Annotated in this window: 58 protein-coding genes and 1 pseudogene (1 of these 59 cut by a window edge); 32 read left to right on the forward strand and 27 right to left on the reverse strand. The window is 73.3% G+C overall.

From position 1 onward, the window contains the following. The 3 genes from ACI8AF_RS00505 to ACI8AF_RS00515 all read left to right on the forward strand — a co-directional run. On the forward strand, positions 1-1,095 hold the 3' portion of the coding sequence (locus ACI8AF_RS00505) for a multidrug effflux MFS transporter (RefSeq protein ID WP_456537693.1). The gene continues 123 nt to the left of window position 1, outside the view; the window shows 1,095 of its 1,218 coding nt (coding positions 124-1,218); its start codon lies off the left edge, out of view; it ends in the stop codon at positions 1,093-1,095. Next, on the forward strand, positions 1,092-1,775 hold the full coding sequence (gene npdG, locus ACI8AF_RS00510) for an NADPH-dependent F420 reductase (protein WP_456537694.1): 684 nt from the start codon (positions 1,092-1,094) through the stop codon (positions 1,773-1,775). The genes ACI8AF_RS00505 and npdG overlap by 4 nt, the downstream gene beginning before the upstream one ends. Positions 1,776-2,050: 275 nt before the next feature. Then, the gene (locus tag ACI8AF_RS00515; protein WP_456538033.1) at positions 2,051-2,869 is read left to right on the forward strand and encodes a hypothetical protein; all 819 of its coding nucleotides are present in this window, start codon (positions 2,051-2,053) and stop codon (positions 2,867-2,869) included. A gap of 60 nt (positions 2,870-2,929) precedes the next feature. On the opposite strand, the gene ACI8AF_RS00520 is transcribed toward ACI8AF_RS00515, so the two are convergent. The 6 genes from ACI8AF_RS00520 to ACI8AF_RS00545 all read right to left on the reverse strand — a co-directional run bounded on the left by ACI8AF_RS00520 (position 2,930) and on the right by ACI8AF_RS00545 (position 7,081). Continuing rightward, positions 2,930-3,874, reverse strand: a complete 945-nt coding sequence (locus ACI8AF_RS00520; protein WP_456537695.1) for a PH domain-containing protein — start codon at positions 3,872-3,874, stop codon at positions 2,930-2,932. An 82-nt stretch (positions 3,875-3,956) separates the two neighbouring features. Beyond that, positions 3,957-4,106, reverse strand: a complete 150-nt coding sequence (locus ACI8AF_RS00525) for a hypothetical protein (RefSeq protein WP_456537696.1) — start codon at positions 4,104-4,106, stop codon at positions 3,957-3,959. Positions 4,107-4,437: 331 nt separating this feature from the next. Beyond that, complete coding sequence (locus ACI8AF_RS00530) at positions 4,438-4,722, reverse strand: hypothetical protein (RefSeq protein WP_456537697.1); 285 nt, start codon at positions 4,720-4,722, stop codon at positions 4,438-4,440. Positions 4,723-4,732: 10 nt separating this feature from the next. Then, complete coding sequence (ppk2, locus tag ACI8AF_RS00535) at positions 4,733-5,695, reverse strand: polyphosphate kinase 2 (RefSeq protein WP_456537698.1); 963 nt, start codon at positions 5,693-5,695, stop codon at positions 4,733-4,735. 43 nt (positions 5,696-5,738) lie between these two features. Next, entirely contained in the window at positions 5,739-6,647 is a 909-nt protein-coding gene (locus ACI8AF_RS00540) for a lysophospholipid acyltransferase family protein (protein WP_456537699.1), read from the reverse strand. Further along, positions 6,644-7,081 carry a GNAT family N-acyltransferase gene (locus tag ACI8AF_RS00545; protein ID WP_456537700.1) on the reverse strand — a complete coding sequence of 146 codons (438 nt, stop codon included), beginning with the start codon at positions 7,079-7,081 and terminating at the stop codon, positions 6,644-6,646. Before ACI8AF_RS00545 ends, ACI8AF_RS00540 begins: the two co-directional genes overlap by 4 nt. A 199-nt stretch (positions 7,082-7,280) precedes the next feature. On the opposite strand from ACI8AF_RS00545, the gene ACI8AF_RS00550 reads away from it, so the two are divergent. Next, positions 7,281-8,201: a trypsin-like serine protease gene (locus ACI8AF_RS00550; protein WP_456537701.1), complete on the forward strand. Its 921-nt coding sequence runs from the start codon at positions 7,281-7,283 to the stop codon at positions 8,199-8,201. Here ACI8AF_RS00550 and ACI8AF_RS00555 read toward each other — a convergent pair. The 3 genes from ACI8AF_RS00555 to ACI8AF_RS00565 all read right to left on the reverse strand — a co-directional run bounded on the left by ACI8AF_RS00555 (position 8,191) and on the right by ACI8AF_RS00565 (position 10,412). After that, positions 8,191-9,297: an NAD(P)/FAD-dependent oxidoreductase gene (locus tag ACI8AF_RS00555; protein ID WP_456537702.1), complete on the reverse strand. Its 1,107-nt coding sequence runs from the start codon at positions 9,295-9,297 to the stop codon at positions 8,191-8,193. The genes ACI8AF_RS00550 and ACI8AF_RS00555 overlap by 11 nt on opposite strands. Positions 9,298-9,367: 70 nt before the next feature. Then, the gene (locus tag ACI8AF_RS00560) at positions 9,368-9,946 is read right to left on the reverse strand and encodes an LOG family protein (protein WP_456537703.1); all 579 of its coding nucleotides are present in this window, start codon (positions 9,944-9,946) and stop codon (positions 9,368-9,370) included. A gap of 7 nt (positions 9,947-9,953) precedes the next feature. Further along, entirely contained in the window at positions 9,954-10,412 is a 459-nt protein-coding gene (locus ACI8AF_RS00565) for a MaoC family dehydratase (RefSeq protein ID WP_456537704.1), read from the reverse strand. Positions 10,413-10,556: 144 nt separating this feature from the next. On the opposite strand from ACI8AF_RS00565, the gene ACI8AF_RS00570 reads away from it, so the two are divergent. From ACI8AF_RS00570 to ACI8AF_RS00590, 5 genes are all read left to right on the forward strand, one after another. Next, positions 10,557-11,030, forward strand: a complete 474-nt coding sequence (locus ACI8AF_RS00570) for an NUDIX domain-containing protein (RefSeq protein WP_456537705.1) — start codon at positions 10,557-10,559, stop codon at positions 11,028-11,030. Positions 11,031-11,118: 88 nt separating this feature from the next. Continuing rightward, positions 11,119-12,027 (forward strand): hypothetical protein, encoded by a 909-nt coding sequence (locus tag ACI8AF_RS00575; protein WP_456537706.1) that lies wholly within the window; start codon positions 11,119-11,121, stop codon positions 12,025-12,027. A gap of 34 nt (positions 12,028-12,061) precedes the next feature. Beyond that, positions 12,062-12,949, forward strand: a complete 888-nt coding sequence (locus tag ACI8AF_RS00580; protein WP_456537707.1) for a 1,4-dihydroxy-2-naphthoyl-CoA synthase — start codon at positions 12,062-12,064, stop codon at positions 12,947-12,949. A 44-nt stretch (positions 12,950-12,993) separates the two neighbouring features. Further along, entirely contained in the window at positions 12,994-13,326 is a 333-nt protein-coding gene (locus tag ACI8AF_RS00585; RefSeq protein WP_456537708.1) for a hypothetical protein, read from the forward strand. Between the two features lie 127 nt (positions 13,327-13,453). Beyond that, the gene (locus tag ACI8AF_RS00590; RefSeq protein ID WP_456537709.1) at positions 13,454-14,050 is read left to right on the forward strand and encodes a TetR-like C-terminal domain-containing protein; all 597 of its coding nucleotides are present in this window, start codon (positions 13,454-13,456) and stop codon (positions 14,048-14,050) included. 6 nt (positions 14,051-14,056) lie between these two features. On the opposite strand, the gene ACI8AF_RS00595 is transcribed toward ACI8AF_RS00590, so the two are convergent. Further along, entirely contained in the window at positions 14,057-14,776 is a 720-nt protein-coding gene (locus tag ACI8AF_RS00595) for a TetR/AcrR family transcriptional regulator (protein WP_456537710.1), read from the reverse strand. Positions 14,777-14,836: 60 nt separating this feature from the next. Continuing rightward, positions 14,837-15,235 carry a DUF5946 family protein gene (locus ACI8AF_RS00600; RefSeq protein ID WP_456537711.1) on the reverse strand — a complete coding sequence of 133 codons (399 nt, stop codon included), beginning with the start codon at positions 15,233-15,235 and terminating at the stop codon, positions 14,837-14,839. Positions 15,236-15,277: 42 nt separating this feature from the next. Here ACI8AF_RS00600 and ACI8AF_RS00605 point away from each other — a divergent pair, with 42 nt between their 5' ends. The 3 genes from ACI8AF_RS00605 to ACI8AF_RS00615 all read left to right on the forward strand — a co-directional run bounded on the left by ACI8AF_RS00605 (position 15,278) and on the right by ACI8AF_RS00615 (position 18,843). Beyond that, positions 15,278-16,390, forward strand: coding sequence for a Zn-dependent alcohol dehydrogenase (locus tag ACI8AF_RS00605; RefSeq protein ID WP_456537712.1), 1,113 nt, complete (start codon positions 15,278-15,280; stop codon positions 16,388-16,390). 29 nt (positions 16,391-16,419) lie between these two features. Beyond that, the gene (locus ACI8AF_RS00610; RefSeq protein WP_456537713.1) at positions 16,420-17,082 is read left to right on the forward strand and encodes an HAD family hydrolase; all 663 of its coding nucleotides are present in this window, start codon (positions 16,420-16,422) and stop codon (positions 17,080-17,082) included. Between the two features lie 117 nt (positions 17,083-17,199). Further along, complete coding sequence (locus tag ACI8AF_RS00615) at positions 17,200-18,843, forward strand: protein kinase domain-containing protein (protein WP_456537714.1); 1,644 nt, start codon at positions 17,200-17,202, stop codon at positions 18,841-18,843. Here the strand turns inward: ACI8AF_RS00615 and ACI8AF_RS00620 are convergent. From ACI8AF_RS00620 to ACI8AF_RS00630, 3 genes are all read right to left on the reverse strand, one after another. Further along, a complete protein-coding gene (locus ACI8AF_RS00620) occupies positions 18,840-19,478 on the reverse strand; it encodes a hypothetical protein (RefSeq protein ID WP_456537715.1) in 639 nt (212 codons plus the stop codon). The two genes, ACI8AF_RS00615 and ACI8AF_RS00620, sit on opposite strands and share 4 nt — an antisense overlap. 109 nt (positions 19,479-19,587) lie before the next feature. Next, the gene (locus ACI8AF_RS00625; protein ID WP_456537716.1) at positions 19,588-20,556 is read right to left on the reverse strand and encodes a glucosyl-3-phosphoglycerate synthase; all 969 of its coding nucleotides are present in this window, start codon (positions 20,554-20,556) and stop codon (positions 19,588-19,590) included. A 79-nt stretch (positions 20,557-20,635) separates the two neighbouring features. Next, complete coding sequence (locus tag ACI8AF_RS00630) at positions 20,636-21,271, reverse strand: TetR/AcrR family transcriptional regulator (protein WP_456537717.1); 636 nt, start codon at positions 21,269-21,271, stop codon at positions 20,636-20,638. Positions 21,272-21,356: 85 nt separating this feature from the next. Here ACI8AF_RS00630 and ACI8AF_RS00635 point away from each other — a divergent pair, with 85 nt between their 5' ends. Further along, a complete protein-coding gene (locus ACI8AF_RS00635) occupies positions 21,357-22,469 on the forward strand; it encodes an epoxide hydrolase family protein (RefSeq protein WP_456537718.1) in 1,113 nt (370 codons plus the stop codon). A 2-nt stretch (positions 22,470-22,471) separates the two neighbouring features. Here the strand turns inward: ACI8AF_RS00635 and ACI8AF_RS00640 are convergent, their stop codons facing one another. From ACI8AF_RS00640 to ACI8AF_RS00660, 5 genes are all read right to left on the reverse strand, one after another. Continuing rightward, positions 22,472-24,613: an alkaline phosphatase family protein gene (locus ACI8AF_RS00640; protein WP_456537719.1), complete on the reverse strand. Its 2,142-nt coding sequence runs from the start codon at positions 24,611-24,613 to the stop codon at positions 22,472-22,474. Then, positions 24,610-25,254, reverse strand: coding sequence for a DedA family protein (locus ACI8AF_RS00645; protein ID WP_456537720.1), 645 nt, complete (start codon positions 25,252-25,254; stop codon positions 24,610-24,612). The genes ACI8AF_RS00640 and ACI8AF_RS00645 overlap by 4 nt, the downstream gene beginning before the upstream one ends. Further along, positions 25,251-26,051 carry an MBL fold metallo-hydrolase gene (locus ACI8AF_RS00650; RefSeq protein ID WP_456537721.1) on the reverse strand — a complete coding sequence of 267 codons (801 nt, stop codon included), beginning with the start codon at positions 26,049-26,051 and terminating at the stop codon, positions 25,251-25,253. Before ACI8AF_RS00650 ends, ACI8AF_RS00645 begins: the two co-directional genes overlap by 4 nt. A gap of 126 nt (positions 26,052-26,177) precedes the next feature. Continuing rightward, complete coding sequence (locus ACI8AF_RS00655; RefSeq protein WP_456537722.1) at positions 26,178-28,742, reverse strand: diguanylate cyclase domain-containing protein; 2,565 nt, start codon at positions 28,740-28,742, stop codon at positions 26,178-26,180. An 88-nt stretch (positions 28,743-28,830) separates the two neighbouring features. Further along, on the reverse strand, positions 28,831-28,977 hold the full coding sequence (locus tag ACI8AF_RS00660) for a hypothetical protein (protein WP_456537723.1): 147 nt from the start codon (positions 28,975-28,977) through the stop codon (positions 28,831-28,833). A 120-nt stretch (positions 28,978-29,097) separates the two neighbouring features. On the opposite strand from ACI8AF_RS00660, the gene ACI8AF_RS00665 reads away from it, so the two are divergent. From ACI8AF_RS00665 to ACI8AF_RS00710, 10 genes and pseudogenes are all read left to right on the forward strand, one after another. After that, on the forward strand, positions 29,098-29,358 hold the full coding sequence (locus ACI8AF_RS00665) for a hypothetical protein (RefSeq protein WP_456537724.1): 261 nt from the start codon (positions 29,098-29,100) through the stop codon (positions 29,356-29,358). A gap of 104 nt (positions 29,359-29,462) precedes the next feature. Then, on the forward strand, positions 29,463-29,588 hold the full coding sequence (locus ACI8AF_RS00670) for a hypothetical protein (protein WP_456537725.1): 126 nt from the start codon (positions 29,463-29,465) through the stop codon (positions 29,586-29,588). Between the two features lie 121 nt (positions 29,589-29,709). After that, entirely contained in the window at positions 29,710-30,471 is a 762-nt protein-coding gene (locus ACI8AF_RS00675) for a GDSL-type esterase/lipase family protein (protein ID WP_456537726.1), read from the forward strand. A gap of 41 nt (positions 30,472-30,512) precedes the next feature. Further along, positions 30,513-33,806 (forward strand): annotated as a pseudogene (fdh, locus tag ACI8AF_RS00680) (formate dehydrogenase). Beyond that, positions 33,803-34,885: a 4Fe-4S dicluster domain-containing protein gene (locus ACI8AF_RS00685; protein ID WP_456537727.1), complete on the forward strand. Its 1,083-nt coding sequence runs from the start codon at positions 33,803-33,805 to the stop codon at positions 34,883-34,885. Before fdh ends, ACI8AF_RS00685 begins: the two are co-directional and overlap by 4 nt. After that, a complete protein-coding gene (nrfD, locus tag ACI8AF_RS00690) occupies positions 34,882-35,901 on the forward strand; it encodes an NrfD/PsrC family molybdoenzyme membrane anchor subunit (protein ID WP_456537728.1) in 1,020 nt (339 codons plus the stop codon). The genes ACI8AF_RS00685 and nrfD overlap by 4 nt, the downstream gene beginning before the upstream one ends. A gap of 87 nt (positions 35,902-35,988) precedes the next feature. Beyond that, on the forward strand, positions 35,989-36,411 hold the full coding sequence (locus tag ACI8AF_RS00695) for an S-adenosylmethionine decarboxylase (RefSeq protein ID WP_456537729.1): 423 nt from the start codon (positions 35,989-35,991) through the stop codon (positions 36,409-36,411). Position 36,412: 1 nt separating this feature from the next. Then, the gene (locus tag ACI8AF_RS00700) at positions 36,413-37,231 is read left to right on the forward strand and encodes a hypothetical protein (protein ID WP_456537730.1); all 819 of its coding nucleotides are present in this window, start codon (positions 36,413-36,415) and stop codon (positions 37,229-37,231) included. An 82-nt stretch (positions 37,232-37,313) separates the two neighbouring features. Continuing rightward, complete coding sequence (locus ACI8AF_RS00705; RefSeq protein ID WP_456537731.1) at positions 37,314-39,602, forward strand: putative bifunctional diguanylate cyclase/phosphodiesterase; 2,289 nt, start codon at positions 37,314-37,316, stop codon at positions 39,600-39,602. A 157-nt stretch (positions 39,603-39,759) separates the two neighbouring features. After that, complete coding sequence (locus tag ACI8AF_RS00710; RefSeq protein WP_456537732.1) at positions 39,760-40,113, forward strand: hypothetical protein; 354 nt, start codon at positions 39,760-39,762, stop codon at positions 40,111-40,113. A 66-nt stretch (positions 40,114-40,179) separates the two neighbouring features. Here ACI8AF_RS00710 and ACI8AF_RS00715 read toward each other — a convergent pair whose 3' ends face one another. Beyond that, the gene (locus tag ACI8AF_RS00715; protein WP_456537733.1) at positions 40,180-40,533 is read right to left on the reverse strand and encodes a hypothetical protein; all 354 of its coding nucleotides are present in this window, start codon (positions 40,531-40,533) and stop codon (positions 40,180-40,182) included. 372 nt (positions 40,534-40,905) lie between these two features. Here ACI8AF_RS00715 and ACI8AF_RS00720 point away from each other — a divergent pair, with 372 nt between their 5' ends. Beyond that, complete coding sequence (locus tag ACI8AF_RS00720; RefSeq protein WP_456537734.1) at positions 40,906-41,382, forward strand: response regulator transcription factor; 477 nt, start codon at positions 40,906-40,908, stop codon at positions 41,380-41,382. Positions 41,383-41,483: 101 nt separating this feature from the next. After that, positions 41,484-42,401 (forward strand): GGDEF domain-containing protein, encoded by a 918-nt coding sequence (locus ACI8AF_RS00725; protein WP_456537735.1) that lies wholly within the window; start codon positions 41,484-41,486, stop codon positions 42,399-42,401. A 436-nt stretch (positions 42,402-42,837) separates the two neighbouring features. On the opposite strand, the gene ACI8AF_RS00730 is transcribed toward ACI8AF_RS00725, so the two are convergent. From ACI8AF_RS00730 to ACI8AF_RS00740, 3 genes are all read right to left on the reverse strand, one after another. Further along, positions 42,838-43,128, reverse strand: coding sequence for a hypothetical protein (locus tag ACI8AF_RS00730; RefSeq protein WP_456537736.1), 291 nt, complete (start codon positions 43,126-43,128; stop codon positions 42,838-42,840). A gap of 158 nt (positions 43,129-43,286) precedes the next feature. Further along, positions 43,287-44,006, reverse strand: coding sequence for a hypothetical protein (locus ACI8AF_RS00735; RefSeq protein WP_456537737.1), 720 nt, complete (start codon positions 44,004-44,006; stop codon positions 43,287-43,289). A gap of 123 nt (positions 44,007-44,129) precedes the next feature. Beyond that, on the reverse strand, positions 44,130-44,930 hold the full coding sequence (locus tag ACI8AF_RS00740; protein WP_456537738.1) for a hypothetical protein: 801 nt from the start codon (positions 44,928-44,930) through the stop codon (positions 44,130-44,132). A 240-nt stretch (positions 44,931-45,170) separates the two neighbouring features. On the opposite strand from ACI8AF_RS00740, the gene ACI8AF_RS00745 reads away from it, so the two are divergent. After that, entirely contained in the window at positions 45,171-45,827 is a 657-nt protein-coding gene (locus ACI8AF_RS00745; RefSeq protein ID WP_456537739.1) for a hypothetical protein, read from the forward strand. Positions 45,828-45,843: 16 nt separating this feature from the next. Here the strand turns inward: ACI8AF_RS00745 and ACI8AF_RS00750 are convergent, their stop codons facing one another. Both ACI8AF_RS00750 and ACI8AF_RS00755 read right to left on the reverse strand, forming a co-directional pair. Next, the gene (locus ACI8AF_RS00750; RefSeq protein WP_456537740.1) at positions 45,844-46,059 is read right to left on the reverse strand and encodes a hypothetical protein; all 216 of its coding nucleotides are present in this window, start codon (positions 46,057-46,059) and stop codon (positions 45,844-45,846) included. A gap of 129 nt (positions 46,060-46,188) precedes the next feature. Continuing rightward, entirely contained in the window at positions 46,189-46,740 is a 552-nt protein-coding gene (locus ACI8AF_RS00755; RefSeq protein ID WP_456537741.1) for a hypothetical protein, read from the reverse strand. Between the two features lie 444 nt (positions 46,741-47,184). Between ACI8AF_RS00755 and ACI8AF_RS00760 the strand changes: the two genes are divergently transcribed. From ACI8AF_RS00760 to ACI8AF_RS00770, 3 genes are all read left to right on the forward strand, one after another. Then, positions 47,185-47,577 carry a hypothetical protein gene (locus ACI8AF_RS00760; protein ID WP_456537742.1) on the forward strand — a complete coding sequence of 131 codons (393 nt, stop codon included), beginning with the start codon at positions 47,185-47,187 and terminating at the stop codon, positions 47,575-47,577. A 159-nt stretch (positions 47,578-47,736) separates the two neighbouring features. Then, positions 47,737-48,183 carry a hypothetical protein gene (locus tag ACI8AF_RS00765; protein ID WP_456537743.1) on the forward strand — a complete coding sequence of 149 codons (447 nt, stop codon included), beginning with the start codon at positions 47,737-47,739 and terminating at the stop codon, positions 48,181-48,183. Between the two features lie 126 nt (positions 48,184-48,309). Beyond that, positions 48,310-49,056, forward strand: a complete 747-nt coding sequence (locus ACI8AF_RS00770) for a PP2C family protein-serine/threonine phosphatase (protein WP_456537744.1) — start codon at positions 48,310-48,312, stop codon at positions 49,054-49,056. Here ACI8AF_RS00770 and ACI8AF_RS00775 read toward each other — a convergent pair. Continuing rightward, positions 49,050-50,564 (reverse strand): sugar transferase, encoded by a 1,515-nt coding sequence (locus ACI8AF_RS00775; RefSeq protein ID WP_456537745.1) that lies wholly within the window; start codon positions 50,562-50,564, stop codon positions 49,050-49,052. The two genes, ACI8AF_RS00770 and ACI8AF_RS00775, sit on opposite strands and share 7 nt — an antisense overlap. 680 nt (positions 50,565-51,244) lie before the next feature. Here ACI8AF_RS00775 and ACI8AF_RS00780 point away from each other — a divergent pair. From ACI8AF_RS00780 to ACI8AF_RS00790, 3 genes are all read left to right on the forward strand, one after another. Continuing rightward, positions 51,245-52,303: an acyltransferase family protein gene (locus ACI8AF_RS00780; RefSeq protein WP_456537746.1), complete on the forward strand. Its 1,059-nt coding sequence runs from the start codon at positions 51,245-51,247 to the stop codon at positions 52,301-52,303. A 172-nt stretch (positions 52,304-52,475) separates the two neighbouring features. Next, on the forward strand, positions 52,476-53,294 hold the full coding sequence (locus tag ACI8AF_RS00785; protein ID WP_456537747.1) for an alpha-1,2-fucosyltransferase: 819 nt from the start codon (positions 52,476-52,478) through the stop codon (positions 53,292-53,294). Next, a complete protein-coding gene (locus tag ACI8AF_RS00790; RefSeq protein ID WP_456537748.1) occupies positions 53,291-54,739 on the forward strand; it encodes an oligosaccharide flippase family protein in 1,449 nt (482 codons plus the stop codon). The genes ACI8AF_RS00785 and ACI8AF_RS00790 overlap by 4 nt, the downstream gene beginning before the upstream one ends. Before the next feature lie 57 nt (positions 54,740-54,796). On the opposite strand, the gene ACI8AF_RS00795 is transcribed toward ACI8AF_RS00790, so the two are convergent. Continuing rightward, on the reverse strand, positions 54,797-55,822 hold the full coding sequence (locus tag ACI8AF_RS00795) for a hypothetical protein (RefSeq protein WP_456537749.1): 1,026 nt from the start codon (positions 55,820-55,822) through the stop codon (positions 54,797-54,799). Between the last annotated feature and the right edge of the window lie 209 nt (positions 55,823-56,031).

Raw genomic sequence — 56,031 nt, forward strand, 5'->3', positions numbered from 1 at the left:
TCGGCCCCGCCGGTGCAGGTGCAGGTGACGCTCACCGCGTCGATGCTCGGCCTGGCGCTCGGCCAGCTGGTCACGGGTCCGCTGTCCGACCTCTGGGGCCGCCGCCGGCTGCTGCTGGGCGGTCTGGCCGCATACACGCTGATGTCGGTGGCCTGCGCGGCGGCGCCGTCGCTGCCCGTGCTGACCGGGCTGCGCTTCCTGCAGGGGCTCTCGGGCGCCGCGGCGATCGTGCTGGCCCGCGCGATCATCCGCGACCTGTACGCGGGAGCGGCGGCCGCGCGCGCGTTCTCGCACGTGCTCGTCGTCTTCGGCGTCGCACCCGTCGTCGCGCCGCTGCTGGGCAGCGCGGTCCTGGGGTGGACCGACTGGCGGGGCATCTTCGCGGTGCTGGCCGCGGCCGGCGCGGTGCTGTTCGCCGTCGTGTGGACGCGCCTGCCCGAGTCGCTGCCGCCGGCCGTCCGCACCGACGGCGGCCTGCGCCAGCTGCCCGGGGTGGTGGGCACCGTGCTGCGCGACCGCGGGTTCCTCGGCTACGCCGTGGCGAACGCCTTCGCGCACGCGGCGATGTTCGCCTACATCGCGGGCTCGCCGTTCGTCGTCCAGACCCTGTACGGCGGGTCTCCGACGACCTTCGCGGTGCTGTTCGGCGCCAACGCCGTGGGCATCGCCCTGGCCGGGCAGCTCAACGCCCGCCTGGTGGGGCGGCTGGGCCCGCGCCGGCTGCTCGGCATCGGGATGTCGGTGCAGACCGCGGGCGGGCTCTGCCTGCTGGCCGTGGTCACGCTCGACGACGGCCTCGGCCTGGCCGCGATCGTCCCGCCGCTGTTCGTCGTCATCGCCTCGCTGGGCACGATCCAGCCCAACGCCACCGCTCTGGCGCTGGCCCGCTTCCCGCGCAGCGCCGGCTCGGCGTCGTCGGTGCTCGGCGCCGTGTACTTCGCCCTCGGGGCGGCGGCGGTCCCGCTGGTCGGCATCGGCGCGGGCGACTCCGCCGTCGCCTTCGGTGTGGTCATCGCCGCGACCGCGGCCGCGGGACTGCTGCTGTTCCGCCTGGCCACCGTTCCCGACCCCGACCTCGTGGAGGAGAAGTCATGACCGACGTCGAACAGCTCACCGTGGGGGTGCTCGGCGGCACCGGGCCCCAGGGCCGCGGGCTCGCCCTGCGGCTGGCCGCGGCGGGGCAGCGCGTCCTGCTCGGGTCGCGCGACGCCGAGAAGTGCGCGGTGATCGCCGAGGAGGTCGCCGAGCGGGTGGGGCAGCTGGGAGGCCGCGAGGTGTCGGTGCGGGGCGGCTCGAACGCCGACGTGGCCGCCGCTGCCGACCTGGTGATCGTCGCCGTGCCCTACGGCGGTCACGCCGAGCTCCTCGCCGAGCTGGCGCCCGTCCTGGCCGGCAAGGTCGTCGTCGACTGCGTCGTGCCGATGGCCTTCGACGCTCAGGGTGCGTACGTCCTCGACGTCCCCGAGGGCTCGGTGACCCAGCAGGCCGCCGCGCTGCTGCCCGGCTCGCGCGTCGTCGGGGCGTTCCACCACCTCTCGGCGGTGCTGCTGGAGGACGTCTCCCGGCCGACCCTGGACGGCGACGTGATGGTGGTCGGCGACGACCGCGCCGCGACGGACCTCGTGCAGGCGCTCGCGGGCCGGCTGCCGGGGATGCGGGGCATCTACGCCGGGCGGCTGCGCAACGCCCGCCAGGTCGAGGCGCTGACGATCAACCTCGTGTCGGTCAACCGCCGGTACAAGGTGCACGCCGGGGTCCGCGTCACCGACGTCTGACGCCCGCGACACGCCGCCCGCCGGACGTGTCGCCGGCATGACCGACGCCCGCTGGAGCGGCTCCACGCTGGGGGAACGGTCACCGTGTCGACATGACGGCGCAGCGGGGGACAGGTGACCCCTCCGCCCGCCGACCTGCGACAACGGTTCGGTGACGGCCCCGTCATCGGCCCGTCGGAGCGGCCGTGCCGGGGGCGGCGGATCCGTAACTTCCTGCCTGACCGCGGCAGCCTTCCCCCCGCCGCGGCCGAGCTGCGTGAGGTGGCGTGGTGTTGATGTGGCCGACGGTGGCCGTGCTGGGCTTCCTGCTGCTGACCGGCGTGGTGGTGGCGCTGGGGGCGGCGTCGACCGCCCGCTACGAGTTCGAGCGCAATCGCGTGCCGCGGAAGCAGGCGCAGCCGGCGGAGGCGGCCAGCCGCAGCGCGCACCCGGCCGGCACCCGCGCGGCGCGGCCGGCCGGCGCGGAGGGCGCCGTCGCGGTCGCCCCGGCGCCGGTGAGCGCGCCGGTCGCGCCCGCCGCCGCGTCGCGCACCGGCTGGTGGCTGGTCGACGAGAACGACTCCGACGTCGTCGCCGGGCCGTTCCCCGACCGCATGGACGCCGACTGGGCCGCGTTGGCGAGCGGGCTGGCCGCCGGCGCCGTGCACGGCACCCTGCGCGAGGACGGCCGGCTCGCCCGCAAGCCCTCCCCGGAGGAGCGCGCCTGGCTGGCGGAGCTGGGCGACCACCTCGACGGCCTGCCCGAGGACTGGGACGAGCTGCTCACCGACACCGACCCGCTGACCACGCTGGTGGTGGAGGTCGCCGCCGCGCTGGTCGAGGCCGGCGTGCCGCTGCACGACTGCGCGCAGCGCGGCGAGCGGCCCACCGCGGCCGGCGGCGCCTGCCTGGTGCCCGACCTGGACCTGCGCGGGGTGCTGGTCAGCTGGCGCCCGCACGACCGGATGAGCATCGACCGCAGCCGCGGCGCCGCCGCCGACGACGCCGTCCAGCGGATCATGAACGGCGCGCTCGCCGGTCTGCTGCTGCAGCTCGGGTTCGTGGTCGAGCCCTTCGGCGACAGCGGCTGCTCGATGGTCCTGGCCCTGCGGTGAGACGACCGCTTCCGGCGCCGAGAGCGGAACCGCTTTCGGCGCCGAAAGCAGGGAAGGGAGCTACGAGCCGAGGATCTTGGCCTTCTGGGCCGCGAACTCCTCCTCGGTGAGGATGCCGGCGTCGCGCAGCTCGCCCAGCTTGCGCAGCTGCTCGACCATGTCCACCTGCGGCGGCGCGGTCGGGGCGGCCGGGGCCGGCGGCGGCGCCACCGGGGGGACGCCGTAGGGCATGCCGGGCGTCTGCATGTGCACGTACGACGACTGCCGCTCGACGGTCTTCTTGTGCCGTGCCTCGCTGATCAGCGGGGTGAGCAGCTCGACCACCGAGTACGGGCTCTCGATGTTGTCGAGCACGACCTGGCCGCTCGTGGTGCCGTGCTCGGGGACGCCGGTGAGGTTGAGGGTGTCCTGGTGGACGCCGTACGCCGGGTCGTCGAGCCCCAGGACGACGTCGCCGATGTCCTTGCCGCGCTGCCAGACCGCCTGCCGCACGTCCATGTCGCGGACGGCCCACATCGGCACGCTCTCCGTGCGGGTGCCGAGCAGGCCGCTCTCGATCCAGATGCGGTCCTTGGTGATCCGGTAGCGGGCCTTGGAGACGCCCGCCGCCCCGGTCGCGCCGCCCTTGCTCTCGCCGAACCACAGCGTGTTGGGGTCGTTGGCCCACTGCTCGGTGCGCTTGGCCGACTGCTCGGCCAGCTTCTGCTTGCCCTGCTCGGCCATCGCCTTGCCCTGGTCAGCGGCCTGCTTGAGCCGGTCCTTCCAGCTCACCTTGCCGCCGGCGGCCGGCGCCGGGGCGGCGGACGGGTCGGGGTAGGCGGTCGCGCCGTAGGCCGGGGGCGCCGGCGGGGGCGGGGGCGCCGCGGGACCGGGCGGCGGGAACTCCGCGGTCAGCGGGTCCTGGCCCGTCGTCCCCTGGTCGGAGACGTGCTCCGTCCAGGCCGTGCCGTTCCAGTACCGGAGCTCGTGCGCCCCGCTGGGGTCCGGCTGCCAGCTCGCGTCCACCCTCACCACACCTTTCCGCCGCGGGCGACCCTCGCCCGCCGACGGCACAGGATGACCAGCGACGCCCCGACCCGCCAGGGGTTCAGCCGCGCCTGCGCATCCAGCCGAGCGCCGCGGTCCCGAGGAACAGCAGCAGGCCCACGACGGCCAGCCAGAACAGCCCCTTCACGACGGCGCCGACGACGACGAGCACCACCCACACGACCAGCAGCAGCGCGAGGAACCCGAGCACGACGGTGACCCTAGGCGTTCACGGCGGTGCGCGGCGCCGGGACCGCCCCGGCCGCGGCGACGGCGGCCATCGCGCAATAGCGGGCCGCGGGCGTCATGCCCATGAAGTGCAGGGCGTGCGGCCGCGGGACGCGCGGGCGCTCGGCGTAGGAGGCCGCCGCGCTGTTGAAGCAGTCGTCCCCGGCCCGCTCCCCGGTCCACGGCTGGTTCCAGCCGGTCGGCAGCCAGCTGGTGCCGGTGAGGAAGGCGTTCCCCGGTCCGGGGCGTGCCCAGCGGTAGCGCTCGTCGCCGCGGTCCCAGCCCAGGGCGGCCAGGACGGCGCCCTGGTCGGCTCACGGGCCGGGCTGCACCCCGGCGGCCTCGACCGCGTCGAGGAAGGCGAACGCCTCCGGGCACGAGCGCAGCAGCCACGCGCCGGTGTTCGGGTTGACCCGGTGCTCGGCCGGCACCTGCTCCAGCGCCAGGGCCTGGAACGCGTCGGGGTGCAGGTGCACCGAGACGTCCTCGTCGTCGCGGACCAGCAGGACGTCGGCGTCGAGCCAGAGCGCCAGGGGGAACTCCTGCAGCGCCGCCCGCATGCTCGGGCCGGCGGCGGTGACCAGGGCTCCTCGGGGCACGGCGCGCTCCTCAGCTGCTGCCGGGCAGGGAGACGACGGCGTCGTCGTCCAGGACGTCCGCGGCGGAGCCCACGATCTTGCGGTCGGGCGTGCCGACCGCCGCGGGGTCCTTGCCGGTGTACTCGAAGCGCTCGAGCACGTGCCGGATGGCCTCGAGCCGGGCGCGCTTCTTGTCGTTGCTCTTGATCACCGTCCACGGGGCGTGCTCGGTGTCGGTGTGCAGGAACATCGCCTCCTTGGCCTCGGTGTAGGCGTCCCACTTGTCCAGCGAGGCCAGGTCGGTGGGGGAGAGCTTCCACTGCCGCACCGGGTCGATCTGCCGCACGATGAACCGGCTGCGCTGCTCGCCCCGGGTGACCGAGAACCAGAACTTGACCAGCGAGACGCCGCTCTCGACGAGCATCCGCTCGAAGTCGGGGGCCTGGCGCATGAACACCCGGTACTGCTCCTCGGTGGCGTACCCCATGACCCGCTCGACGCCGGCACGGTTGTACCAGGACCGGTCGAACAGCACGATCTCCCCGGCGGCGGGCAGGTGCTGCACGTAGCGCTGGAAGTACCACTGGGTCTGCTCGCGCTCGCTGGGCTTGTCCAGCGCCACCACCCGCGCCCCGCGCGGGTTGAGGTGCTCGGTGAAGCGCTTGATCGTGCCGCCCTTGCCGGCGGCGTCGCGGCCCTCGAAGACGATGACCATCCGCTGGCCGGTGTCCTTGACCCAGTACTGCAGCTTGAGCAGCTCGATCTGCAGCCGGCGCTTGGTGACCTCGTACTCCCGCCGCTCCATCCGCTCGGCGTAGGGGTAGCCCTCGCGCCAGGTCTCGATCCGCTGCCCGTCGGGGCCGTACAGCTCGCGGTCGTCGTCCCAGTCCTCGTCGGAGTTCTCGTCCGGGAGGTCGTTGAGCCGGTACTGCCGCAGGTCGATCAGCTCGAACGGCTCGCCCTGGACAGGGCGGAAGCGGGGCGGTGAGGTCACCTGGTCATCGTCCGGCAGCTGCTCCTCTTCCGGCAGCGTCACCTCACCCGACGGCGCGGCGGCGCCGGAGCACCCCAGGACGGCGAGGTGAACGCGGCGGGGCCGCCGGGAGAACGTCCGGCACGCGCGCCGGGCGCGGGTGAGCCGCCACCACGGGCGGGCGCGTCTCGGTCACCGCGGCGACGGCGTACTCGGCGAGCGCGGCCAGGGTCCGCCGGTCGGCCGCCGCGGGCGCCAGCGCCGGCAGCAGGTGCACCTCGAGCACCAGCCCGCGGGTGGCCACGACCCGCCGGATGCTGCGCCACAGCGGGTCGTCGGCGAGGTAGCCGGCGACGGCGGTCGGGTCGCCGCCGGGCTCGGTGCGGTAGCGGATCGCCACCGGGCACACCGCCGCGCCGCTGTCGACCGCGGCCTGGAACAGCGCCGGCCGGAACCGGCCCAGCTGCACGCCGCAGCCCGTCGTCCCCTCCGGGTGGACGAGCACGGTCGCCCCGGCGCGCAGCCGGTCGGCGACCTCGCGCACGGAGCCGGGCAGCGAGCGGAGCCGACCGCGGTCGAGGAAGACGCCGCCGGAGCGGGCCAGCACCCGGCCGACCACCGGCCAGCCGGCGACCTCCGACTTGGACACCGGCGCACCGGGGACGACGGTCTGCAGGGCCAGGTCGTCGAGCCAGCCGACGTGGTTGCTGACGACCAGCCGCCCCGTGCCCGGGCGCGGCCAGGCGACGGCGGGGGAGTGCACCTCGACCCGCACGCCGAGCGCGGTCAGCACCCCGGCCGCGGCGCACACCAGCGCCCGGCGGGTCGGTCGAAGACCGGTGCGGCCGGCGCCGGCCAGCACCGCGCCGGCCAGCCGCCGCGTCCGCCGGCGCCGGGTGGCCGCGTCGACCTGCGGCACGGGGTCGTCGGCGCAGGCGGCCCGGCAGTCGTTGACCGGCAGCCAGGCGCTCATGCGGCCGCCTCGGTCAGCCGGCGCAGCACCCGTGGCGCGACGTCGGTGACGGACAGCAGCGTGTAGAAGTCGGCGGTGCCGAACAGCGGGTCGTGCGCCGGCTGGCCGCACACCCGCGCGCCGAGCGACAGGTGCGGCACCACCCGCAGCGCGGCCGGCGCCAGGTGCCGGGTGCGGACGACGCCCCAGACCGCCGCCGCCGTAGTCCCGCCGTCGGCCAGCCGCACCGAGGTGGAGCCGGCCAGGTGGGTGAGGCCGCGCTCGAGGACGTAGCGGGCGATCCCCGCCCAGAGCTGGTCGATCACGGCGCCGGTGCGGTGCGCCGGGCCGACGCAGCTGCGGCCGGCCTCGGCGGTGGTCGGGCGCAGCGCGGCGTGGCGGGAGAGGTCGGTGCGGTAACGGGTTCCGGTGCGAGCCGGGAGGACCGTGGTCACGGCCGCCAGGGTCGTGACGCGAGGTGTCCGCACGGTGACGGGCGACCGTAACCGTCGCGTCCGGTGGCCGAACAGCCCCGCATACCCGCGCCACGCCGTCCAAACACTCTCCGTAGATAGTTCGTGACGGATGGTTCCCCTCAGGTTGTGGAACCGGCAGTATCCGTTCCTCTGGCTAACCATCCCGGAGGGGGAACAGATGCGGGTACGGATCCTGACGGTGCTCGTCGCCGTCGCCGGTCTGCTGGCGGTCACGCAGAACGCCCAGGCCATCGTCAACGGGGTGCCGGACGAGGGGGAGCACCCCTACGTCGGGCAGTTGCTGTTCTACGACCCGACCGCGGTCGACCCGCGGTTCGATCAGCCGGGCGGCTGGTTCAACTGCACCGGCACGCTGGTCGACGAGAACACCGTGGTGACCGCCGGGCACTGCACCTACGGCATCGGTGAGGACGGCGAGATCAACCTCGACGGCTCGGGCGGCACCGACGTCTGGATCAGCTTCGCGGAGGCGCCCGACTACTCCATCCTGCCGAGCAGCGCCGGCTTCGCGCCCGACCGCAACCAGGAGCGCTACGAGGCCTTCGCCGCGGCCCTGGACGCCTCGCCCCAGTGGATCGAGGCGACCGCCTACCCGCACCCCGAGTACGACGACGCGGCCTTCTACGTGCACGACCTCGGTGTCCTGCAGCTGGACAACGCTGAGGTCGCGCTTCCCGCGTACCCGCGGGTCGCCGGTCCCGGGGAGCTGGACCGTCTCCACACGGGGAACCGGCAGCAGACGTACGAGGCCGTGGGCTACGGGCTGGAGGGCTCCGGCCCCAAGAGCTCGTTCGGTGGTGACACCCGGCGCAAGGCCGACCTGCGGCTGGTGAACCTCAACGGCGTGGGAGGCAACGGCGGCGGCACGTCGGCGAAGTTCTCGAGCAACCGGAACACCGGCGGCACCTGCTTCGGCGACTCCGGTGGGCCGTACCTCTCGGCGGACCTCGCCATCGTGGCGGTCGTCTCCTACGGGACGAACTCCAACTGCGCCGGCACCAGCGGCGGCTACCGGATCGACCAGGCGGACGACCTCGGGTTCCTGGCGGAGCAGGGCGTTCCCGGCATCACTCCCTGATCCCCCACCACAGCCGGCGGGCGGCGGCCGCGAGCGTCCTCGCGGTCAGCCGCCCGTCGGCGAGGCCGAGGTCGACGACGTCGTCGAACACCCGCTGGTCCTCCGCGGCGGCCCGGAAGGCGGCGTCCATCAGCCGCGGCCAGCGCGACAGCTGCGAGGCGGCCGTCGAGGAGCGGAAGTGGCCGCCCAGCCGCCGGCGCACCGCCACGCGCAGCCGGCGACCGGCGTCCGCGCCGTGGACGGCGGCCTGCCCGGCCAGCGCCCCCGAGAGGACGGCGTAGAAGATCCCCTCGCCGGTCAGCGGGTTCACCAGCCCCGCCGCGTCGCCGGCGAGCAGCACGCGGCCGTCGGGCTGGCGCGAGCGCCCGGTGGACAGCGGCAGCCGGTGGGCCCGCAGCGGCCCCGGCTCGACGCCGGGCAGCAGCCGGTGCAGCCCCTCGACCAGCGCCGCGCGGGTGGCGCCGCCGGCGACCAGCTCGCCGTAGCCGACGTTGGCCCGCCCGTCCCCGAGCGGGAACGACCACGCGTAGGCCGGCCAGCGCTGCTCCGTCGTCACCAGCGCGAGCGCACCGTCGTCCGTCGCCGGCGCGTACCCGCGGATGGCCACGGCGAGGTGCGCCGGCGCGTGCGTCGGGATGCCCAACGACCGGCGGACGACGGACTCCGCGCCGTCCGCTGCGATCAGCACCCCCGCCTCGATCCGCCCGTCCAGCACGACGCCGTCCACCCGGCGCACCTGGTGCCGGCGGAACTCCGCCCCGGCGGCGACGGCGGCGGCCAGCAGTCGCGTGTCGAGCACCTCGCGGGGGACGACGTGCGCCGGCCGGGCGGTGGCCCGCTCGACGACCGCGCCGCCGGGGGAGCGCAGCGCCAGCCGCGGCACCGGCGGGAAGCCGGCGGCCAGCGCGCGGACGTCGACTCCGAGGGAGGCCAGCACGTCGAACGCCTCGGGCGCGACGGCGTCGCCGCACACCTTGTCGCGGGGGAAGTCGGCGCGGTCGAGCAGGAGGACCGTGGCGCCCGCGCGGACGGCGGCGAGCGCGGCCGCCGTCCCCGCCGGGCCGGCGCCCACGACGACGACGTCCCAGCGCTCCACGGGGAGCGACGCTAGATCCCTTCCGCTCTCCGCGCCGAGAGCGGTACCGCTTGCGGCGGGGAGAGCGGTCTCAGGCGGCGGGTGGGGGCTGCGACGTCCACTTGCGGGCGGGGTGCTCGTACCCGTCGACGAACGCGAGCAGCTCGTCGGCCGAGCCGACGACGCCGAGCGCGTCGAGCCGGCGGTCGTCGAGGTAGCCGTCGTCGACCATGCGGCGCAGCTGGGCGAGCAGCGGCTGCCAGAAGCCGTCGACGTCGAGCAGGGCGGTCGGCTTGGCGTGCAGGCCGAGCATGCCCCAGGTCCAGGCCTCGAACAGCTCCTCGAGCGTGCCGGCGGCGCCGGGCAGCGCGACGAAGACGTCGGCGAGCTCGGCCATCCGCGCCTTGCGCTCGTGCATCGAGGCGACCACCTCGAGCTGCGGCAGGCCGGGGTGGGCCAGCTCGTCGTCGACCAGGTGCTGCGGGATGACACCGACCACCTCGCCGCCGGCCGCCAGCGCGGCGTCGGCGACGACCCCCATCAGGCCGACATGCCCTCCGCCGTAGACCACGCCGACGCCGGCGCGGGCCAGGTCGGCGGCGAAGGCCGCGGCGGCGGCGCGGTGGGACTCCGGTCCGGACTGCGAACCGGTGAAGACGGCGACGCGCACGCCCGGCTCAGCCCCCGTAGGCCCGGGTCACCCACTCGGCGATGCAGACCGGCTTGTCGCCGCCCTCGCGCTCGACGGTGACGGCGAAGGTGTTCTGCAGGCCGCCGGCGACCTCCTCGCACTCCTTGAGCACGACCCGCGCGCGGACCTTGGAGCCGACCGGCACCGGCGCCGGGAAGCGCACCTTGTTCAGGCCGTAGTTCACGCCCATCTTCGCGTCGGTGATCTTGTAGGTGCCCGATGCCAGGGGCACCAGCAGCGAGAGGGTCATGAAGCCGTGCGCGATGGGGCCGCCGAAGGGGCTCTCCTCCTTCGCGCGCTCGACGTCGACGTGGATCCACTGGTGGTCACCGGTGGCGTCGGCGAACTGGTTCACCGCCTCCTGCGTCACCTCGTACCAGTCGCTCGTCCCCAGCTCCTGGCCCACGAGGCCGGGCAGCTCCGCCATGGTCGTCGTCGTGGTCATGTGCCCGATCCTGCCAGCCGCCTCGCGAGTCCTCCCGGCGGGCGACCATCTCCTCCTGCCGGTCCTGGTGCTCTGCCCGCGATGGTGGGCAGAGCACTAGAACCGCGGGAACACCTGGTGGGCCGGAGCGGGTTCACTGGCGACGTGTTCACCTCCACCGACGGCTGGACGACCTGCGCGCGCGGGCACCGGCACTGGGGCCGCGCCGGCGCCGCCGGGCTGTTCCTGCACCGGGAGGGGGCCGACGGCCGGGAGATCCTGCTCCAGCACCGGGCCACCTGGTCGCACCACGGCGACACGTGGGGGACTCCGGGCGGCGCGCTGCACGCCGGGGAGAGCGCGCACGCCGGGGCGCTGCGCGAGGCCCGCGAGGAGCTGGGCCTGCTCCCGGACGACGTCGTGCTCGGGCCGTCCTCGGTCGACGACCACGGCGGCTGGGCCTACACCACCGTGCTCGCCCGGCCGGCCCGGTCGCTGGAGCCTGCCGATCTCCGGCTGGACGGCGAGAGCAACGGCGTCGCGTGGATCGCGCTGAGCCGGCTGGCCGAGGTGCCGCTGCACCCGGGCCTGGCCGCGTCGCTCCCGCGCCTGGAGGGCCTGCTGCGCGCCGGTTCGTGAGCTGACGAGGGCTCGGCGTTTGTCACCCCCAGCGACGGGGGAAGAGCGGGCCGTTCTCCCGCGCCACCCGACCGAAGGAGCCCGGTCCGTGTCCCGCCCTCGTCACCGCGCTCCGGGCCGAGGCAGGGCCCGTGCCTTCCTCCTGATCTCCTTCACCTGCGGCTTCCTCCTGGTCGCCGCGCCCCTCGCGCTGCTGTTCTCCGGCACCCCCGTCCCCGGGCTCGACGGGATCGGCGGCGGTCCCGGCCCCGAGGAGGACGGCGGGGCGCGGGGCGGCGGGAGCACCGGTGGGGGCACCGGCGGCACGTCGGGACCGGGCGAGGTGCCCGGCATGGTCACCGAGTCGTCGAGCTCGCCGGTGCCGGGGGGCTCGGCCGGCGGGAGCGGGGGCGGCGACGGCCTCGTGGCCGGCGGCGGGACGGGGGCGGGCAGCGGCGGCACCACGGGGACCGCCGGTGGCGGGACCTCCGGCACCGTGGCGGGCGGCCAGGCGGCCGGCTCCGAGGGGACGACGACGGGTGGCGCGACCGGCGGTTCGACGGGCGGCTCGACCGGTGGCTCCACCGGCGGCGGTTCGACGGGTGGCTCGACCGGCGGCTCCACGGACGGTGGTTCGACCGGCGGGGGCACCGGTGGTGGCTCGACCGGTGGCGGCGCCGGCGGCTCGACCGGCGGCGGGACCGGTGGGGGCGGTACCGGCGGTGGCGGGACCGGTGGTGGCGGGACCGGTGGCGGTTCGGGCGGCGACGGCGGCTGCCTCTGCGACACGGTCGGCGACGTGGTGGACGACGTCGGCGGTGTGGTGGGCGGCGTCGGTGGCGCCGTCGGCGGCGTGACCGAGGACGCCGGGGATGCCGTGGGCGGCGTGCTCGGCGGCGCCGGTGGCCCGGTGGGCGCGCTGAGCACCCCGGTCCAGGAGACGACGGGCTCGCTCGGCGGCACCGTCACCGACACGACCGGCGCGCTCGGGGGCGCCGTGGGCGGTCTCGTCCCCTGAGGAGCCCCGCCGCACCCCGCACTAGGTTCGGGGCATGACCGCCCGCGACGACGTCTCCGAGATCTTCGACAGCTCCGCGTGGCGGCCCGTCGACGGCTTCGACTTCGCCGACCTCACCTACCACCGGGCGGTCGACGCCGGCGTCGTCCGGATCGCCTTCGACCGGCCCGACGTCCGCAACGCCTTCCGGCCGCAGACGGTCGACGAGCTGATCACCGCGCTCGACCACGCGCGGCTCTCCACCGACGTCGGGTGCGTGATCCTCACGGGCAACGGGCCCAGCACCCGGGACGGCGGCTGGGCCTTCTGCTCGGGCGGCGACCAGCGGGTGCGCGGCAGGTACGGCTACGAGCACTCGGCCGGGTCCAGCGGCCGGCTGCACGTGCTCGAGGCCCAGCGGCTGATCCGGTTCATGCCGAAGGTGGTCATCTGCGTCGTCCCGGGCTGGGCGGCCGGCGGCGGGCACAGCCTGCACGTGGTCAGCGACCTGACGCTGGCCAGCGCCGAGCACGCGCGGTTCAAGCAGACCGACGCCGACGTCGGCAGCTTCGACGGCGGCTTCGGCTCGGCCTACCTCGCCCGGCAGGTGGGGCAGAAGTTCGCCCGCGAGATCTTCTTCCTCGGTGACGAGTACACCGCCGAGGACGCGCACCGCATGGGGATGGTCAACCGGGTCGTGCCGCACGCCGAGCTCGAGCGCACCGCCCTGGACTGGGGCCGGCGGATCGTCGCCAAGAGCCCCACCGCCCAGCGGATGCTCAAGTACTCCTTCAACCTGATCGACGACGGGCTGGTCGGGCAGCAGCTCTTCGCCGGCGAGACGACCCGGTTGGCCTACATGGCCGAGGAGGCGGTGGAGGGCCGCGACGCGTTCCTGGAGAAGCGCGACCCCGACTTCAGCCGGTTCCCCTGGCACGTGTGAGGGAGCTTTTTCGGGCTAAGTCCCCGACGACGAGGAGGTCTGCTGTGATCGTCGAAGTGGTGGGCGGCACCGAGGAGCGGCCCCAGGTGAAGGTGGTCGACGTCGACGACCTCGCCACGCTGCACCTGGCGCTGGGCGCGGTCACCGACGAGGAGGCCGACGCGGCCCTGCGCGAGGCCGGTCTCGGCCGGCTGGAGGGTGGTGACGTCGGTCACATCGACGTCGGTGCGCTGCGGGTCGCGGCCGAGTCGCAGAGCGGGGGCGGCGACTTCTCCGAGCGCTGGGACGGGATGCTCGCCACCGCCCGCGACAAGGGCTGGCTCAGCGCCGACGGGGACAGCCTCCAGGTGCACGTCGAGAGCGCAGCGAGCGGCTGAACGCCCCCGGACGCCCCGGTTCCGGTTCTGCACGGATGGGCGACCCGGGCAGTCGGACGTTGTGGTCACTACACCCTGAGGGCCAGGATGGCCAGGTGCGTATTGGACGCTGTCACGGAAACAGACCGTGAGCGGCACCCCGGGACGTCCCCTGAGCGCGGAGCTGTCCGAGCAACTGGTGGCGGTGGCCGTCGACATCCTGGCCGAGGAGGGCTGGGGACGGCTCAACAGTGACCGCATCGCGGCCCGCGCTCGTGCGGGGAAGGCGGGCATCTACCGCCGGTGGCCGACCATGGCCGCCCTCGCCCGGCACGCCGTCGGTCGCTTCACCCTGGTCGACCTCCCCGAGGACGCCGGATCGGTCCGCGGCGACCTCGCCGCCCTGGTCACCCGCTGGTCGTCGCCGCTGAGCCGGGAGGAGCGCGCCGCCGCCAGCCTGGTCGGCGCCGCCCGGCACGACGAGGACCTGCGCGCCGGGCTGGACGCCGCGCTGGTGCGCCCGCTGGCCGCCGCGGTCGACGAGCTCGGCGCCCGGGCTTCGGCCCGCGGCGAGCCGATCGACGACCGGCGGCTGGCCCTGCTCGGGTCGGTGCTCGAGGCATTCTGGTGGCAGCGCTACACCGCGGCGGGCGACGGTGCGATGACCCGCGACGACGTCGACCGCATCATCGACGACGTCCTGCTGCCGATCGCGACGCCGTCGGCCGAGACCGCGACCGTCTGACCCGGTTCAGCCGGCGCGGCGCACGTCGCCCGGCCAGCCGGTGACCGTCGCGGGCGCGGCGGCGACCGCGTGCACCGGGGCCGGCCCCTGCTCGAGCTGCCCGAGGAGGCGCTCGGTCAGCGCCTCGATCTCGGCGGCCGACTGCGCGGCGGCGGTCGCATCGCCCAGGGCCGGGCGCTGGCTGAGCAGCAGCACGCGGGCCACGGACAGCCAGGTCGCAGCGGTGATCGCCGCGGCCGTGGCCGGGTCGCCGGGCACCGGGACGGCGTCGGCCCCCGGGTCCGCCGACCACGCCTCGGCCAGCGCCGCGGTGAGCCGGCGCTCGGCGTCGTGCACGAGCTGCAGCTCGCGGGTGCGCAGCGCGGGGGAGGCCTCGATCGTCGCGACGTAGCCGCGGCGCTCGTCGGTGCCGTGGGCGCCGGCCAGCGCCGCCACCATCTGCACCAGGTACTCGCGCAGGGCGCGCAGCGGCGGCACGCCGGCGGCGCGGTCGCGGACCGCGGCGGCGGCGCCCTCGACCCACGGCGTCCGCTCGTCGAAGAACAGGTCTTCCTTGGTCGCGAAGTGGTTGAAGACCGTCTGGACGGCGACGTCGGCCTCGGCGGCGATGTCGGCGATGGTCACGGCCTCGAACCCGCGCGCCGCGAACAGCCGGTGCGCGGCGGTGCGGATCTCGGCGCGGGTCCGTGCCTTCTTGCGTGCACGACGGTCCTGGAGCTCACCCACGGTGCAGAGCTTAGCGACGCAAAGTATCGGTCGCCGGTTCCCGAGGGGAACTGGCGCGTCTCAGTTCTCCGTGCGCGGCGCGGCCCAGTCCTCCGCCACGGCGCGCGCCCACGCCTCGACCAGCACGGACAGGTCGACGACGTCGAGATCGGCCGCGACGTCGGCGACCGTCGTCCGCCACACCACCGGTGCGCTGTCGGGGAGGTCACCCGCGGCGAACCGCTCGGCCAGCCGCGCGGCGGCCGGCCGCTGCCCCGGCCCGGCGTGCTGGGCGGCGTAGGCGTCGTCGCCGAGCTCCAGCGCCGCCGCGGCCGCCGGGTCGGCGGCGTCCTCGCGCAGCCCATCCAGAGTCTCGGCGAACAGTCGCGCGCAGGCCGCGGCCGGGCCCTCGCCGGCGAGCGGCGCCAGGACCGATCCGCAACCGGGGCAGACGACTACCGGCGGGGATGCAGCGGTCACCCGGCCGATCGTGCCTCATCCCGGCCCGGTCAGGATGGCGGGGTGAGGACGACTGCCGCGGTGCTGCGGGCGCCGGAGACCGAGTACGAGCTGGTGGAGCTGGAGGTCGCCGACCCCGGCCCGGGCGAGGTGCTGGTCGAGATGGCCTTCGCCGGGCTCTGCCACTCCGACGAGCACCTGCGGCACAGCAACCCCGGCGGGCGGTACCCGATCGTCGGCGGGCACGAGGGCTCCGGCGTCGTCCTGGCCGTGGGCCACGGCGTGACCGGCGTGCAGCCGGGCGACCACGTCGTCACCAGCTTCCTGCCCGCCTGCGGGCACTGCCGGTACTGCGCGGCCGGACGGTCCAACCTCTGCGACAAGGGCGCGACGATCGCGACCGGGCAGCTGCCCAGCGGCCGGTGGCCGTTCACCCTCGACGGCGAGCCGCTCGGCGGCTTCTGCATGGTCGGTGCCTTCGCCCGGCACACGCTGCTGAGCGAGTTCTCCTGCGTGCGCCTCGACCCGCACGTGCCGCTGGACACCGCGGCGCTGCTCGCGTGCAGCGTGCCCACCGGCTGGGGGTCGGCGGTGTACTCCGGCGGGGTGCGGCCGGGCGACACCGTCGTCGTGATGGGGCTCGGCGGGGTGGGCGCCAACGCCGTCCAGGGCGCCCGGCACGCGGGTGCGGCGCGGATCGTCGGTGTCGACCCGGTGGCGATGAAGCGCGAGCTCGCCGCCTCGCTGGGCGCCACGCACACCACGGCCGACGCCGGCGAGGCCGCCCGGCTCGCCCGCGAGCTGTCCCGCGGCACCGGCGCCGACGTCGTCGTCGTGACCGTCGGCAAGATGGGCCCCGAGGCGATGGCCGCGGCGACCGCCTGCCTGGGCAAGGGCGGCACGCTGGTGCTCACCGCGCTCGGCGACCGCCCGCACGACGGCGACGTCCAGCTGCGCGGCCAGGTGACCACGGTGTTCGAGCACCGGGTGCAGGGGTCGCTGTTCGGCTCGTGCAACCCGTTCCGCGACATCCCGATGCTGCAGCGGCTGCACGAGGAGGGCCGGCTCGAGCTCGACCGGCTGATCACCGCCCGCTACCCGCTGGAGGAGCTGAACGAGGGCTACCGGGCGCAGGCGGCGGGGGAGACCGTCCGCGGCCTGCTCGTCCACGCGTGACGGGTGCCTTTTCGGGCTACAGCCCCCCGGTGACCCAGGCCATCGCCGTCCTCGATGTCGACGGCACCCTCGTCGACACCAACTACCAGCACGCGCTCGCCTGGTACCGGGCGTTCCGCTCGCTGGGCGAGACCTTCCCGATCTGGCGCATCCACCGGCTGATCGGCATGGGCGGTGACCAGCTGGTCGCGGCGATCGGCGGTGACGAGGTGGAGGAGCGGATCGGCGACGAGGCCCGCGAGCGCTGGGTCCAGCAGGCCGACCCGCTCATGGAGGAGATCGCCGTCCTGCCCGGCGCCCGGGACCTGCTCGTGGCGCTGCGGGAGCGCGGCCACCGGGTCGTGCTGGCCAGCTCGGGCAAGCCCCACCACGTCGAGCGCTACCTCGACCTGCTCGACGCCCGAGACCTCGCCGAGGACTGGACCACCAGCGAGGACGTCGAGGAGACCAAGCCGGCGCCGGACCTGCTGCGGACCGCGCTGCGCAAGCTCGGCGAGCCCGAGGACGCCGACAGCGTGCTGGTCGGCGACTCGGTGTGGGACGTCGAGGCCGCGAAGAACGCCGGGATGCCGGCGCTGGTCGTGCGATCCGGCGGGTTCGGCGACGAGGAGCTGCGGGAGGCCGGCGCGGTGGCGATCTTCGACACGCCCGCCGACCTGGTGGCCGCTCTCGACGACACCCCCCTCGCGTAACGGTGCTCGATCGCGACGAAGCACCCGTGCTTCGTCGCGGCAAAGCACGGAGGTCGCCGCACCGGACCGCATACTGACGCGCGGCCGCGAGGGCGGCGTCGGCATCGCGGGGGTGGCGTGGAGATCGGGACCGGCTCGACCGTCGGCGGCTACCGCATCGAGCGCACCCTCGGGCAGGGCGGCATGGGGGCGGTGTACCTCGCGCGGCACCCGACGCTGCCGCGCCAGGTGGCGCTCAAGGTGCTCCACCCGGCGTTCGGCTCGCACCCCGAGTTCCGCGAGCGGTTCGAGCGGGAGGCCGACCTGCTCTGCGCCCTGGAGCACCCCAACGTCGTCGACGTCCTCGACCGGGGCCAGGACGGCGATCTGCTCTACATCGTCATGCGCTACGTGGCCGGCCCCGACCTGCACACCGCGCTGCACCAGCGCGGTCCCTTGCCGCCGGCCCAGGCGGTCGAGGTCGTCGCGGCGGTGGGCCGGGCGCTGGACCACGCGCACGCCCGCGGCCTGCTGCACCGCGACGTCAAGCCCGCCAACATCCTGCTCAAGCCGCTCGGCGACGGCACCGAGGAGGCGGTGCTCACCGACTTCGGCATCGCGAAGGACGTCACCGCGGTGGCGCCGCTGACCCGCGACGGGCAGGTGCCGGCCACGGTGGCCTACGCCTCGCCCGAGCAGATCAACGGCTGGCCGGCCGACGGGCGGGCCGACGTCTACTCGCTCGGCACGGTGCTGTTCGAGCTGCTCACCGGCCGCCGGGCCTTCCCGGTCGAGGACATGACGCCGCTGCTGGCGTCGGTGCTCGTGGGCCCGGTGCCCGATGTGCGCCAGGTACGCCCCGACCTGCCGCCGGCCCTCGCCGAGGTCGTCGCGCGGGCGCTCGCCAAGGACCCCGGTGAGCGGTTCGCCACCTGCGCCGAGCTGGTCGCGGCCGCGCGCGCCGCCCTGGTGCCCCGGTCGGCGGCGTCGCCGACCACCGTGGGCGCCGCCGGGACGCCCCCGCCGCCCCCACCGCTCCCGACGCCGGTCACCCGCGCGCAGACCGTTCCCGCGCCGGCGCCCGCGCCGCGCCGGAACCGCTGGCCGGTCGCCGTGGCGCTGCTGGCGCTGGTCGCGGTGGCCGCGATCGTCGTGGGCGTCGTCCTCGCGACCGGGGACGGCGGGGACGGCGGCGGCGACCCCGGGACGACCGCGCAGGGGCCCACGTCGTCGACCGGCGGCACCGAGCCCGCCGTCGACGGGTTCGCCGTCGGCGACTGCCTGGACGCCGCCCGGCAGGCGACCACCTGCGACGGTGAGCACGCCGCCGAGGTCTACAGCACGACCGGCTGCACCGCCGACGCCCTGCTGGCCTACCTCGGCGGCGAGCCCGGCCGTGACGTCCTGCGCACCAACCTGCAGACGGCGCAGGTGGGCGCGGCGTGCACCGTCGGCCTCCCCGGCGCCACGCTGGACGGCCCGAACCAGGGCGTCCTCGACGACCGGGACGGCGACGTCTGGCGGCGCTGCCTGGACGGCGCCACCGAACTGCCGTGCTCGGAGCGGCACACCGCCGAGGTGGTCTTCGAGCAGGCGCAGAGCACCGACCCGTTCAACTGCACCAGCCGCGCCGACGACTACCTCGGCGCACCGTTCTCCCGGCACGACGACGTGCTGCGGGTCCGGGAGGCGGGCACCACCTGCCTGATCGAGGTGCGCGGGGCCGACGAGCTCACCGCGTCGCTGCGGGACCTCCGGTCGAACGCGCTGCCGCTGGACTAGTTCAAGGTCGCGTCGGTGATCACACCGATCACCGAGCCGCCGCAGTCCTCGGCGGCGTCGTCCAGGTACAGCCGGATCACCAGGGCGTTGACGCCCTCGACGTCGACGGTGAAGTCCTGGACCTCGTTGAACGGCACGCTGCGGATGTCGATCTGCTCGTTGTTGCCGACGACCTCGACGGCCAGCTCCTGGTCGGAGTTGCGGCTGTCGTTCGCCTGCGCGGCCGAGAACGTCAGCTCGCTGAAGTTGTTGGCCAGCCGCAGCTCGAGCTGCTGCACGTAGCCGTCGCCGCCGCAGGACTGCACGGTGGCGCCGATGCCCTGGACGTCGTTCTGGTCGGCCACGTCGTAGCGCCGCTCCTCGAAGTCGGTGACCGCGAAGAAGTCGGCGAGGGTCAGCCGGCGGCCCTCGTCCTCCTCGTCGAGCACGCCGTCGTCGCTGGCGGACGTCGAGCTCGCCGACGTCGTCGCCTCCTCGCTCTCCGAGGTCTCGGCCGCGCTCGAGCTGGTCGTGGACGCGCTGGTGGTCTCCTCGGCGTCCGAGCTGCTCTCGGCGAAGCTGGTGCACCCCGCCGTCCCCAGCAGCAGCCCTGCAGCCAGCAGCGACGTCCCCCACGCACGAACCGTCCGACCCACGTCTGCCGCCCCCGTCCCTCCGCGGGCCCCAGCGGCCCCGCGCGAGAGTAGAGACCGTCGTCCTCGTGGACCGGAGGTCGACGCGCGGACGTCACCCCGATTCGTGACGTCAGCCGATCTCCACCCAGCCGGCGGCGTACTCGGGGACGGTGACCATCGGCGGCCGCTCGTCGACGGCGACGGCGGAGCTGCGCGGCACGAACCGCTCGCCGTCGTGGCGGAACTGGGTGAGCAGGCCGCCGGCCGGCTCGATCCCGGCGCGGGCCAGCACCGTGGACACGATCTGCCCGGCCATGCCGCCGAGCGCCTCCTGGCTCTGCGAGGTGTGCCGGCGGACGCCGAGGTCGACCTGGGCCAGCGCCCAGAGCCCGTGGCGTGCCAGCAGGTCGACCAGCAGGCCCACCTCGACGCCGTAGCCCGACACGAACGGCACCTGCTCCAGGGCCGAGCGGCGGCCGGCGTACTCGCCGCCGAGCGGCTGCACGAACCCGGCCAGCTCCGGCCACAGCGCGTTGAGCAGCGGCCGCGCCGTCAGCTCGGTCACCCGGCCGCCGCCGGCCGGCTGCTCGAGCCCGGCGATCTCCAGCGGCCGGGTGTAGCAACCCTTGACGTAGACGACCGACGGGTCGGTGAGCAGCGGCGCGAGCAGGCCCGGCACGTAGTGCCGCACGTCGCCCTTCAGGTCGGCGTCGAGGAAGACGACGAGGTCCCCGCTGGTCGCGGCCAGCGCCTTCCACAGCGCCTCGCCCTTGCCCGGCCGGGTGCCGTGGGCGGGCAGGACGTCGGCGGTGGCGACGACGTCGGCGCCGGCGGCGCGGGCGACCGCGGCGGTGGCGTCGGTGGAGTCGGAGTCGACGACGAGCAGCTCGTCGACCAGCGGCGTGCGGCGGACCCAGAGGTCGCGCAGCCCGGCGACCAGGCCGCCCACCGTCGCGGCCTCGTTGCGGGCCGGCAGGACGACGCTGACGCGCGAGCCGCTGCGCCTCTTGGCCCGCAGCAGCGCGGCGGGATCGATCTCGTCGAGGGAGGCGGCGGACGACGTGCGGTGCTCGAACCAGGCGCGGGCATCGGGTCGCATCGGCCCACTCTCGGGGACCGCGCGGTTCTGCCGCCAGGCGGCGCGACGCTGTTCACGCGAACGTCACCGCCGCGCAGTCTCAGCGGCGCCAGCGCCAGCCCAGCTCGTCCTCGGTCGGCGGGTCGGCGGGCAGGGGCGTGCGGTTGCCGCCGGCCAGCCCGGTCAGCAGCACGGCCAGGTACCGGCGGCGCAGCGCCGCGGTGCGGGCGGGGTCGGGGAAGCGCACCGCCGCGCAGGCCTCCAGGACCATGGCGAGGTCGGTGGCGGCGGCGTCCGGCCGCAGCTCCCCGGAGGCGTGGGCCCGCGCCACCATGCGCCGGTTGAGCTCCTCGGCGCGGCGGGCGTCGTCGACCATCTCCGCCGTCGGCGTGAAGGACCCGGCGAGCTGCACGGTCAGCGAGTGCACGTCGGCCTCGACCACCCGCGCGAGGAAGCCGGCCAGGGCGTGCTGCTCGTCCGGGTCGGCCAGCGCTGCCTCGGCCTCGGCGAGGTAGCGGCGCAGCCCGTCGTGGCACAGCTGCCGCAGCAAGTCCTCCTTGCCGGCGTACCGGCGGTAGAGCGCGCTGATGCCCACGCCGGCGCGCTCCGCCACGGCGGCGATCGGGGCCTTGGGATCGGCGAGGAACACCTCGCGGGCCGCGGCCAGGATCGACCGGTCGTTGCGCGCCGCCTCGCCCCGCCGCCCGGGCAGGGCCGGGGGCGCGTCCGTGCTCATGGGGTCCACGCTAGCACTGGACCGGAATAGAGCATTCCGCTACAGTTCGGAACGAAGCATTCCGCTCCATCTTCTGGAGGACGTCATGCCCGAGTCGACCATCCGCCCCTACGCCACGACGGTCCCGCGGGCGGCCCTCGACGACCTCGCCGACCGGCTGCGGCGGGCGCAGTGGCCCGACGAGATCCCCGGCTCGGGTGACGCGTACGGCGTGCCCGTCGAGCGCGTCCGCCGGCTCGCGCAGCACTGGCTCGACCGGTTCGACTGGCGGGCGCTCGAGGCGCGGCTGGCCGGCCTGGGGCACTTCGTCACCACGATCGACGGGCAGGACGTCGCCTTCCTGCACGTCCGCTCCTCGCGCCCCGACGCCCTGCCGCTGGTGCTCACGCACGGCTGGCCGGGGTCGGTGGTGGAGTACCTGGACGTCGTCGCGCCCCTCACCGAGCCCGACGACCCGGCCCAGCCGGCGTTCCACCTGGTGGTCCCGTCGCTGCCGGGCTTCGGCTTCTCGGGGCCCACCGTCGAGGCCGGGTGGGACCGGTACCGCACCGCCCGGGCGTGGGCCGAGCTCATGCGGCGGCTCGGCTACGACCGCTACGGCGCCGTCGGCAACGACGTCGGGTCGAACGTCTCGCCCGCGCTCGGCCGGGTGGACGCCGCGCACGTGGTCGGGGTGCACGTGACCCAGCTGTTCGCCTTCCCCTCCGGCGACCCGGCGGAGTTCGCCGCCCTGAGCGAGGAGGACCAGGCGGCGCTGGCCCACCTGCAGTGGTTCGCGGAGAACAAGCTGGCGTTCAACGCCCTGCAGAGCCAGCAGCCCCAGACGCTCGCCTTCGCGCTGGCGGACTCGCCGGTGGGGCTGCTCGGCTGGTACGCCCAGCTGCTCGGCGACACCCTCGACGACGAGTTCGTCGTCGCCAACACCGCCGTCCACTGGTTCACGCGGACGGCGGCGTCGGCCATGCGGATCTACTGGGAGGACGCGCACGCGAGCGAGCACCCGGAGGGTCCGACGACGACGCCGACCGCGGTGGCGATGTTCGCCGGCGACTTCCGGTCGATCCGCGCCTTCGCCGAGCGCGACCACCACGGGATCGTCCGCTGGAACTCCTACGACGTCCCCGGCCACTTCGCCGCGCACGAGTCGACCGACGTGCTCGTCGGCGACGTCCGGGAGTTCTTCGCCGGCCTCCGCTGACCTCAGACCCGGGCGGCCTCGCGCAGACCGGCGGGGCTGTCCGGGCCCACGACGGCGCCCTCGCCGGTCGGCTCGGGGTGGCCGAGGTCGGTGAGCCAGCCGCGCAGCACCCGGTGCAGCTGCTCGGCGCCGACGATCTCGCCGGGCGGGGCGAACGTGCGCGGGTGCAGCAGGAACCCGGTCTGCTGCGGTCCGCCGAGGCCGCCGTGCGAGCCGACGTGCGGCTCGAACGGGGACGCCTCGTCGGTCTCGGGGTCGTACCGGCTGTTGACGAGCACGTCGGGGCAGTGCGGGAAGGACGACGTCCGCGCGACCAGCTCGGCCGCGTACGGGCCGTAGGCCGCCAGCGGGTCCTCGCCGATCACCTCGCCGGTGGCGATCCGGTGCACGCCCTCCCGGCCGAGCACCACCGGGCCGTGCTCCTCGGACTGCACCAGCAGGAACCCGACGCCGTCGTGGTCGACCAGGCCGGGCAGCAGCTCGGGCCAGTGCCGCTCGATCTCCTCCAGCGGCACCCGGCCCGGGATGTCGGGGAAGGACACCATCGCCACGTGCCCGGAGACGACGCAGACCACCCCGGGCGCCACGCGGGGCACCTTCTCCTCGCCCGACGCCGCGTGCTCGCCGTGCCCGTCGCCGTCCAGGCCGGCGACGCGCTCGCGCAGCCGCCGGGCGACCGGCCCGCCCGCCCCGGCCAGGGCGGACACCGCCTGCCAGCCCTCGATCGTACGGCGGCTCGTGGTGGGCCCGGGCATCGCCTTCTGGTCCACCCGGCCGCCGCCGCACAGCCGGCCGACGTGCTGCTCGATCGTCTCGCCGAACCGGTCGGCGAACGCCTCGCCCTGGGTCAGGCCGTGGTCGGACAGGCACACCAGGTGGTAGTCGCGCGGGGCCAGCTGGGTGGCCCGGTGCAGCCGGCCGATCTGCTGGTCGATGCTGCGCAGCACCTCGAGGGCGTCGAAGCGCTCGACGCCGGTGTGGTGGCCCACCTCGTCGTAGCCGAGGAAGTCGACGAACGCGACCGGCCGGCCGGCCAGCATGTCCTCGATCAGCGCCGAGACGACGATGTCGCGGGTGATCACCGTCGTCGCCGGGCGGGCCAGCGGGTAGATGCCGCCGCGGGACACCCGGGGGCGGACGTCGTCGCGCCGCTCCCGCGCCGCCGCCCGCAGCTCGCGCCCCACCTCGACCAGCGAGACCGCCAGGGTGCGGACGGCGTTCACCGGGTTGGCGAAGTACGCGTAGTACCCGGCGCCGTACCGGTCGCGGCGGCGCTCGCGGCGCGACGACCGCGGCACGACGTGCGACAGCGAGCTCATGGTCAGCGAGACGTGGTCGGCGTCGCCGGTGAACAGCGTGCCGTGCGCGGCACCGCCGCCGGCGAGCAGGCCGCGGCCGTCGGAGTGCCGGCGCTCGACCTCCGCGGCGTCGACCGGGTGCGAGGCGGCGACGACGTGGTCGCGGTCCTTCTCGTACCAGCGGAAGCCCAGGATGTCGTGGTTGGAGCCGTGCAGGATCGCGCAGACGCTGGCCACCGTCTGCGAGCTCCAGTCGGTGTGCCACGACTGCAGCACGTGGCTGCCCGACCGCAGCCACGACGCCAGGTTCGGCATCAGCCCGTCGCGGACGGCGCGGCGCACCGTCTCGTAACCCAGCCCGTCGATCTGCAGCACGAGGACGCCCGGCGGGGCCGGCTCGGCGCCGGCCGCCCGCGCGGCGCGGCGGCGGGCGCGGCGGAAGAAGAGCTCGTCCTCGTCGATGGCCAGCGCGCTGCTGATGACGCCGGCGACGGCGGCCATGGCCAGCGTCAGCCACACCGCCGTGGACAGCCGCGCGATGACGACGCCGGGGATGGCGAAGGAGAGCGCCAGCACCCCGGCGCCCAGCAGCAGGAAGCCGCCCAGGCCGAGGGTGAAGAAGGCGACCGGCAGCGCGACCCGCAGCACCAGCGGCCAGACGACGGCGGTGAGCACGCCGAGGACCAGCGCGAGCACCGGCGGCTGCCACCACGACGGCATCGAGAAGTTGCTCATGCCGGCGTCCAGCGCGATCAGGGCGCCGGTGGCGGCGGCCCAGACGAGCAGGACGCGGGCGAGCGTGCGGCCGGTCTGCAGCAGCCGGCCGGGAGAGGCGGGGCGGCTCACGGTGCCGGCGCCTCGTCGGGGCAGGGTTGCTCGGCCGCCGCCCGCTGCGCCTCCTCGCGGCGGTGCCGCCGGCGGCCGGCCAGCAGGTTGAGCAGGCCGCTGACCAGCAGGATGAGCAGGGCGGCGATCAGCGTGGCGATGAGCGGGTTGTCGAACAGCCCGCCGGAGACCACGCCGAGCAGCGCGTACGCCACGGCCCACAGGAACGCGGCGAGCAGCGCCGCGGGCAGCAGCCGGCGCCACGGGTAGGCCAGCGCGCCGGCGGCGAGGAGCACCGGGATGCGGCCCGCGGGCAGCAGCCGGCCGACGATGATGATCTGCCAGCCGTGGGCGCGGAACTGGCCGCGCACCTCCTCGATCCGCTCGGGGTGCTGGCCGCGGGCGACCCAGCGCACGGCCGCCGGCCCGCCGGAGCGGCAGAGGGCGAAGGTGACCAGGTCGCCGGCGAGCGCGCCCAGCGTGGCCAGCAGCAGCACCAGCGGCAGCGAGAGGTGGCCGCTGCTGGTGGCCACCGCCGCGGCCGCGCCGACGACCGCGCCGGTGGGCACGACCGGCACGATCGAGCCCAGCAGGACGCCGCCGAACAGCACGGGATAGCCCAGGGAGGAGGCGTCGGTCCAGCTCGACGCGAGCGCGCTCATGCCGCCGCCAGCCCGAGCGGGGCGCGCCGCCCCGGTTCCACGTGGAGCACCGTGGTGGCCAGCTCGCGCAGTGCCACCTGGGCGGCGAAGGTGCGCGGCGGCTCGACCAGCACGCGGCGCATGCGGCGGCGCAGCCGGGGCAGCAGGTGGCTGCCGCCGAAGGCGAGGGTGCCCCAGTGCACGGGGACCGCGATCCGCGGCCGCAGCCGGGCGACCGCCTCGGCGGCGCGGTGCGGGTCGAGGTGGCCGTGGCCGAGGTTGGGCCCCCAGCCCCACACCGGCAGCAGCGCGACGTCGATGCCCAGGTCTCCGAGGAAGCTCATGGAGTCGAACAGGTCGGTGTCGCCGCTGGCGTAGACCGTCGTCCTGTCGCCGCTGATCAGGTGCCCCATGGCGCGGGTCTGCGGACCGTGCTCGAGCCGCGGCCCCCAGCGGTGGCCGCTGTGCCGGGCGTGCACGCCGGTGACCTTCAGGTCGCCGTCCCGGAGCGTCTCGCCGGGGGCGAGCTCCTCGACGTGCGCGAAGCCCTTGCTCCGCAGCCAGGCGCCGGCGCCGCGGGGGACGACGATGCGCACGTCGCCGAGCAGCCGCAGCGACGGCAGGTGCAGGTGGTCGCCGTGCAGGTGGGACAGCAGCACGAGGTCGACGCCGGCCCAGGCCGACTCGTCGGGCAGCGGCACGACGCGGCGCAGCGGGCCGATGCTGGGCGTGAGCAGCGGGTCGGTGAGCACGGTGCGCCCGGCCAGCTCGACGCGGACGGTCGAGTGGCCGAGGAAGTGCAGCCCCGGGTCGCTCACCCGGCCAGTATCCAGCGGCGCACCGACAGGCCGGATCAGGTTTTCCCCCCATCGCGACCCTGATCCCCCCTCCGCTTTCGGTGCGGAAAGCGGTACCGCTTTCCGCACCGAAAGCGGGAGTCCAGGTCACCGGACGGCGGCGGGGGTGGTCAGCCGGGCGGCGACCTCGGCCGCGGTGAGGTCGGCGGGCGCGATCCGCCCGGTCACGAGGTCGGCGCCGGCGGCGAGGACGGCGTCGCGCAGCTCCGGCGTGTCGACGCCGTCGGCCACCGTCTGCAGCCCGAACGCCTCCGCGGTGCGGACGATCGCGGCGAAGACCTGCAGCGCCCGCTCCCGGTCGTCGCGGCCGGCGAGCTGGGCGACGTCCACCCGGACCGCGTCCAGGCCCACGCGGGCGAGCAGCGCGAACAGGCTGTGCCCCATGCCGTAGTCGGCGATGCAGAGCCGCACGCCCAGGCCCCGCACCGTCTCCAGCCCGGGCAGCAGGTCGGCCTGCCCGGTCAGCAGGGTCTCCTCGGTGACCATCAGCACCAGCCGCGAGCCGGCCAGGCCGGAGACCCGCAGCGCCTCGGTCACCGCGACGACGAGGCCGGGGCCGGACACCTGGCCGGTGGGCAGGGAGAGCACCAGGTCGACGCCCTCGAGCGCGGCGACGGCGGCGCAGGCCCGGTTGAGCCCCTCGAGCTGCATGAGCGTGACCAGCCCCTCGCGCTCGGCGGCCGCCCACAGGTCCTGGCTCGGCACCCGGCCGTGCGCGGGGTGCACCCAGACCGGCCCGGCGTGCACCTGGGCGATCCGCCCGTCGGCGGTCGTGCTGCTGGCGAACCGCAGCTCGATCTCGTCGGCCTCGATCGCCGCGGCCAGGTCGAGGGTGCCGCGGTGGGCGTCCCGGCCGGCCACCCGCACGCAGCCCTTGCCGGCCTGCTTGGCCGCGCGCAGCGCCTCGTCGGCGGTGCGGAACGCGACCTGCCCGCCGGCGGAGCCGAGCTCGGCCACGCCGACGCTGGCGCCGACGGCGAACGAGCGCTCGCCGGTGCGGTGCGGCAGGGAGAGCGCGTCGACGACCCGCTGGGCGACCTCGGTCGCCTCCTCGAGCGTGCCCTCGACGACGACGGCGAACTCGTCGCCGCCGAGCCGCGCCACCAGGTCGCCCCCGCGGACGGCGGTGTGCAGCCGCCGCGCGGTCTCGACCAGCAGCTGGTCGCCGGCCTCGTGCCCGGCCAGGTCGTTGACCGCCTTGAACCCGTCGAGGTCGAGCACCAGCAGGGCGCGCGGGCCGTCGGCGGGCTCGGCCATCTCCTGGAACAGCTGCGCCCGGTTGGGCAGCCCCGTGAGGTGGTCGGTGAACGCCATCCGCTCGAGCTCGCGCTCGCGGGCGCGCCGGCTGGTGACGTCGCGCAGGTACAGCACCCGCCGGCCCGGCGTCGGCTCGAGCTCGGCGTGGTCGACCTCCAGCTCCCGGCGCCGGTCGCGGGAGACGCTGACGTGCAGGCCGCGCGTGGTGGTGTCGGTCAGGGCGTCCGCGGCTGTCGCCGGGTCGTCGAACAGCGCGGGCAGCAGGTGCGGCTCGGCGTCGTCCGGGCCGATCCCGAGCAGCGTGCGGGCCAGGGGTGAGGCGAACAGCAGCCGCAGGTCGGAGTCGACGATGACCACGCCGTCGGAGGTGGCCTCGACGAGCTCGGCGAGCCGCTCCTCGCTGCGCAGGAGGTCCTCGCTGAGGCGCGTCTCCTCGCGCACGCGCAGGACCAGCCGGCAGACGAGCAGGGTGAACACGACCGCGAGCCCGAGCTGCGCCTCCCCGCGCAGCGGCTCGCCCTCGGCGACCCCGACGACCAGGGACACCGGCAGGCTGCCGATCGCGGTCAGCAGCAGCCCCAGCCCCACCGGGCTGACGCGGGCGGCGGACTCCCGTGCGCTGGCCTCGCCGTAGCGGTCGGGGGCCCGGTGCGCGGCCAGGGCCGTGGCCAGCAGGGCGGAGGCGACGGCGAGGTCGGCGAGCGCGGTCCAGGCCGGCGCGGGGGAGACGATCGCCGCGGCCTCGAGCAGGGCGGCGGCCGCCTGCAAGGCGACGGTGAACGCCATCGCGGTGACCGAGCCGCGCAGCGCGGCGGTGGAGACGGTGCACAGCGCCGAACCGACGCCGATCATCACCGCGGCGTAGCCGCCGTAGGCGAGCACGAGCGAGCCGACCTCGTCGGGAGCGCCGCCGGCGGCCGCCGGCTCGCGCAGCATCTCGGTCACGGCGAACAGCGCGGCGGTGGCCATCGCGCCGTCGACGGCGAGCGTCGTCCAGCGGGTGCGGCTGACCCGGCGGACGAGCATCGCGCTGGTCACCAGGGGCGCGGTCGCGCCGAGGAACACCAGGACGTCGTCGACGCCGAACCCGTCGAACTCCGGTCCGGGGAAGGAGCCGGCCAGGAACTGGGCGACCGAGAAGCAGGCGCACGCCACCCCGATGAGCTGCCAGGGCCGGGCCGCCGCGCCGGCCATCGTGCGGGTGCGGCGGAGGACCGACCAGGCCGAGACGCCGGCGACGGTGCCGAGCACGAGCTCGTCCCACTGCATGCCGGTGCCGTCGGGGGCGCTGAACGGCACCGCGACGGCGAGGCCCAGCAGGGCGAACGGCAGCAGCCACCGCAGGACGCGCGGGATCTCCCCGCGGACGCCCACCACGGACCTGCCGGTGCTCACCTACAGGTGAACGGAGGTGGGCGGCCGGGCCTTCACCGGTCGGGCGCCGGGTTCACCCCGAGGGGGGTTGTGAACCGGACGGTGTCGTTCAGACGTGCGTGAGCGACGCCCGTTGCGCGGGGACCACGGCGGGCACGGAGCGCGTGGCGTCGACGTGCGCCAGGACGCGGCCGACGACCGGGGCCACGACCGCGGCGCACAGCGTCCAGGCCAGGACGACGAGCAGCCAGGTCATGCGGGGCAGGTGCCCTGGTGGGTGCGGGTCGAAACCACCAGGGCCTCGGAAGTTCGACACGCGGCGGGCGGTCGGGTGCTCGAGTCGCGCGGACCGCGGACCGCCCGCACCCTGGGCCCCATGATCCTCGGGGACGAGCGGCCGGGGCCCTCCCGGCCACACCCTGCCGGCGGTCCGGACCCCGCCGCCGACCTGCGCACGATGGCGCTGCACCTGGAGACGGCGGCGGCACTGGACCTCAAGGCCGCGCGCGCCACCGACCCGGCGCAGATCGCGACCCTGCGCCGCCGCGCCGAGCAGCGCCGCCGCCAGGCCGCGCGGATCCGCGCGCGCCTCGCGGCGGGCGGTGGAGCCGTCCCGGAGCCGGTGACCGCGCCGTAGACCGGCGTTTCCCGGATCCCGGGAACGACGTCGCCGGGTGATCGACGGCGGATGTTCCGCCGCGCGTCACCCGACCGTCGACGGGACGGCGCAGCCTGTGGGCCGTGTTCATGGCCATCGCCGGTACCTGGCTGCTCGTCTCGGTGGGGGTGACCGCCGTCCTCTCGGTGCTGGCGCGCGGCGCCCACCGCGAGGACGTGCTGGAGGGGTACGTCGTCCGTGGCGAGTGACCTGCGCCGCCGCTGCACCTGGTGCGGCGCCCCGCCGGTCTCACCGTGCCCGGCTACCGAGCCCGCGGCCGGCTGACCCGCCGGGGAGCGCAGCGCGGCCGCCGGCCGTACCTTGGCCCGGATGGCACGGGGGAGTCGGTGGTGGAGCGAGCCGCCGTGGTGGGCGTGGGCGGTCATGGTCGCCGGGGCGGTGTTCCTCGCCGTCGGCCTGCCGATCGCGCTGAGCCGCGGCCAGGTCGCCGACACCCCGCGCCCGCTGCCGCCCGCTGCCGCGGAGACCACGACCGCGGAGACCACAGCCGCGGAGACCACGGCCGCGGAGACCACGACCGAGGCCCCCGAGCAGCGGCGGCTGGTCGCGATCGGTGACAGCTGGACCGCCACCCCCGACGGCGCCACCGGCTGGCCGCAGGTCCTCGCGGAGCGCATCGAGGGCCTCGCCGTCGGCACCGCGTCGGTCGGCGACGGCGGCTACGTCGCGACCGACCCGTCCGTCGGCCGCACCCTGGGCCAGGCCGTCGAGGCGACGGCGCTCGAGGACGCCGACGTGGTCGTGCTGGCCGGCAGCGCCTTCGACGGTTCCGGCATCGCCGACCAGGTGGCCGTCGCGGCGCAGGAGGCCGTCGCCGCGGTCGCCGCGCGCGCGCCCGACGCCGTCGTCATCGTCGTCGGCCCGCACTGGCCCGAGGCCGCCGTGCCCGCGGGCGTGCGCAACAACCGGGACGTGATCCGCGCGGCGGCCGAGGCCGCCGGTGTCCTGTTCGTCGACCCGCTCGCCGAGGGCTGGTCGGTCGAGACCGGGGACGACGGTCGGCCCACCGACGCCGGCTGGACCGCGGTGGCCGACCGGATGCAGCCGCTGGTCGAGGAGGCGCTGGCCTGACGGCCGTCGGCGTGCCGTAATGCCCGGCCGGTGGCAGAGTCATCGGTGTGAAGACCTGGCTCGACGCGTGGCCGGTGTACCGCCAACTGACCGGCAGCGACCCGCTCGGCCGCGGCAGGGCCGCGCGGAGCAAGGGCACGGAGACGCTGGTGTCCCGCACCGCCACCGCCGACAAGGTGGTGTCGAGCGTCTGCCCCTACTGCGCGGTCGGGTGCGGGCAGCGGGTCTTCGTCAAGGACGAGCAGGTCGTGCAGATCGAGGGCGACCCCGACTCGCCGATCAGCCGCGGCCGGCTGTGCCCCAAGGGCAGCGCGAGCAAGCAGCTGGTCACCAGCCCCACCCGGGTGACGACGGTGAAGTACCGCCGGCCGTACGGCACCGAGTGGGAGGACCTCGACCTCGACACGGCGATGGAGATGATCGCCGACCGCGTCCTGGAGTCGCGGCGCAAGGGCTGGCAGGACGTCAACGACGGCAAGCGCGTCAACCGGACCATGGGGATGGCGAGCCTCGGAGGGGCAACCCTCGACAACGAGGAGAACTACCTCATGAAGAAGCTCTACAGCGCCCTGGGCGCGATCCAGATCGAGAACCAGGCGCGCATATAGCACTCCGCCACGGTGCCCGGTCTGGGTGCCTCGTTCGGCCGTGGTGGCGCGACCAACTTCCTGGAAGACCTGGCGAACTCCGACTGCATCGTCATCGAGGGTTCGAACATGGCCGAGTGCCACCCGGTGGGCTTCCAGTGGGTGAGCGAGGCCAAGGCGCGCGGCGCCAAGGTCGTGCACATCGACCCGCGGTTCACCCGCACCAGCGCGATCGCCGACCTGCACGTGCCGATCCGCATCGGCACCGACATCGCGTTCCTCGGCGGGCTGATCAACCACGTCCTGACGCACGAGAAGTACTTCAAGGAGTACGTGGTCGCCTACACCAACGCGGCGGCGCTGGTGGGCGAGGACTTCGTCGACGCCGAGGACCTCGACGGCCTGTACTCCGGCTTCAACCCCGAAACCCGCACGTACGACGAGGGCAGCTGGCAGTACGAGCCGGAGGAGCCGCCGCACTCGGGCTCCGACGACCCGGCCGAGGCCGCCGAGCAGGACCGGACGGAGGACCACCCCGACGTCAAGAAGGCCGACCGCGCGCAGGCGGCCGGCAGCGGCGGGCCGCCCATCCCGGCCAAGCCCAAGCGTGACGAGACGCTGCAGCACCCGCGCACGGTGTTCCAGGTGCTCAAGCGGCACTTCGCCCGCTACACGCCCGAGATGGTGGCCGAGGTCTGCGGCATCGAGCCGGAGGTCTTCGAGCAGGTCGCCGCGTGGGTCACCGAGAACAGCAACCGCGACCGGACGACGGCGTGGGTGTACTCGGTGGGCTGGACGCAGCACAGCGTCGGGGCGCAGTACATCCGGACGGCGTCGATCCTGCAGGCGCTGCTGGGCAACATCGGCCGGCCCGGCGGCGGGATCATGGCGCTGCGCGGGCACGCCAGCATCCAGGGCTCCACCGACGTCCCCACGCTGTTCAACCTGCTGCCCGGCTACCTGCCGCAGCCGCACGCCCTGCAGCACCAGACGCTCGACGAGTACTGCGCCGACGCGGCCGGCAAGGCCGGGTTCTGGGGCAACAAGCGGTCGTACATGGTGAGCCTGCTCAAGGCCTGGTGGGGCGAGCACGCGACCGCCGAGAACGACTACTGCTTCGACTTCATGCCGAAGATCGACGGCGACCACAGCAGCTACCGCACGATCGCCGACATGATCGAGGGCAAGGTCTCGGGCTACTTCCTGGTCGGGGAGAACCCGGTGGTCGGGCACCCGAACAGCCGGATGAACCGGTTCGGGCTGGCCAACCTCGACTGGCTCGTCGTCCGCGACCTGCAGATGATCGAGTCGGCGACCTTCTGGAACGAGGCGCCCGAGATCGAGACCGGCGAGCTGTCGCCGGAGACGATCGGCACCGAGGTCTTCTTCATGCCCGCCGCCACGCACGTGGAGAAGGAGGGCACGTTCACGCAGACCCAGCGGGTGCTGCAGTGGCGGCACAAGGCGGTCGAGCCGCCGGGCGACGCCCGCAGCGACCTGTGGTTCTACTACCACCTGGGCCGGATCCTGCGGGAGCGGTTGAAGGACTCCACCGATCCGCGCGACCGGGCGCTGCAGCAGCTGACCTGGGACTACCCGCTGCACGGGGAGACCCAGGACCCCGACGCCGAGGCGGTGCTGCGCGAGATCAACGGCGTCGGCCCCGACGGCAAGGCGCTGAACTCCTACATGCAGCTCAAGGACGACGGGTCGACGACGAGCGGCTGCTGGATCTACTGCGGCGTCTACGCCGACGAGGTCAACCAGGCCGCCCGCCGCAAGCCGGGCCGCGATCAGGGGCCGGTCGCCGCTGAGTGGGGCTGGGCGTGGCCGCTCAACCGCCGCATGCTCTACAACCGCGCCTCGGCCGACCCCGACGGCAAGCCGTGGAGCGAGCGCAAGAAGTACGTCTGGTGGGACGACGAGGCCGGGAAGTGGACCGGGCTGGACATCCCCGACTTCGAGGCGGACAAGCGGCCCGACTACGTGCCGCCGGAGGGCGCCAAGGCGCAGGCGGCGCTGGCCGGCAACGACCCGTTCGTCATGCAGGGCGACGGCAAGGCGTGGCTGTACGCGCCGGCCGGGCTGGTCGACGGGCCGCTGCCGGCGCACTACGAGCCGGCCGAGTCCGTGGTCGAGAACGCGTTCTACAAGCAGCAGGAGAACCCGACCCTCGAGATGATCGAGGGACCGTGGAACCGGGCCAACCCGACGCGCAGCGCGGTCTACCCGTTCGCGGTCACCACCTACCGGCTGACCGAGCACCACACGGCCGGTGGCATGAGCCGCACGCTGCCCTACCTGGCGGAGCTGCAGCCGGAGTTCTTCGTCGAGGTCTCGCCCGAGCTCGCCGAGCTGCGCGGGCTGACCAACGGCGAGCTCGCCACGCTGATCAGCGCCCGGACGGCGGTCGAGGCGAAGGTGCTGGTCACCGAGCGGGTGCGGCCCATCCGGCTGCGCGACGGCACCGTCGTGCACCAGATCGGCATGCCCTACCACTGGGCCTACAGCGGCATCTCGACCGGCGACTCGGCCAACGACCTGCTGGGCATCGTGCTCGACCCGAACACGCACATCCAGGAGTCGAAGGTGTCCACCTGCGACATCCGGCCGGGCCCGCGGCCGCGCGGGCGAGACCTGCTCGCGCTGGTCGAGTCCTACCGCGTGCGGGCCGGGGTGCCCTCCGGCCGGGTCGGCGTGAACGGCCGGGCCCCGGTGGAGGCCTCGACCGGCGAGGAGACGACGTGAGCTTCTTCAGCTCGGCCAGCCCGGCGGCGTTCGCGGGCCGCGACCCCGACCACCGGCTGTTCGGGCCGCTGCCCGACGTCCAGGCCGAGGCCGGCTACGACGACGACCACCCGGCGCGGGTGGGCTTCTTCACCGACACCTCGGTGTGCATCGGCTGCAAGGCCTGCGAGGTGGCGTGCAAGGAGTGGAACACGCTGCCGATGGACGACTCGCACGGCGAGCGCGACGTCATCGGGCTGTCGGGCATGTCCTTCGACAACACCGGGCAGCTGGGCGCCAACACCTGGCGGCACGTGGCGTTCATCGAGCAGAGCCGCACGGTCGACCTGCCGATGCCGACCTTCGGCCGGCCGGGCGACGACCGCAAGGACGCCGAGCCGCTGGGCGCGGGCCGCTCGCCGGCCAACGCGCACCACGACAGCCTGGCGAACGCGCAGGCGTCGGTGCTCAACGCCGAGGCGCTCTCCGAGTACGACCCGCAGACCGGGCAGAGCGGCAGCGACAAGCAGATCCGCTGGCTGATGAGCTCCGACGTCTGCAAGCACTGCACGCACGCCGGGTGCCTCGACGCCTGCCCGACCGGGGCCCTGTTCCGCACCGAGTTCGGCACCGTCGTCGTCCAGGGCGACATCTGCAACGGCTGCGGCTACTGCGTGATCGGCTGCCCGTACGGGGTGATCAGCCGGCGCGAGGACGACGGCCGGGTCTTCAAGTGCACGATGTGCTACGACCGGCTGACCGACGGGCTGATGCCGGCCTGCGCGACCGCCTGCCCCACCCAGTCGATCCAGTTCGGCAACCTCGACGAGCTTCAGGCCCGCGCCGACGCCCGGCTGGCCACGCTGCAGGCGCAGGGCGTGGAGACGGCGCGGCTGTACGGCCGCGACGAGGACGACGGCGTGGGCGGCAACGGCGCGTTCTTCCTGCTGCTCGACGAGCCCGAGGTCTACGGGCTGCCGCCGGACCCGGTGGTCACCACCCGCGACCTGCCGGCGATGTGGCGGGCGGCGGCGAAGGGCGCGGCGATGATCGTCGGGGTGGCCGTGTCGGCGTTCGCGACCTCCTGGCGGCGCAGGTGAGCCCGCTGCCCGGGCAGGGCTGGCGGCCGGCGATGGGCCCCGCGCTGCAGAAGCGGCGGCGCAGAGGCGGTGGGCGCGGCCGCGGCGAGGTCGCGATGGTGCCCGAGGCCGAGTTCACCTCGTACTACGGGCGCCCGATCATCAAGGAACCGGCCTGGAAGAGCCCCGAGGTGCCGCTGTACCTCTTCTTCGGCGGCGCGTCGGGGGCGACGTCGGTGCTGGGGGCGCTCGGCGAGTTCACCGGGCGGCCGGCGCTGACCAAGGCGGCGCACCTGTTCGCCGGCGGCGGGGCGCTGGCGTCGGTGGGCCTGCTCGTCGTCGACCTGGGGCGGCCGGAGCGGTTCCTGCACATGCTGCGCGTGTTCAAGCCGACGTCGCCGCTGTCGGTCGGCACGTACATCCTCTCGCCGTTCAGCGCGCTGGCCGTGGCGACGGCGGGGCTGCACGTGCTCGGCCGGTTCCCGGTGCTGCGCCGGCTCGGCGCGGTCGGCTCGGCGGTGTTCGCCGGGCCGCTGGCCACCTACACCGGCGTGCTGCTGGCCAACACCGCCGTCCCCTCGTGGCACGCGGCGGGGGAGCAGCTGCCCTACGTGTTCGGGGCGTCGGGGATGGCCGCCGGCGGCGGGATCACGATGGCGCTCTCGCCGGTGGCCGAGGCCGCGCCGGCGCGCAGGATGGCCGTCGCCGGGGCCGCGATCGAGCTCGCCGTGATGCGGAAGGTCGAGACCGGGCACGGGATCGTCAGCGAGCCGTTCCACGAGGGCAAGGCGGGCCGGTTCCTGCGTGCCGCCAGGGCGTGCACCGCGGCGGGGGCGGCGCTGACCGTGGTGGCCGGGCGCCGGCGGCTGGGCGCCGTGGCGGCCGGGGCGCTGCTCGCGGCCGGCTCGGTGCTCACCCGCTTCGGCGTGTACGAGGCCGGCGTGGCCAGCGCCCGCGACCCGAAGTACACCGTCGTCCCGCAGCGCGAGCGGCTGGCCGCGCGGCAGAACGGGCACGCGCCGACCGTCAGCTCCTAGCCGGGCCTGCCGATTTCGTCACTTCTCGCCCGGCGACATGCCCTGCAAGATCGTTTCGGACGGTCGCCGATCCCCCACCCTGGCACGGTGACCGCCTCCCCACCCGACCTGCGACCCGCCGGCCCGTTCCGGGCGGCCGACCGCCCGCGGCCCGGCGGGGCGGCCCCGTGGCGCGACCTGGCCCCGGAGATCGTGCGCCAGCGCCTGGTGATCGAGGGCGTGCCGGCCCGCCCGATCGGCGCGCCGCAGATCACGCGCTACCTGTCGGCGCTCTCGCGCGAGATCGACATGGTGGAGCTGCTGGAGCCGGTCACCCACCGCTCCGACCGGTACGGCTGGGCCGGCTGGATCCACTGGGAGACCTCGGGCGCGCACTTCTACGCCTGGGAACAGCCGCGGCTGTTCTTCTCGGTCGACGTCTACACGTGCAAGGCGTTCGACGAGGACGCGGCGGTGGCCTTCACGCGCGACTTCCTGCACGCCGGCCCCGTCGTGGCCCGGTCCTTCTGACGTGGCGCTGCGCCTGGTCGTCGCCGACACCCCTGCCCAGCGGGACGCCGCCCGCACCGTCGAGGCGTCGGTGTTCCTCGCCGCGTTCGGCAACACCCCCGACGTCATGGCGGAGGAGTACGGACCGTACGAGGAGCGCTCGCGCTTCCTCGCGGTGCTCGACGAGGCCGGCGGGCGGGCGCTCGGCGCCGTCCGGTTGATCGTCCCCGACGCCGCCGGCGAGCTGAAGTCGCTGACCGACGCGGCGGGTGCGCCGTGGCACGTGTCGGCGGAGGAGACGCTCCGGACGGCCGGGTTCGCCGCGCAGGAGGTGTGGGACGTCGCGACGCTCGCCGTCGACCCCGACGCCCGCGCCGCCGCCCGGATCGAAACGACGTTCGCGCTCTGCCACGCCCTGTACCGCTACACGCGGGCCAACGGGGTGGAGGGCCTGGTGACGATCCTCGACGACAAGGTGCTCCGCGTGCTGCGCACCATCGGGCTGCCGTGGGCACCGATGGCCGGGGCGACGTCGCAGTTCTACCTCGGCTCCCCGGCGAGCACGCCGTGCGTCGTCGGCGTCGAGGAGTGCGCCCGCGGGGTGCGCGCCACCCGGCCCGACCTCGCCCTCCGCGTGGTCGACGGCGTCGGCTTCCGCTCGATCGCCGTCGACCAGGCCGACCTGCGCGCCGAGCGCGGCCGTCCGTGGCCCGAGCCGGTCGCCGCGCTGCCGCCGGAGCACCCCGCCGCGGCGCCGCGCAGCGGCTGGCGGCCGCCGGCCTACCGCCGCAGCGGGCTGCCCGCCGCCGACGTCGTCCCGTCGGGGAACCGCGACAGCTGACCCGGACGGCGTCTCACCCGTCCAGGTGAGGGAGTGCCCGGCCGCCCTTCGCCGGGAGCCCCTCCCGGCCGATGGTCGTGAGGTGGACCATCCCGAGCAGAGGACGCCGCGCGGCCCCGCGTGGCCGCTGCTGCTGTCGATCGCGCTGGCGGTCGCCTTCGCCACGGGCGTCGGCGGTCGCCCCTCCGGCGCGGCCTGGGACCGGGCCTACGACGTCGTCCTCTACAACCTGCCCCACCTCGCCGGCGGGATCGCCTGCTTCCTGGCGTCCCGGCGGGTGCGCCTCGAGCGGGCGGCCTGGGCGGGGCTGGGCGTCGCCCTCTGGGTGGGTGCGGTCGCCAACGCGCTGCGGGTGCTCGCGGCGGGGGTGACGGGCCACGGTCCGTCGTCCCCGGTGGCCGACGTCCTGGCGCTGGCCGGCTACGCGACGATGTACGTCTGCGTGATCGGGCTGATCCGTGCCCGCGTGCCGCGGTTCCACCCCAGCATGTGGCTCGACGGGCTCATCGCCGCCTTCGGCAGCCTGGCCGCCGGCGTCACCTTCCTGCTCGGCCCGTACCTGTACCCCGGGCCGGGGGAGCGGGCCGTCACCGCCTTCGAGCTGGTGGGCCCGACCACCGGGCTGCTCCTGCTGGCCGTGCTCGTCTCGGTCGGGGCGATCCTCGGGATGCGGCTCGACCGCACGATCCTCACCGCGGTCATCGCGCTGTCCTGCCTGTGCGTGTCGGAGTTCGCGCTGTTCGTCGTCCGCTACGAGGGCACGTACGTCGACGGCGGCCCGCTCGAGCTGGGCTGGCTGGTCAGCGTCGTGCTCTGCGCGGTGGCCGCCACGATCGCCCGGGACCGGCGGGTGCCGGTCAACGGCGGGAACGGCTCGCGGATCGGCCGGCGGCTGCTGGCGCTGCCGCTGGCCTGCACCATCGGCAGCCTGGTCGTGCTGGCGTGGGGGTGGGCGCACCCGGTGCCCACCGTCGCCGCGTGGCTGGCCATCGGCTGCGTGCTGGCCGGCATCGTGCGGGTCACCATCACCTTCCGCGAGGTGCGCAGCTTCCACCAGGTGCGCACCGAGGCGCGCACCGACGAGCTCACCGGCCTGCCCAACCGCCGGGCGCTGATCGAGCGCGGCACGCACGTCGTCGCCCGCGCCGGCGTCGACCGGCCGGCCGCCTTCCTGCTGCTCGACCTCGACGGGTTCAAGGAGGTCAACGACAGCCTCGGGCACTCCGCCGGCGACGAGCTCCTGCGCCAGGTGGGCCCGCGGCTGCAGGGCCTGCTGCGCAGCGGCGACTTCCTGGCCCGGCTGGGCGGCGACGAGTTCGCCGTCCTGCTGCCCGGCACCGCCGGGAACGAGGCCGCGGCGCTGGCCGAGCGGCTGCGCGAGCGCCTGCTGCGGCCGTTCACCGTGGAGGGCGTGCGGCTGCACGTCGGGGTGAGCATCGGCGTCTCGACCTGCCCGGAGCCGGCGGCCACGGTGGAGGACCTGCTGCGCTGCGGCGACGTCGCGATGTACACGGCGAAGGCGGCGCGCGAGGGCGTGCACGTCTACACGCCCGACCCGGTCACCGGCACCGCCGGTGGCGACCGGCTGCGCACGATGGAGGAGCTGCGGGTCGCCCTGACCGACGACCAGCTGGTCGTCTTCCTGCAGCCGCAGGTCTCGCTGGACGACGGCGGGGTGGTGGGCGCCGAGGCGCTCGTCCGCTGGGAGCACCCGACCCGCGGGCTGCTCTCGCCGGCCGACCTGCTGCCGGCGGCGGAGCAGGCCGGGCTGCTGGGCCCGCTCACCGACGTCGTGCTGGAGCTGGCGCTGACCGCGGCCGGCCGGTGGTGGGCCGACTGGCAGGTGCCGGTCTCGGTGAACCTCTCAGCGGCCAACGTGACCGACCTGGACCTGCCCTCGAAGATCTCCGCGGCGTTGCGACGGCACGGGTTGCCCCCGGCGGCGCTGACGCTGGAGCTGGTCGAGGACACCCTCATGGCCGACCCGGAGCGCGGCCAGGCGGTGCTCGCCGACCTGCGCGCCCTGGGGGTGCGGACGTCGATCGACGACTACGGCACCGGCTACAGCTCGCTGGCCTACCTGCGGCACCTGCCCGCCGACGAGCTGAAGCTCGACCGCACGCTCACCGCGGACGTCGACCGGGACCCCCGGGCGGCGGCCATCGTCGAGCACACCGTGGCGCTGGCCCACCAGCTCGGGCTGTCGCTGGTGGCCGAGGGCGTGGAGGACGCCGGTCACCGGGCCGTCCTCGCCCAGCTGGGGTGCGACGTGGCGCAGGGCTACGCGATCGCCCGCCCCATGCCGGTGGGGGACTTCCTGCGCTGGCTGGCGATCTCGGCCGCGCCCGCGCAGGTGTCCGCCGTCCGCTGACCCCGCGGGCGGCGCCGTCCGCCCTTGTCGCATGCTCGGCTCAAGTGGCGGTCGCTTCCTGCCGAAGAAGCAGTCGAATCGGTTCCGGATCAAGATCGACCGGGAGCGACGACCTCGCCGACGGTCGGACGTGCCGACCACGACACTGGAGACATCCGTGACCTCTGAGCCCTACACCCCTGCCCAGCCGGAGCAGGCGCAGCCCGCCTACGCCCAGCCGCAGTACGCCCCGCAGACCGTGTTCGTCCAGGCGCCGGCGCAGCCGGGCAACGGCCTCGGCGTCGCCGGCTTCGTCACCGGCCTGCTGGGTCTCATCTTCTGCTGGGTGCCGGCCCTCGGCATCCTGCTGGCCGTGCTCGGCGTCATCCTGGGTGGCGTCGGCATCGCGACCGGCAAGAAGAAGGGCGCCCCCACCGGCCTGGCCATCGCCGGCCTGGTGCTCGGCGTCATCGCCCTCATCCCGGCGATCGTGATCATCAGCGCCGCGGCCTCGGTGGCCGGCTCTCTCTGATCCACCCGGCGGAGCCGGGGCGGTCGCAGCACGCGACCGCCCCGGCTCTCGTCGTTCCGGGACGGGTCATCGGCAGGCCGGCACCGCGAGATCGGTGTTGTCGGTGTACGGGCCGCCGGGGACGTCGCCGTTCGTGAACGAGTTCGCCGGCGCCCAGAGGCCGTTCCACTCCGCGGACTCGATGAGGTACCAGACGTCGTCGGGGCTGACGCTGGGCACGCTGGGCGCGTAGTAGCGGCAGCGCACCTGGATCTCGGTGTTCGGCGAGATCTCCGGGCCGCCGCCCGCCAGCGTGCGCGGATCGGCGAAGGCGTTGGCGCCGATGCTGCCGGACAGCTCGGTGTGGAGGGTGCCGTCGCCGGTGCTGGGCAGCGGCAGGTCGATCAGCTCGGTCGCGGCGGCGGTCGGGTAGCCGGGCACGTGCTCGCGGGCCCAGCCGTCCAGTTGTCGAGGGTGCGGACGCTGACCAGACCGCCGCAGCGCTGGACGAGATGGTCCTTGCCGCCGGCGGTCGCGACGAGCCAGCAGACCTGCGTGACGAAGGGGTCGGGTGACCCCTTCTCCGGCTCGGGCGAGCCGCGGACCGTACCAGTCATCTGATGCCCCCCGCGTCCGATGGCCGGCGGAGCACCTGACGCATCCAAGCATCTGCAGGTCCGCGTCTGGTTGCGGTCAACGTGCGCGGCTTGCGGCCAGTTGGCGGGCCGGGATACGGGCGGCGGCGGTTGCCCCGGCCCTGACCGAGGAGTTCAGTGACGCCACCGTTCCGGCTCCGAGTCCGCGGGAGGTCCCGTGCCCGGCGACGTCGACCACCCGGTCCGCTCGATCCCCCAGGCGGTGCTGCGCGTGGACGCCGACGGCGAGCCGCCGCTGCGGGTCACGATCGTCTGCGGCAACCCGCGGCACCGGCGGCAGCTGGCCGCTCTGCTGGCCCGCACGCCCGGTGTCGAGGCGGAGGGCTGGGCGGAGAGCGCCGCGGCGCTGAGCGTGCTGGAGGAGGGCTCGGCGGTCGTCGTGCGGCCCGCGGTCGCCCCGGCGTCGCCGCGGCCGCTGCTGGCGCCGCGGCAGCAGGAGGTGCTCGTGGCCTACGCGTCGGGCAACGAGTTGCTGGCGACCGTCGCGCGCACGCTCGGGATGAACGCGGAGACGTTCAAGACGCACCTGCGCCGGATCCGGGCCAAGTACCAGGCAGTCGGGCGGCCGGCGCCCACCCGTCGCGACCTGTACGTACGCGCCGTGGAGGACGGGCCGATCCCGCCGCCGTCCTGAGGTCACCCGAACGGGTGCGTGCCGCACAAGGTGGGTGTCGCTCCAGTCGATGGTGTTGAGGACAGGAACCACCTCACGGGGAGACGTCAGCGGTGCGTGCGATGCAGCGACCCACACCGGCCACGCCGGTGCCCGGCCATGCCGTCGCCATGCCCTTGTCGGCCCTGGACGGGCTGGCCCTGGCCACCCTCGAGGCGACGGCCGCGCTGGTGCTCGTCTGCGACGCCGACGGCCGGATCCTGCTGGCCAACCCTGCGCTGCAGCGATTCAGCGGGCGCTCGCGCTACCAGCTGACCGGCGCCTCGCTGTACGACGTCGTCGTCCAGCCCGCCGAGCGCGAGATCGCCCGCGTGGGCATCGCGGCGGTCTTCGCCGGTGAGCCGGCCATCCCGGGTGAGGTCGACTGGGTGAACGGTGACGGCGAGGCGCGCCGCATCGAGCTCCAGACCAGCGTGCTGACGCACAGCGACGGCCGGCCGTACGCGATGGCCTTCATCGGCATCGACGTGACGGTGCACCGCGAGCGGGAGGCGCAGGCGCGCAAGCTGGCCATGACCGACCCGCTGACCGGCGTGGCCAACCGCAGCGCGCTGTTCGCCGCGCTGCGCGCGCACCTGGACCCGGCGACCGGGGCATCCTGCGGCCTGCTGTTCTGCGACCTCGACGGCTTCAAGGCCGTCAACGACGTGCACGGGCACGCCCTCGGCGACCGGGTCCTGGTGGCCGTGGCCGAGCGGCTGCGTCAGCTGGCCGGCCCGGAGGACATAGTGGCCCGTCTCGGCGGCGACGAGTTCGTCGTCGTCGTCCCCGGCATCGACGGCGCGGCCCTCGAGGCACGGATGACGGAGCTGGAGGCGCTCATGGAGCAGCCCTTCGAGCTCGATGACGTCGTGGTCCGGCTCGGCGCGAGCATCGGGTCGGCTTCCGGTCAGCCCGGCGACGACGCCGACGGCATCATGGCCGAGGCCGACCTGGCCATGTACGGCGTGAAGAGCGTCCGCCGCGCCCAGCGGAGCTGACGGGCCTCGGACGGCGACCGCGAGCCTGTGGTCGGAGCCGCCGACGCGCGGCGCCGAAGCACACCGCCGTCCTGCGCGAGTGACCGGCCGGACGGCGGAACGGTCACGCCCGGTTCGTCGGCGGTGACTGCGCGGAGCCAACGCATATCTCCTCCGGTTTCGTTCCGGAAATTCGTCTCGCCGCGACCGGAATTGTCGCCTGGACAGAGAAGAGCGAACGCCTGGACGACATGACGACGGCCGATGCCGTGCGGCTCGCGGTTGCGGCCTCCACGGATCCTCCGGCGGCGTCGGCGCGCGCCCCCTGCCACTGCCGGATCGGGAGCCGCCCGGGTGGCAGGAGTGCCGACCGCACGTCGGGCGAGGCTGTCACCCGCCGCGGAGGCGCTCATCTGGTCGGACGGCGTTCTGACGGTCTCAGCCGCGCTGGTACAGGTCAGGCAACGCCGCTGTCGACCGACTGCTGCCAGCCCAGCTCGTAGATGACCGCCCGCTTCTCGGTGTCGTCGAAGGACACCTTCTCACCGCGGTGTCCCTGTTCGGCGCCGGCGACCCCGTAGGAGCCGCTGCGGTACCAGTCGCCCTTGGCCGTCAGGAACCACGAGCGGTCGTGGTAATCAGGGCCGGCGAAGGCCCATCCCGACAGGCGTCGCAGTCCGGAGCGCCGGGTCTTCTCCGCGGCGCTGAGGGTCGGCAGGACGTCGAGGCAGAGCCGGGTGAAGGTCAAGGCCGACAGCCGGCGCGCACGTTGTCGGCCACAGCGCTGGACGGACGCGGTCAAGAATGACGCGCGAGGAACCCGACCGGGCTCTGCCATTGACGCGAAGTCGGGCGCCGGGCGGTGCTAGCTCGCCGGCTGACAACACCACCATCGGGTCCTTCGGGTTACGCGCTTGGACTCAAGAAGGAGCCTTGCCGGAGCTCCTTCACATGCAGATCGGGAAGGCCTGGAGATACGAGGACGGCGCAACCGCGCTTGGCTCCTGTCTCATCGGATGACACGGCGCTGGGATACAACAGCCGCCAGCCCGGCATCTCCGGCAGATACAATGCGGTCAGCGCCTTCCCGGGACCGTAGTCGTCGTACTCATAGCCAGGGTCATCTGGGACGGCAAAGTCGTCGATCATGACTACGGCTCGGCTCCATCCGTCGCGAATGATCTCCAACTCCTCGCGCAGCGGCAGGTCCTCCTCCCAGTGGGCATCCAAGTAGATGAACGTCGTCTGACCACCGTGACTGGCGGCGAGACGACGCAGGAAGGGCCGCGAGTCGCCCTGCGAGACCGTGATCGTGGGGTCGAAGGCTAGGCGTCGACGGGAGTACGCGAAGAAGCGAGGGTCGATCTCCACTGTCTGCACCGGCGCACCGAAGACGGCGGAGAAGAACTCGGTGGACGTGCCTCGGTAGGTTCCGGTTTCAAGGACCAGTTCGAAGTCGACGGTCCTGGCGAGGCCCCGGACAATGGCTCGACGCTGACGTTGGCCGTTGAGCGGACCTCCCCAGGACACCCGGAGGCCAGGGCGAAGCAGGTCGACCTGGCCGGCCATTTCGGCTGGCAAGCGGTCGATCACCCAAAGCACAGAGCGCTTCAACATCCCCGTCATGGGGCCAGAGCTTTGCAGGACTTCACGTCGTCGGCACCTCAAACCATCCAGCCTCCGGTGAGGCGCCAAGAACAGAGGCGAAAAGAGAGACGCCCTGTCCAACAAGGATAGAAGAGGGCTCTACTAAGCAACGCCGCTGTCGACCGACTGCTGCCAGCCGAGCTCGTAGATGACCGCCCGCTTCTCGGTGTCGTCGAAGGACACCTTCTCGCCGCGGTGTCCCTGTTCGGCGCCGGCGACCCCGTAGGAGCCGCTGCGGTACCAGTCGCCCTTGGCCGTCAGGAACCACGAGCGGTCGTGGTAATCAGGGCCGGCGAAGGCCCATCCCGACAGGCGTCGCAGTCCGGAGCGCCGGGTCTTCTCCGTGGCGCTGAGGGTCGGCAGGACGTCGAGGCAGAGCCGGGTGAAGGCCGAGGCCGACAGCCGGCGCAGCACGTTGTCGGCTGACCGGATCTCCTGCTCGGTGCGCGGCTGCGCGACGTACAGCAGCTTCAGGGCCTGGGCGGGGGAGAGGTCGAGGAAGGTGCTACGCAGCCGGCGGCGTTCGGCCTCCGCGGCGGCCGCCGCCTCCTGGAGCCGCCTCTCCTCGGCGAGCGCGGCCGCGCGCGCCTTCATGCGGGCGGTGGCGAGGTCGCGGTCGCACACCCGCCAGCCCTGCCACAGGTCGGAGTGGTCGGCGCAGACGAGGCGGGTGCACTCGGCGCACTCGCCGACCGCGCGCTCGCCGCAGCGGCAGTTCTGCGGCCCGGAGTCGTCGGTGCGCGTCTGGAGGTAGATGGCGCCGCACGTGCGCGGCTCGGCGCCCGGCGTGCTGCTCGAGCCCGCCCCGACGAGCTGGTCGGCTCCGACGAGGGCGTCGCACCGCCAATAGCCCGGGAGGAGCTGCGTGCGGGGGCTCGTCGTGCCACAGGTTGGACACGGCATGGCCGGAAGGCTAGGGGCGCCAGGTGTGGCACCCGCTGATACTGGAGCGTGTCGGATCCGCCTCGGCACGGCCGCCACAGGCGTCCCGCACCTCCCGAGCTCTGCCTGTGACGGAATGGTCACACGGAGTCGATTCACCCCTTCCGCTGGCGTCCGACGAATGACAAGGTTGAAACTCTCAAGTTGAAAGCGCGAACGGGGGGCTGGAGCGGTGCTGCGCAGGGCGTCGGAGTTCGGTCGATGAGCGCTCGGCACGCGGTCCAGCGGCGACGCGGCCGCTTCTGGTGGACGGTGGCTGGCGGCAACGCCGCGTTGGGCGTTGCCGCGCTCGTCGCCTTCGGCGTCTCGGACGTCTCCGACGTGCGCGCGCAGGACGCCTCCAGCGCCGAGGTGGCAGCGACTCCCGGCGCGCGGGCGGACGGCGAATTGGGTGACCCCTGGCGGCAGACCGAGGTCGGCGACGGCTGGGCGACCGCCGCCGAGGACAGCGAGAGCGAGTCCCCGACCTCGGCGTCGCGTGCGACGCGGACGCCGACCCGGCCGACGGCTGGGTCCACGGGCAGCTCGACGTCCGCCGAGGCGCCCACCGCGGCGGCGACGACGTCGCCCGCCGAGGCCGCGCCCACCGCGGCCTCGACGACCACCCCGCCGCCCTCGCCGCCGCCGGTCCTCAGCTGGCCGTTGCCGATCCCGCAGCCGGCGGACGGTGCCACGCCCGCTCCTCAGCCGGACCCGGAGCCGACCCCGCCCGCGACGCCGACCACCCCGACCACGCCTTCGACGCCGCCGGATGCGGAGGCTCCGGACGAGACGGACGCGACCGATCCGCCCGAGACGCCTGAGCCGCCCGTGCCGCCGGAGCGGCCGACGCCACCGGGGCAGGAGGACGACGACTAGTCGCCCTCAGCCACGGTCAGGCGGCGAGGAGCCGGTCCTCCAGTTCGCGGCGGGCGCCGCAGGCCGGGCACAGCTCGTAGGCGCGGGGAGCGGCCTCCCACTTCGGGTTCAGCAGGTCGAGGCCCTTGCGCATGCGGCGGGACACCGTGATGACCTGACCGTGGTGGCCGCACAGACCGCAGGACGAGGCCGCCATGCCGAGCCGGGACTCGTGTCGCACAGTCGATCGCACATAGTGATCGTGGCATTACCCCTGGGTAGTCACCCGCACCCGTGACGCGACGCACCGGCAGTTCGGCTCAACAGCCACAGCCGTCTGCCGAGTGACGCCACCAGGACTTACCCGGTGCGGAACGGCGTCCTAAGGCGTCGGTTCCTCGATCGGCGTCGGAGCATCCGAGGGCGGCTCCTCCACCACCGGCTCCGGCTCGGTCACAGGCGCATCGCCCGTCGGGGCAGCGACCGGATCGCGCGCCGTGCCGGTGTTGCCGGTGGGCGGATCCACCTCCACCGGGGCCGGAACTACGGCGTCGGGCGTGCCCGGCGGCGGCGCGACCGGAGCACTGCTCGTCCGACTGCTGGTGGCGGCAGATGCGGATGCAGGTCGATCGGACGACGTCGTGGTCGCAGCGGTAGGGGGAACGGCGAGGGCGCCGGTCGAACGGCCAGCGGTGGGGGTGGCGCGCGGCGGCGTCGAAGACCGCGCCGGCTCGGTCGTCGTGGCGCGCGTCGGTGTCTCGCTGACAGCGGTACCGAGCCACGTCAGGGAGTGCCCGAGTACGGGCAGGAGACCGATGGCCACGAGGGCGAGGAGCGGTGCCACCCAGGCCCGCCGGACGCCGTCCGTGGTCCAGACTGACGACTTTCGCACCGGGACGGCGCGGTGACGCCCGACGACGTCGATCGTGGCCACGTCCCGCTCCCTCCACCGCTGCCGCCTCGACGCTAGGGAGATCGGGGCTCGAGGTGGGGGAGGGGACGTGACGAGCGGGACAGTCGGGACGCCGGGGGCCGAACGGGAAATGGGGGATCGGCGCGCGGGGTGACGGGGGCACGGTCGGTCCGCGGGCGCCGGGCAGTGGAGATGGTGACGCCGGTGCCCCGCTGCTGGAGGCCCGTCGAGGGAGCGCGCCACGAGCGCTCCGTTCACGCAGGACCATTGCGCACCACTGAAGTGCTCGCAACGTCAAAGAAGTACCCCACGGAGGTGACAGCAGCTGCGACGTGCGGGGCAGGTGTTCCAGAGCGAGAGCCACGCCCGATACGCGGGCCGCGCCTGCTTGCCACGGGCGACGTGCGTCACGACTCTGCTCCGGAACGTCGGACGAGCCGACGTCCGAACCCGAACGGGGAACCCATGTCCACCGAGCAGTACGACCCGACCTACCCGCCCAACCCGCCGGCGCCACAGGCCTACGCCCCGCCGGCGCCGCAGGCCTACGCCCCGCCGGCTCCGCAGCCGTACGGCTACGCCCCCGTGCCGGTCCAGGCCCCGTCGAACGGCATCGGCGTCGCCGGCTTCGTCACCGGACTCGTCGGCCTCGTCCTGTGCTGGGTGCCCTGGGTGGGCCTGCTCCTGGGCCTGACCGGGATCGCGCTCAGCGCGGTCGGCATCTCCCAGGGCAAGAAGAAGGGCGCCAGCACCGGGCTGGCGATCGCGGGTCTTGTCTGCGGGATCATCGCGATCATTCCGCAGATCTTCGTGCTGATCGCGCTGTTCTCGGTCGCCTCGACGCTGTCGACCTACTGATCGCTCGATCGCGGCGCGGCGTCCTGACTGCTCCGGCGGTCGGACGCCGGCCCGTCGTCATCCTGCCTCTCTGGGGTGTGCCGCGCTTGTCCGGAGGCCGGCGAGGCCCACACTCGACCTACGGGGCGTCACCGACGCCGAGAGCGAGCGGAGGACGTCGTGACGAGTGGCCAGCACGGCTACCACCCGGAGCAGCCTCAGCAACCCCAGGAGGACGGGCACCCGTACGGCGCGCACCCGTACGGTGCCCAGCCCTACGGGGCCCAGCCGGTCTGGGGTCAGCCGTCGCAGGGACCCTTCCCACCGCAGGCGCTGCCGTACGGCTACGGCCAGGGCTACCCGGTGTACGCGCCGGCGCCGCCGCAGAACGGCATGGGCATCGCCGGTTTCGTCACGGGTGTCACCGGTCTGGTGCTGTGCTGGATCCCGTTCCTCGGCTTCCTGATCGCCGGGACCGGCATCGTGCTCAGCGCGATCGGGATGAACCAGGGCAAGCAGACCGGGGCGAGCACAGGGCTGGCGATCGCTGGCCTGGTCTGCGGGATCATCGGCGCGATCCCGGGCCTGATCGTGCTCGTCGCGTTCCTGTCAGCCGCTCCGTACTGATCCCGGATTTCCCCAGAGGCGCGCCCTACCGTCGCCGGAGGCACCGACCAGCGAATACGCTCTCCGGGCTCGCCCGCGGGGGCGGCCGTGGGTCGTGGGTCGAGGACGTCGTGGACGGGAGCGTCGATGAATCTGCCTGAGCTCAGCTGGGGAGCCGCCTCACACCCGGGGCAGCGGGCCGAGAACCAGGACAGGTTCCTGGTGGCGCCGCCGGTGTTCGCCGTCGCCGACGGCATGGGCGGCCACGCTGCGGGGAGTGAGGCGAGCGCGCGGGCGGTCGCCCGCCTGACCGAGCTCGCTAGCGGACCGGCGCTCGACGTCGACACGATCAGCGCCGCGCTCGAGCAGGCGGACAAGGACATCATGGCGCTCGGGGAGTCCTACGACGCCATGAGTCGGCCCGGGACGACGGTGGCCGGCGTGGCGCTGACCGAGCGGGACGGAGCCGTCGGCTGGCTCGTCTTCCATGTCGGGGACTCGCGCATCTACCACTGGACGCCAGACAGCGGCCTTCAGCAGATCAGCAAGGACCACTCAGTGGTCCAGGCGTTGGTAGACGCCGGTGCGATCAGCGAGGAGCGCGCGCTCACGCACCCGCAGCGGCACATGGTCACCAAGGCGCTAGGCTTCGGCGACCGGGGCGGGGCCGACTACGAGTTCCTACCCATTACCCCGGGCGAGCGTTTCCTCATGTGCTCCGACGGTCTGACCGGCGAGCTGGGCGATACCCGTATCGCCGAGCTGATGGCGAATGAGCACGACGACCAGCGGCTCGCGGAGCAGTTGGTCGCCTCAGCTGTGGAGCCGGGGGCTCAAGACAACGTCACGGTGGTCATCGTTCGGGCGCCCGGAGCCGGCGTCACGGGTCAGTAGGCGCCGGCTCCGCGCAGGACGGCCTTGACGGTTTTGCACAGGATCATGAGGTCGAAGGCCAGGGACCAGTTCTCGACATAGCGGACGTCGATGCGAACCGAGTCATCCCAAGAGAGATCGGAGCGTCCGCTGACCTGCCAGAGCCCTGTCAAGCCGGGCTTGACGAGAAATCGGCGTCGCATGTCCTCGCCGTACTTCTCCACCTCCCTGGCGAGCGGGGGCCGCGGGCCGACGAGAGACATGTCACCACGCAGGACGTTGTGGAGCTGTGGAAGTTCGTCGAGGGAGTAGCGCCGGAGAAACCTGCCGACGGGGGTGACCCGGGGGTCGTTGCGCATCTTGAAAAGGACGTCGTTCTCCCTGTGCTGATCAGCATTCAACTCGGACATCAGCACATCCGCGTCCTGGACCATGCTGCGGAACTTGAGCATCGTGAACGGTTCGCCGCAATGGCCGATGCGCTGCTGCCGGAAGAGGACCGGTCCTCGGCTGGTGACGCCGACCGCGACGGCGATCGTCAACAGCAGTGGAGAGAGGAACAGCAGCCCGACAAGGGACGTGGTCCGGTCGAAGAGCTCCTTGGTGAGGCGACGGACCCCCGTCAGTTCCGGTCGATCCAGGTGCAGCAGTGGCAGGCCGGCAACGGGACGGATGTGGACTCGGGGACCCACGACGTCGGTGATGGCCGGTGCGACGAGCAACTCCGCAGAGGTGTCCTCAAGCTCCCAGCCGAGCCTCCGTAGGGCCGGGCCATCCATCTCCTGGCTCGGCAGAACGGCGACTGTGTCCACCTCGAAGCGCACCACCACTTCGGCGACCTCGTCCAATCCGCCCAGAATGGGGAGCCCGTTGAACGCATCCGTCCCGCGGGAGTGTGGGGTCTTGGGCAAGCAGCAGCCGATGACGCGGTATCCCTGGTAAGCCGAGCGCTGCAGTTGCTCATCAAGAGCGGCCACGGCGCTCCGATGGCCGACGAGAATGGTGGTCTGCTGGTACTGACCCTTCCGGCGTCGCCTCCACAACCAATGTCGATGCGCGAGCCGCTGGAGGAGCGTGAGGAGCGTGGCCACAGGGAGAGCCACGACGATGAACCCGCGGGCCAGCTCGATGCGGAAGGCCCAGGCGACGGTTCCTATGCCAGCGGCCATCACCACGGCGGCAGCGACCACCCGCCGGTATTCCTCGACGCCCACCCACAGGAACCGTTGCTCGTACGTCCTTGCGACGCCCATCGCCGGCACCCAGATCAGGGGCAGGAGAACGACGATCCAGAATGGCGGGCTGGGTAACGGATCGAGGTCGGACCACGTGAACCAGAAGAAGTACCCGAAGACTGCGGCGAGCGCGGCGCAAGCGGTGTCGAAGACCATCGCGCGGCGGGCGTAGATAGTCCGCCAGGCCCGCCGAGCTTCCGTCCCGTCGCCGGCTATGTTGTCGGCGAACCGGTACCAGCCCTCCTGTGGTTGCCGGCCAGCATCGCTAGCCGGGTCGAGCACGTTCGACGACATCACGAACCCCCGTGCTGCGCGAATCACATGATTTCCTAGTCCAACGCTAGGTCGCGGACGATAACCCGCCCCATCGGAGATATCTTCAGGAACGGTGGAGGCCCGATTCGTGGGAGACAGTCATGTCACCCATGAGGGGGACATGGTGTTTGACATCGCCGATGCGCGGCTGGCCACCCGGGCCTCGGGAAGCGTCTGGACCAGGCAAAGGCGAGCCTCGGATCGGCTCGCGTCAGTGGTTGTCCCGCGAGCCGAGCGGTTTTACACGCGCAACGTGAGACCAGTTCTCCTGAGTGCAGGAGCTTCGCTGGAGCGTCTCAGCTCGGCGACCTGCCTGCGCTGAAGGGGTCGAACACGTCGAACGGCGGAAGCTCGGTACCACGAGTGGCCATGGCGCCGTCGGGCAACAGCTGCGTCTCTGCGGATCGTGTCGACATCGAGAGGCATCCTCGAGTCGAGAAGGGGGTCTGGAACGGCGGCGATCCGAAATTGTCTCTGAGCGCGGTAGGCGCACAGGGACCATTTGCAAGATCCACTTGCGGCCTGTCGCCCACATGACTTCACTCGACTGGGTGCTCAAGGCTCTTGGGTCTGCTGACGATAGGCCATCGTCTAAGAGCCCGATCCCTTGATGATCGCCATCATCGTCCTCGTCGAGCATCGAGGTAGAGTCCGACGCCATGTCCAGAGCCGCTCCGCTGCCACGACTTACATCATTGCGCTTCTTCGCGGCAGCCGGAGTGGTGATTTTCCACCTGCATGTGTGGGAAGTTGGCTCACTACCTTGGCAAGTGTCCAAGGTCGGGTATGTCGGCGTTACCTTCTTCTTCACGCTGTCAGGCTTGGTGCTCGCTTGGGGAACCGAGCCGGGATTAGCTGCCTTGCGCTTCTACCGGCGGAGGTTCGCAAGGGTCTGGCCCAGTCACGTAGTCGTATTCGGCATTGCTGCCGTCGTCCCAGTGGTCGCGGTTGCCCGCGGTGTCCCGGAGGCCATTCCGAATATTCTGTTGGTCCAGTCCTGGTGGCATGATTATCGGATAGTGTTCGGGATGAACGGCGTAGCGTGGACGCTGAGCTGCGAAGCCTTCTTCTACGCCACCTTTCCGGTCTTAGTGCGTGTATTTTCGCGCTCGCCCGCGTGGGTGCCGTGGGTAATCAGTGCGGCTATGCTCTCGGTGAGCTTCGCCGCTGGATTCGTCGCGCCGGGTTATTCCCATCACCTTCCTCTGACCCGGCTGGGTGAGTTCGTGCTCGGGATGGCGGCAGGGCTGGCGCTTCGTCGAGGATGGCGTCCTGCCTTGCCGTCATATGTGACGTGGGCGGCCGCGGCGGCGGGATTCGGCCTGGCGTACCTACTTCGCCCCCCGCTGGCAAACGCTCCGCTGGCGGGGGTCTTCCTCGTGCTCTTGCTCGCCGCTGTGGCTCGAGACCTTCGGGGTGACGCCGGCTGGTTGACCGGTCGCTACGCAGTCTTCGCAGGTGAGGCGTCCTTCGCGTTGTACTTGGTGCACGAGCTGGTGATCATAAATCTGAAGCCCGTTCTGCCTCTTTCTGCGCCCTTGGTGGTGGGAGTGATGCTCTTGGCGGCCGCGGTGTGCGCTGTTGCGCTGCACCTGTTGGTCGAGCGACCCTGCAACGCCTTGCTCCGCGGACGATCGCGCTCGATCGCGCTCGCGCCACCACAGGAGGTATCCCGGCAGACAGGGGTCGCCGGCATGACCGACTCCACGAAGGAATAGGCGCACCGCATGACTTATCGTCGAAATGCGATGGTAGAGCTCATCGTTCCAACCCGTCAGGTGTTCGTGGTCGAGGCAGTAAGAAGAGGACTTGAGGACATGCACAAGGGGCTGCATAAATCTGAGCCGGAAGCATCTCGGTGCACGGTTTGATCTGACGTTGAGAAGAAATGTGGTAGGTCTCGTCGGGGGCCTCGGCAATCAACTATTCCAATACGCCTTCGCGCGGTGGCTGGAGGTGCAGACGGGCCTGGACAGCTACCTTGACCTGAGCGCGTACAGAAAGCGACCGGACTACCTTGCTCTGTGGGACATCGGCATGCGGCGTCTGCCACAGGCCTCCGTAGTGGGCCTGCTGCCTCACCCGATGGGACGACTGCCCAAGGCCGCCGAGATCATCAGGCGCTCCCTCGGCCCCCGCGTCATCGTTCGAGAAGTCGCTGGCGAGCCTCCCCCGGAGGCTTCAGCCCTCCCCCCCGCGGCGTGGTACTACGGCTACTGGCAGCATCCGCAGCTGCTCCAGGAGGTCCTCCCGGCGCTCCGGGCGGAGGTCGCTCGACCAGAGTCGCTGGGTGGCCGTGAAGAGGTGGCGATGCACGTCCGGCGCGGGGACATGCTCCTGCATGTCTCCGCGCTCGCGCCTGACTACTACCCCAGGGCGCTGGAAGCGCTGACGTCGACCAACGGGCTCGGCTCAGACGCTCGAGTCGCTGTGTACTCCGACGATCCTGACTGGTGCCGGCAGGAACTGCGGCTGCCGAACGCTCGCTATGTGGTTCCCGGCAACGCGGCCGAGGACATGATCGCCCTCTCCCGGCATCGCTATCTGGTGCTGTCGGGCAGCACCTTCTCATGGTGGGCGGCATCCCTCTCTGAGCGCCCGCCCATGTCGGTCGCCGCCCCGGCTCCCTTCAGCATGGTCCCCGGCCAGCGTCTGGAGAGCCGTGACTGGGTGCTCGTGCCGCGGTCCTCCGGCCTGGACTCCACGTGACGGGCGGTGCGCGAGTAGCGGCCGTGGGGGCGGCGTGGAACTACGGAGCCCAGGTCGCGACGGTGGTCGTACAGCTCGGATACGCCGCCGTCACCTCGCGCTTGCTCGATGCGGAGGCGTTCGGCCAGTACGGCGTCGCCTTGACGGTCGCGGCGCTCATCACGTTGGTGGCGACAGCGGGCTTGCCGCAGGCGATCAGCCGCATGATCGTCGTGGAGAGCGCCCGGTTGAGCAGCCTTTTGGCGTATGCCGTCATCGTCGGAGGCATCGCCGCGCTAGGGCTGGTCGCATCCGCCGACGGGTGGGCTGAACTCTGGAACGTCGACGGGGTGCAACCGGTTCTCCACGTACTCGCCATCGGTTCGTTCTTCGCTCCTGCTGTGGCAATCGGTTCTGGAGTGCTCCTTCGGTCGAGCCGCTTCCGGGCACTGGCCGGCATGACGTTCGGTGCCAATATCGCCGGTATGGGCATCGGTGTATTGGCCGTCTCCGTCGTCCAGTCGCCCCAAGCCCTCGCCGCTTCCCCGGTGATCGCGCAAGCGATGACGGGGCTTGGCTGCCTCTTCCTCGGCAGGCGCACGTTCAACGCACGACCACACCTCCGCGCAGCCCTCCCCGATGTCGCCTACAGCCTCCGCATGACCGTGTCCTCTCTCCTTTCCTATGCCGCCGGCAACGTCGGCAAACTGTCGCTGGGACGAGCATTCGGGGCACCCTTGCTCGGGCACATGAACCGAGCCGAGGTTGTCACGACCACGCCGTTCTACCAGATTCAGAACTCCCTCATCCAGGCGCTGTATCCAGAGTTCCGACACGACATATCGACCTCCGAACGAGCTCGTCGAGTGTGGGCCGACCTGCTGGGGCTCGTCGCATGGGTTTGCCTTCCCATCGCTAGCGTCCTTGCGGTTCTGCTACCGGTGTTTGTCCCCCTTGTCTTCGGGCAAGGGTGGGCCGAAGTAGAGCTTCTCGTGCCCGTCCTGGCAATCGTGGGTGCCGTGCAGACCGTGGTGTTCGTCTTGGTCAGCGCATTGGAGGTACTGGCCAGATTTCGTTGGATATGGGCTGGCCATGCCATCGCCATCGGCGTCAATATCGTCGGTGGCGTGTGGTCGATCACCTCCCGAAGTGTCGTTCCCGTCTTGGGGGCCATCCTGACGGGACTGGTGGCCATGCACGGGTTGCACGTGTGGTTGTCCGCACGGGCTGGATTGCTGGCCGTTCAAGCGTTGGTCCGGCACTATTCTCTGGTTGCCCTCGTCTCGATCGGGCTGGTCGGTGCAAGCTTGCTCATGGTGAACGCGGGTGCACTGGCTCGTGACCTCCCGTGGCTGCTGGCGTTAGGGCTGTTCGTCTACGTTCCTCTGGCTGTCATCTGCTGGACACGTCGGCGGGACCTGCCGTTTGTGCAGTTGATCCGGAGATACGGGGTCATCCGTGGGTGATTGCTCGGCCGCTCGTCGACAACTTCAGCCCGACGACCGGAGTGCCGCCCCCTTAAGTCATGCGGCGTCGAGGGGTAGCAGATCGAGCAACTCGTCCCAGCGCGTCCCCCAGGTGGGAGCCGGGGCCTTGGGCGGTCGCGTCTCAAGCGCGGCTCGTACGCACGTCAACAGGTCGCCCAAGGTGCCGTCGGTCGCCACAACATTCGGGGCAGCCGTTGGCACCTTGAGTCCGTGCGTAATGACCCAGGACTGCGCTGCTACGCAATTCCAGTACTTGGCAGGAGCTAGGGAGGTCGCGCGATCGCCGCGATAGGGCAGCACCAGTACTTGGAACTGGGCTGCGACCTCGGCCAGGTCTCGTACAGGGAGCGGCCCTCTCACCAGGACGCCCCCCTCGACCAACCGGCGTCCTAACTCGGGCTGCTCGATGCGTCCGATCACCTCGACCGAGAGCCCCGATCTAGCGAGATGTATGAGCGCAGGCACGTCTACTTCGTCCCTGATTGAGCCGAAATAGAGAATCGCTGGTTTTTTCGTCGTCGCCGCGATCCCGGCCGAGATGAACGGTGGGTCGGCAGCGGGCGGAAGGACATGGCCCTTGATCCCACGACTTGCAAGGATCGCCGCCATGCCTTCGGAGTCAGTTGTGACCAGTGTGTTGGGGCGGCGAGCGATCCGCTGTTCGCTCTTCTTCCATCCGAGCGGCGGGTACCAGTCTCGGGGCACTGTGGCCCAGTCGAGAACGGCATCGTAGATCGTGTGGCCCATCTGCACGCGGCTGATCCGCCACTCTGTGATGCGGTCAGGAATGTAGAGGATGGCCAGATCGTAGGAAGGGAGCCTGCCAAACCAACTGCGCAAGCCCAGGACGTTCACACCCGCCGGTGTCGTCCCGTGCGATTGTTCTACGCGTGAGCCGGTGGCCATCCGAACGGGATAGGTCGCTATCTGCCGCATGTTCCGCGGTCGCGGTTGCAGGAAGTCAACCGTCCATCCGGCCTCGGCCGCCGCGACGGCAAGGGCCTGGTGCCGCTGCCACAGATAACCCCAACGGACGCTGGAAATGAGCAGCAGTCGCGGCACGCTGTACCGCCCCCTCTCTGTCGGCACATGGGCGTCACGTGGAACTTCTGGCGGGAGGTGCGCACCGTCACCAAGCGCACCGGCCGCCGGAGCTGGCCTGCGTCTACCCCGGCCAGAGTCTCCCCCGGAATGGGGAGCAAATCACGTCGAGGCAGCGGCAAGCCTGCAGAGGTGGTTGGATCACACGAGTCAGCGGATGTTCTTGAGGG

It is taken from the genome of Blastococcus sp. SYSU D00669 (assembly GCF_054050715.1).

Bases quoted from the DNA above. Each gene is read 5' to 3' on its own strand.
- ACI8AF_RS00550 (WP_456537701.1), top strand. From the start codon at position 7,281: ATGCGGGTACGGATCCTGACGGTGCTCGTCGCCGTCGCCGGTCTGCTG.
- ACI8AF_RS00540 (WP_456537699.1), bottom strand. From the start codon at position 6,647: ATGAGCGCCTGGCTGCCGGTCAACGACTGCCGGGCCGCCTGCGCCGAC.
- ACI8AF_RS00770 (WP_456537744.1), top strand. From the start codon at position 48,310: ATGAATCTGCCTGAGCTCAGCTGGGGAGCCGCCTCACACCCGGGGCAG.
- ACI8AF_RS00635 (WP_456537718.1), top strand. From the start codon at position 21,357: ATGCCCGAGTCGACCATCCGCCCCTACGCCACGACGGTCCCGCGGGCG.
- ACI8AF_RS00780 (WP_456537746.1), top strand. From the start codon at position 51,245: ATGTCCAGAGCCGCTCCGCTGCCACGACTTACATCATTGCGCTTCTTC.
- ACI8AF_RS00645 (WP_456537720.1), bottom strand. From the start codon at position 25,254: ATGAGCGCGCTCGCGTCGAGCTGGACCGACGCCTCCTCCCTGGGCTAT.
- ACI8AF_RS00515 (WP_456538033.1), top strand. From the start codon at position 2,051: ATGTGGCCGACGGTGGCCGTGCTGGGCTTCCTGCTGCTGACCGGCGTG.
- npdG (WP_456537694.1), top strand. From the start codon at position 1,092: ATGACCGACGTCGAACAGCTCACCGTGGGGGTGCTCGGCGGCACCGGG.
- ACI8AF_RS00740 (WP_456537738.1), bottom strand. From the start codon at position 44,930: ATGCCGTGTCCAACCTGTGGCACGACGAGCCCCCGCACGCAGCTCCTC.
- ACI8AF_RS00745 (WP_456537739.1), top strand. From the start codon at position 45,171: ATGAGCGCTCGGCACGCGGTCCAGCGGCGACGCGGCCGCTTCTGGTGG.
- ACI8AF_RS00735 (WP_456537737.1), bottom strand. From the start codon at position 44,006: ATGACGGGGATGTTGAAGCGCTCTGTGCTTTGGGTGATCGACCGCTTG.
- ACI8AF_RS00675 (WP_456537726.1), top strand. From the start codon at position 29,710: ATGGCACGGGGGAGTCGGTGGTGGAGCGAGCCGCCGTGGTGGGCGTGG.
- ACI8AF_RS00580 (WP_456537707.1), top strand. From the start codon at position 12,062: ATGACCGCCCGCGACGACGTCTCCGAGATCTTCGACAGCTCCGCGTGG.
- ACI8AF_RS00775 (WP_456537745.1), bottom strand. From the start codon at position 50,564: ATGTCGTCGAACGTGCTCGACCCGGCTAGCGATGCTGGCCGGCAACCA.
- ACI8AF_RS00625 (WP_456537716.1), bottom strand. From the start codon at position 20,556: ATGCGACCCGATGCCCGCGCCTGGTTCGAGCACCGCACGTCGTCCGCC.
- ACI8AF_RS00760 (WP_456537742.1), top strand. From the start codon at position 47,185: ATGTCCACCGAGCAGTACGACCCGACCTACCCGCCCAACCCGCCGGCG.
- ACI8AF_RS00630 (WP_456537717.1), bottom strand. From the start codon at position 21,271: ATGAGCACGGACGCGCCCCCGGCCCTGCCCGGGCGGCGGGGCGAGGCG.
- ACI8AF_RS00665 (WP_456537724.1), top strand. From the start codon at position 29,098: ATGATCCTCGGGGACGAGCGGCCGGGGCCCTCCCGGCCACACCCTGCC.
- ACI8AF_RS00565 (WP_456537704.1), bottom strand. From the start codon at position 10,412: ATGACCACGACGACGACCATGGCGGAGCTGCCCGGCCTCGTGGGCCAG.
- ACI8AF_RS00725 (WP_456537735.1), top strand. From the start codon at position 41,484: ATGCAGCGACCCACACCGGCCACGCCGGTGCCCGGCCATGCCGTCGCC.
- ACI8AF_RS00660 (WP_456537723.1), bottom strand. From the start codon at position 28,977: ATGACCTGGCTGCTCGTCGTCCTGGCCTGGACGCTGTGCGCCGCGGTC.